This is a genomic window from Pelagibius sp. (genome assembly GCF_028281305.1).
In the GTDB taxonomy this organism is placed as follows: domain Bacteria; phylum Pseudomonadota; class Alphaproteobacteria; order Kiloniellales; family Kiloniellaceae; genus Pelagibius.
In genome coordinates this window covers 56,023-110,561 of sequence record NZ_JANQKD010000080.1, presented here as the reverse complement: position 1 = coordinate 110,561, position 54,539 = coordinate 56,023, and the positions used below count along the sequence as shown (strand labels likewise).

57 protein-coding genes (2 of these 57 only partly in view) are annotated in these 54,539 nt (G+C 67.2%); 27 read left to right on the top strand and 30 right to left on the bottom strand.

The genetic code is table 11. The features are described from left to right. The 4 genes from Q0982_RS15730 to Q0982_RS15715 form a co-directional block, all read right to left on the bottom strand. A protein-coding gene (locus Q0982_RS15730; RefSeq protein WP_322097044.1) for a heme o synthase crosses the window boundary here: on the bottom strand, positions 1-47 show its 5' portion. The gene continues 901 nt to the left of window position 1, outside the view; 47 of the gene's 948 nt are visible here — the first part of the coding sequence; the start codon lies at positions 45-47; its stop codon lies off the left edge, out of view. A 104-nt stretch (positions 48-151) separates the two neighbouring features. Beyond that, entirely contained in the window at positions 152-1,759 is a 1,608-nt protein-coding gene (ctaD, locus tag Q0982_RS15725; RefSeq protein WP_299397082.1) for a cytochrome c oxidase subunit I, read from the bottom strand. A 14-nt stretch (positions 1,760-1,773) separates the two neighbouring features. Then, entirely contained in the window at positions 1,774-2,628 is an 855-nt protein-coding gene (gene coxB / locus Q0982_RS15720) for a cytochrome c oxidase subunit II (protein ID WP_299397080.1), read from the bottom strand. Between the two features lie 280 nt (positions 2,629-2,908). After that, a complete protein-coding gene (locus Q0982_RS15715) occupies positions 2,909-4,216 on the bottom strand; it encodes a DUF3422 family protein (protein ID WP_299397079.1) in 1,308 nt (435 codons plus the stop codon). 159 nt (positions 4,217-4,375) lie between these two features. On the opposite strand from Q0982_RS15715, the gene tldD reads away from it, so the two are divergent. Continuing rightward, positions 4,376-5,809 carry a metalloprotease TldD gene (gene tldD, locus Q0982_RS15710; RefSeq protein WP_299397077.1) on the top strand — a complete coding sequence of 478 codons (1,434 nt, stop codon included), beginning with the start codon at positions 4,376-4,378 and terminating at the stop codon, positions 5,807-5,809. 298 nt (positions 5,810-6,107) lie between these two features. Beyond that, positions 6,108-7,094 (top strand): cyclase family protein, encoded by a 987-nt coding sequence (locus Q0982_RS15705; protein ID WP_299397076.1) that lies wholly within the window; start codon positions 6,108-6,110, stop codon positions 7,092-7,094. Positions 7,095-7,133: 39 nt separating this feature from the next. Here the strand turns inward: Q0982_RS15705 and Q0982_RS15700 are convergent, their stop codons facing one another. After that, on the bottom strand, positions 7,134-7,517 hold the full coding sequence (locus Q0982_RS15700) for a RidA family protein (RefSeq protein WP_299397075.1): 384 nt from the start codon (positions 7,515-7,517) through the stop codon (positions 7,134-7,136). A gap of 143 nt (positions 7,518-7,660) precedes the next feature. Beyond that, positions 7,661-7,885: a hypothetical protein gene (locus Q0982_RS15695; protein WP_299397073.1), complete on the bottom strand. Its 225-nt coding sequence runs from the start codon at positions 7,883-7,885 to the stop codon at positions 7,661-7,663. Between the two features lie 342 nt (positions 7,886-8,227). Between Q0982_RS15695 and Q0982_RS15690 the strand changes: the two genes are divergently transcribed. Together Q0982_RS15690 and Q0982_RS15685 are read left to right on the top strand one after the other, a co-directional pair. Then, positions 8,228-8,980: a hypothetical protein gene (locus Q0982_RS15690; RefSeq protein ID WP_299397072.1), complete on the top strand. Its 753-nt coding sequence runs from the start codon at positions 8,228-8,230 to the stop codon at positions 8,978-8,980. A 179-nt stretch (positions 8,981-9,159) separates the two neighbouring features. After that, positions 9,160-9,699, top strand: a complete 540-nt coding sequence (locus Q0982_RS15685; protein ID WP_299397069.1) for a hypothetical protein — start codon at positions 9,160-9,162, stop codon at positions 9,697-9,699. Here Q0982_RS15685 and Q0982_RS15680 read toward each other — a convergent pair. The 3 genes from Q0982_RS15680 to Q0982_RS15670 all read right to left on the bottom strand — a co-directional run bounded on the left by Q0982_RS15680 (position 9,696) and on the right by Q0982_RS15670 (position 12,874). Further along, positions 9,696-10,130: a type III secretion system chaperone gene (locus Q0982_RS15680; protein WP_299397068.1), complete on the bottom strand. Its 435-nt coding sequence runs from the start codon at positions 10,128-10,130 to the stop codon at positions 9,696-9,698. The genes Q0982_RS15685 and Q0982_RS15680 overlap by 4 nt on opposite strands. Before the next feature lie 225 nt (positions 10,131-10,355). Continuing rightward, positions 10,356-11,720, bottom strand: a complete 1,365-nt coding sequence (locus tag Q0982_RS15675; protein ID WP_299397066.1) for a glutamate--cysteine ligase — start codon at positions 11,718-11,720, stop codon at positions 10,356-10,358. Positions 11,721-12,055: 335 nt separating this feature from the next. Beyond that, entirely contained in the window at positions 12,056-12,874 is an 819-nt protein-coding gene (locus Q0982_RS15670) for a 16S rRNA (uracil(1498)-N(3))-methyltransferase (protein ID WP_299397065.1), read from the bottom strand. Between the two features lie 58 nt (positions 12,875-12,932). Here Q0982_RS15670 and ubiA point away from each other — a divergent pair, with 58 nt between their 5' ends. Together ubiA and Q0982_RS15660 are read left to right on the top strand one after the other, a co-directional pair. Next, complete coding sequence (gene ubiA / locus Q0982_RS15665) at positions 12,933-13,901, top strand: 4-hydroxybenzoate octaprenyltransferase (protein WP_299397063.1); 969 nt, start codon at positions 12,933-12,935, stop codon at positions 13,899-13,901. Beyond that, entirely contained in the window at positions 13,898-14,578 is a 681-nt protein-coding gene (locus tag Q0982_RS15660; protein WP_299397062.1) for a methyltransferase, read from the top strand. The genes ubiA and Q0982_RS15660 overlap by 4 nt, the downstream gene beginning before the upstream one ends. Before the next feature lie 310 nt (positions 14,579-14,888). Here Q0982_RS15660 and Q0982_RS15655 read toward each other — a convergent pair whose 3' ends face one another. Both Q0982_RS15655 and Q0982_RS15650 read right to left on the bottom strand, forming a co-directional pair. After that, entirely contained in the window at positions 14,889-15,572 is a 684-nt protein-coding gene (locus Q0982_RS15655; RefSeq protein WP_299397060.1) for a DUF3047 domain-containing protein, read from the bottom strand. A 212-nt stretch (positions 15,573-15,784) separates the two neighbouring features. Beyond that, a complete protein-coding gene (locus Q0982_RS15650; protein ID WP_299397059.1) occupies positions 15,785-16,867 on the bottom strand; it encodes a tetratricopeptide repeat protein in 1,083 nt (360 codons plus the stop codon). A 97-nt stretch (positions 16,868-16,964) separates the two neighbouring features. On the opposite strand from Q0982_RS15650, the gene Q0982_RS15645 reads away from it, so the two are divergent. Next, complete coding sequence (locus Q0982_RS15645; RefSeq protein WP_299397057.1) at positions 16,965-18,029, top strand: GlxA family transcriptional regulator; 1,065 nt, start codon at positions 16,965-16,967, stop codon at positions 18,027-18,029. Between the two features lie 31 nt (positions 18,030-18,060). On the opposite strand, the gene Q0982_RS15640 is transcribed toward Q0982_RS15645, so the two are convergent. From Q0982_RS15640 to Q0982_RS15620, 5 genes are all read right to left on the bottom strand, one after another. Continuing rightward, positions 18,061-18,555 (bottom strand): hypothetical protein, encoded by a 495-nt coding sequence (locus Q0982_RS15640; RefSeq protein WP_299397056.1) that lies wholly within the window; start codon positions 18,553-18,555, stop codon positions 18,061-18,063. A gap of 17 nt (positions 18,556-18,572) precedes the next feature. Then, on the bottom strand, positions 18,573-19,340 hold the full coding sequence (locus Q0982_RS15635; protein WP_299397054.1) for a tetratricopeptide repeat protein: 768 nt from the start codon (positions 19,338-19,340) through the stop codon (positions 18,573-18,575). 44 nt (positions 19,341-19,384) lie between these two features. Beyond that, positions 19,385-20,110 carry a tetratricopeptide repeat protein gene (locus Q0982_RS15630; protein WP_299397053.1) on the bottom strand — a complete coding sequence of 242 codons (726 nt, stop codon included), beginning with the start codon at positions 20,108-20,110 and terminating at the stop codon, positions 19,385-19,387. A 119-nt stretch (positions 20,111-20,229) separates the two neighbouring features. After that, the gene (locus Q0982_RS15625) at positions 20,230-20,991 is read right to left on the bottom strand and encodes a hypothetical protein (protein WP_299397051.1); all 762 of its coding nucleotides are present in this window, start codon (positions 20,989-20,991) and stop codon (positions 20,230-20,232) included. Between the two features lie 112 nt (positions 20,992-21,103). After that, entirely contained in the window at positions 21,104-21,334 is a 231-nt protein-coding gene (locus Q0982_RS15620) for a DUF4170 domain-containing protein (RefSeq protein ID WP_299397049.1), read from the bottom strand. Between the two features lie 389 nt (positions 21,335-21,723). Here Q0982_RS15620 and Q0982_RS15615 point away from each other — a divergent pair, with 389 nt between their 5' ends. From Q0982_RS15615 to Q0982_RS15600, 4 genes are all read left to right on the top strand, one after another. Continuing rightward, complete coding sequence (locus Q0982_RS15615) at positions 21,724-22,740, top strand: SPFH domain-containing protein (RefSeq protein ID WP_322097041.1); 1,017 nt, start codon at positions 21,724-21,726, stop codon at positions 22,738-22,740. Further along, positions 22,737-23,183 carry an NfeD family protein gene (locus tag Q0982_RS15610; RefSeq protein WP_299397048.1) on the top strand — a complete coding sequence of 149 codons (447 nt, stop codon included), beginning with the start codon at positions 22,737-22,739 and terminating at the stop codon, positions 23,181-23,183. Before Q0982_RS15615 ends, Q0982_RS15610 begins: the two co-directional genes overlap by 4 nt. Positions 23,184-23,453: 270 nt before the next feature. Next, a complete protein-coding gene (locus tag Q0982_RS15605) occupies positions 23,454-24,968 on the top strand; it encodes a UbiD family decarboxylase (RefSeq protein ID WP_299397046.1) in 1,515 nt (504 codons plus the stop codon). Between the two features lie 124 nt (positions 24,969-25,092). Further along, positions 25,093-25,560, top strand: a complete 468-nt coding sequence (locus tag Q0982_RS15600) for a PAS domain-containing protein (protein ID WP_299397045.1) — start codon at positions 25,093-25,095, stop codon at positions 25,558-25,560. A gap of 124 nt (positions 25,561-25,684) precedes the next feature. On the opposite strand, the gene paaK is transcribed toward Q0982_RS15600, so the two are convergent. From paaK to Q0982_RS15580, 4 genes are all read right to left on the bottom strand, one after another. Beyond that, positions 25,685-26,980, bottom strand: coding sequence for a phenylacetate--CoA ligase PaaK (gene paaK / locus Q0982_RS15595; RefSeq protein WP_299397043.1), 1,296 nt, complete (start codon positions 26,978-26,980; stop codon positions 25,685-25,687). 4 nt (positions 26,981-26,984) lie between these two features. Beyond that, a complete protein-coding gene (locus Q0982_RS15590) occupies positions 26,985-27,770 on the bottom strand; it encodes an enoyl-CoA hydratase/isomerase family protein (protein WP_299397042.1) in 786 nt (261 codons plus the stop codon). 144 nt (positions 27,771-27,914) lie between these two features. Further along, positions 27,915-28,931 carry a GlxA family transcriptional regulator gene (locus Q0982_RS15585; RefSeq protein ID WP_299397040.1) on the bottom strand — a complete coding sequence of 339 codons (1,017 nt, stop codon included), beginning with the start codon at positions 28,929-28,931 and terminating at the stop codon, positions 27,915-27,917. A 75-nt stretch (positions 28,932-29,006) separates the two neighbouring features. Next, positions 29,007-29,516 carry a carboxymuconolactone decarboxylase family protein gene (locus tag Q0982_RS15580; protein ID WP_299397038.1) on the bottom strand — a complete coding sequence of 170 codons (510 nt, stop codon included), beginning with the start codon at positions 29,514-29,516 and terminating at the stop codon, positions 29,007-29,009. 576 nt (positions 29,517-30,092) lie between these two features. Between Q0982_RS15580 and leuA the strand changes: the two genes are divergently transcribed. The 3 genes from leuA (at position 30,093) to Q0982_RS15565 (ending at position 34,043) form a co-directional block, all read left to right on the top strand. Further along, positions 30,093-31,856, top strand: a complete 1,764-nt coding sequence (gene leuA / locus Q0982_RS15575) for a 2-isopropylmalate synthase (protein WP_299397036.1) — start codon at positions 30,093-30,095, stop codon at positions 31,854-31,856. Positions 31,857-32,085: 229 nt separating this feature from the next. Next, complete coding sequence (locus Q0982_RS15570; protein WP_299397035.1) at positions 32,086-32,604, top strand: GNAT family N-acetyltransferase; 519 nt, start codon at positions 32,086-32,088, stop codon at positions 32,602-32,604. A gap of 95 nt (positions 32,605-32,699) precedes the next feature. Further along, positions 32,700-34,043, top strand: coding sequence for a TldD/PmbA family protein (locus Q0982_RS15565; protein WP_299397033.1), 1,344 nt, complete (start codon positions 32,700-32,702; stop codon positions 34,041-34,043). Between the two features lie 61 nt (positions 34,044-34,104). On the opposite strand, the gene Q0982_RS15560 is transcribed toward Q0982_RS15565, so the two are convergent. Then, complete coding sequence (locus Q0982_RS15560; RefSeq protein WP_299397031.1) at positions 34,105-35,034, bottom strand: diacylglycerol kinase family protein; 930 nt, start codon at positions 35,032-35,034, stop codon at positions 34,105-34,107. A gap of 185 nt (positions 35,035-35,219) precedes the next feature. Here Q0982_RS15560 and Q0982_RS15555 point away from each other — a divergent pair, with 185 nt between their 5' ends. From Q0982_RS15555 to Q0982_RS15540, 4 genes are read left to right on the top strand one after another with little or no spacing between them, the layout of a single operon-like run. Continuing rightward, the gene (locus Q0982_RS15555) at positions 35,220-37,067 is read left to right on the top strand and encodes an ABC transporter ATP-binding protein (RefSeq protein ID WP_299397030.1); all 1,848 of its coding nucleotides are present in this window, start codon (positions 35,220-35,222) and stop codon (positions 37,065-37,067) included. A gap of 30 nt (positions 37,068-37,097) precedes the next feature. Next, positions 37,098-37,886 (top strand): lysophospholipid acyltransferase family protein, encoded by a 789-nt coding sequence (locus Q0982_RS15550; protein ID WP_299397028.1) that lies wholly within the window; start codon positions 37,098-37,100, stop codon positions 37,884-37,886. Beyond that, the gene (lpxK, locus tag Q0982_RS15545; RefSeq protein ID WP_299397027.1) at positions 37,873-38,880 is read left to right on the top strand and encodes a tetraacyldisaccharide 4'-kinase; all 1,008 of its coding nucleotides are present in this window, start codon (positions 37,873-37,875) and stop codon (positions 38,878-38,880) included. The genes Q0982_RS15550 and lpxK overlap by 14 nt, the downstream gene beginning before the upstream one ends. Further along, positions 38,877-39,806 (top strand): lipid A biosynthesis lauroyl acyltransferase, encoded by a 930-nt coding sequence (locus Q0982_RS15540; protein ID WP_299397025.1) that lies wholly within the window; start codon positions 38,877-38,879, stop codon positions 39,804-39,806. Before lpxK ends, Q0982_RS15540 begins: the two co-directional genes overlap by 4 nt. A 52-nt stretch (positions 39,807-39,858) precedes the next feature. On the opposite strand, the gene Q0982_RS15535 is transcribed toward Q0982_RS15540, so the two are convergent. The 3 genes from Q0982_RS15535 to xseA all read right to left on the bottom strand — a co-directional run bounded on the left by Q0982_RS15535 (position 39,859) and on the right by xseA (position 44,359). Beyond that, on the bottom strand, positions 39,859-41,613 hold the full coding sequence (locus tag Q0982_RS15535; protein ID WP_299397023.1) for a CAP domain-containing protein: 1,755 nt from the start codon (positions 41,611-41,613) through the stop codon (positions 39,859-39,861). A 437-nt stretch (positions 41,614-42,050) separates the two neighbouring features. Next, positions 42,051-42,887, bottom strand: a complete 837-nt coding sequence (locus Q0982_RS15530) for a M23 family metallopeptidase (RefSeq protein ID WP_299397022.1) — start codon at positions 42,885-42,887, stop codon at positions 42,051-42,053. Further along, positions 42,884-44,359, bottom strand: a complete 1,476-nt coding sequence (xseA, locus tag Q0982_RS15525) for an exodeoxyribonuclease VII large subunit (RefSeq protein WP_299397020.1) — start codon at positions 44,357-44,359, stop codon at positions 42,884-42,886. The genes Q0982_RS15530 and xseA overlap by 4 nt, the downstream gene beginning before the upstream one ends. A gap of 166 nt (positions 44,360-44,525) precedes the next feature. Here xseA and purD point away from each other — a divergent pair, with 166 nt between their 5' ends. Beyond that, entirely contained in the window at positions 44,526-45,812 is a 1,287-nt protein-coding gene (gene purD / locus Q0982_RS15520; RefSeq protein ID WP_299397019.1) for a phosphoribosylamine--glycine ligase, read from the top strand. A gap of 5 nt (positions 45,813-45,817) precedes the next feature. Next, positions 45,818-46,372 (top strand): GNAT family N-acetyltransferase, encoded by a 555-nt coding sequence (locus Q0982_RS15515; RefSeq protein ID WP_299397017.1) that lies wholly within the window; start codon positions 45,818-45,820, stop codon positions 46,370-46,372. A 19-nt stretch (positions 46,373-46,391) separates the two neighbouring features. Here the strand turns inward: Q0982_RS15515 and Q0982_RS15510 are convergent, their stop codons facing one another. After that, positions 46,392-47,294: a LysR family transcriptional regulator gene (locus Q0982_RS15510; RefSeq protein ID WP_299397015.1), complete on the bottom strand. Its 903-nt coding sequence runs from the start codon at positions 47,292-47,294 to the stop codon at positions 46,392-46,394. A gap of 116 nt (positions 47,295-47,410) precedes the next feature. On the opposite strand from Q0982_RS15510, the gene Q0982_RS15505 reads away from it, so the two are divergent. From Q0982_RS15505 to Q0982_RS15495, 3 genes are read left to right on the top strand one after another with little or no spacing between them, the layout of a single operon-like run. Beyond that, on the top strand, positions 47,411-47,836 hold the full coding sequence (locus Q0982_RS15505) for a nuclear transport factor 2 family protein (protein WP_299397014.1): 426 nt from the start codon (positions 47,411-47,413) through the stop codon (positions 47,834-47,836). Between the two features lie 15 nt (positions 47,837-47,851). Next, complete coding sequence (locus tag Q0982_RS15500; protein ID WP_299397012.1) at positions 47,852-48,061, top strand: hypothetical protein; 210 nt, start codon at positions 47,852-47,854, stop codon at positions 48,059-48,061. A 31-nt stretch (positions 48,062-48,092) separates the two neighbouring features. After that, a complete protein-coding gene (locus tag Q0982_RS15495; RefSeq protein WP_299397011.1) occupies positions 48,093-48,569 on the top strand; it encodes a nuclear transport factor 2 family protein in 477 nt (158 codons plus the stop codon). A 175-nt stretch (positions 48,570-48,744) separates the two neighbouring features. Here Q0982_RS15495 and speE read toward each other — a convergent pair whose 3' ends face one another. The 4 genes from speE to Q0982_RS15475 all read right to left on the bottom strand — a co-directional run bounded on the left by speE (position 48,745) and on the right by Q0982_RS15475 (position 51,155). Beyond that, a complete protein-coding gene (gene speE / locus Q0982_RS15490) occupies positions 48,745-49,593 on the bottom strand; it encodes a polyamine aminopropyltransferase (RefSeq protein ID WP_299397009.1) in 849 nt (282 codons plus the stop codon). A 19-nt stretch (positions 49,594-49,612) separates the two neighbouring features. Next, on the bottom strand, positions 49,613-50,101 hold the full coding sequence (speD, locus tag Q0982_RS15485; RefSeq protein ID WP_299397008.1) for an adenosylmethionine decarboxylase: 489 nt from the start codon (positions 50,099-50,101) through the stop codon (positions 49,613-49,615). Between the two features lie 156 nt (positions 50,102-50,257). Next, entirely contained in the window at positions 50,258-50,827 is a 570-nt protein-coding gene (locus tag Q0982_RS15480) for a TlpA disulfide reductase family protein (RefSeq protein ID WP_299397006.1), read from the bottom strand. Further along, on the bottom strand, positions 50,814-51,155 hold the full coding sequence (locus Q0982_RS15475) for a DOPA 4,5-dioxygenase family protein (RefSeq protein WP_299397004.1): 342 nt from the start codon (positions 51,153-51,155) through the stop codon (positions 50,814-50,816). The genes Q0982_RS15480 and Q0982_RS15475 overlap by 14 nt, the downstream gene beginning before the upstream one ends. Before the next feature lie 201 nt (positions 51,156-51,356). Here Q0982_RS15475 and Q0982_RS15470 point away from each other — a divergent pair, with 201 nt between their 5' ends. Both Q0982_RS15470 and Q0982_RS15465 read left to right on the top strand, forming a co-directional pair. Next, positions 51,357-51,791, top strand: a complete 435-nt coding sequence (locus Q0982_RS15470; protein WP_299397003.1) for a hypothetical protein — start codon at positions 51,357-51,359, stop codon at positions 51,789-51,791. Positions 51,792-51,817: 26 nt separating this feature from the next. After that, entirely contained in the window at positions 51,818-52,735 is a 918-nt protein-coding gene (locus tag Q0982_RS15465) for a hypothetical protein (protein ID WP_299397001.1), read from the top strand. A 60-nt stretch (positions 52,736-52,795) separates the two neighbouring features. Here the strand turns inward: Q0982_RS15465 and Q0982_RS15460 are convergent, their stop codons facing one another. Continuing rightward, the gene (locus tag Q0982_RS15460; protein ID WP_299396999.1) at positions 52,796-53,260 is read right to left on the bottom strand and encodes a nucleoside deaminase; all 465 of its coding nucleotides are present in this window, start codon (positions 53,258-53,260) and stop codon (positions 52,796-52,798) included. Between the two features lie 188 nt (positions 53,261-53,448). On the opposite strand from Q0982_RS15460, the gene Q0982_RS15455 reads away from it, so the two are divergent. Both Q0982_RS15455 and Q0982_RS15450 read left to right on the top strand, forming a co-directional pair. Beyond that, positions 53,449-53,892, top strand: a complete 444-nt coding sequence (locus tag Q0982_RS15455) for a DUF3775 domain-containing protein (RefSeq protein ID WP_299396998.1) — start codon at positions 53,449-53,451, stop codon at positions 53,890-53,892. A gap of 192 nt (positions 53,893-54,084) precedes the next feature. After that, on the top strand, positions 54,085-54,539 hold the 5' end (the start) of the coding sequence (locus Q0982_RS15450) for a pseudouridine synthase (RefSeq protein ID WP_299396996.1). 649 nt of this gene lie beyond the right edge of the window; only the first 455 of its 1,104 coding nucleotides appear in the window; its start codon is at positions 54,085-54,087; its stop codon lies off the right edge, out of view.

The window sequence follows — 54,539 nt, the reverse complement described above, 5'->3', positions numbered from 1 at the left end:
AAATAGTCCGAAACCCGGCCGCTGCGTACGGCAGAGGCCCCCGCCAGGGAGGCCCCGCCCGCCGCGATACCGATCGTCGCGTCACTCACGCCACAGCTTTCCTTCTGTCGCCCAAAGCCAGGTCATGGTCCTCCTTTGCCAACCCCGGGCCTCAGCGGACCTGCGGAAGGTCGTTGAAGGTGTGGAACGGCGGCGGCGAGGACACGGTCCACTCCAGCGTCGTCGCCCCCTCGCCCCAGGGGTTGGCTTCGGCGCGCCGCCCGGCCACCAGGGCGTAGAGCGTCATCACCACGAAGAACAGGGTCGCCGCGATGGAGATGTAGGAGCCGTAGGAGGAAACCGCGTTCCATCCGGCAAAGGCGTCGGGGTAGTCGATGTAGCGGCGCGGCATGCCCGCCAGCCCCAGGAAGTGCTGCGGGAAGAACGTCAGGTTCACACCGATGAAGGTGGTCCAGAAGTGCAGCTTGCCGGCCCATTCCGGAAACTCCCGCCCGCTCATCTTGCCGAACCAGTAATAGAAGGCGGCAAAGATTCCGAAGACGGCGCCCAGGCTGAGCACATAGTGGAAGTGGGCCACGACGTAGTAGGTGTCGTGCATGGCGATGTCCATGCCCGCGTTCGCAAGCACCACGCCGGTCACACCGCCCACGGTGAAGAGGAAGATGAAGCCGATGGCCCAGAGCATGGGAACGGTGAAGCGGATCGAACCGCCCCACATGGTGGCGATCCAGGAGAAGATCTTCACGCCCGTGGGCACCGCGATCACCATGGTGGCGGCGGTGAAGTAGGCCTTGGTGTCGACATCCAGGCCCACGGTGTACATGTGGTGTGCCCAGACGATGAAGCCGACGAAGCCGATGGAGACCATCGCGTAGGCCATGCCCAGGTAGCCGAAGACCGGCTTGCGCGAGAAGGTCGAGACGATGTGGCTGACGATCCCGAAGGCCGGCAGGATCATGATGTAGACCTCGGGGTGACCGAAGAACCAGAACAGGTGCTGGAACAGAATCGGATCGCCGCCGCCGGCCGGATCGAAGAAGGTGGTGCCGAAGTTGCGGTCGGTCAGCAGCATGGTGATGGCACCGCCCAGCACCGGCAGCGACAGCAGCAGCAGAAAGGCGGTGATCAGCATCGACCAGACGAACAGCGGCATCTTGTGCAGCGTCATGCCCGGTGCGCGCATATTGAAGATCGTGGTGATGAAGTTCACCGCGCCCAGGATCGAGGACGCGCCCGCCAAGTGGAGGGCGAAGATCGCCATGTCGACCGACATCCCGCTATGGCCGAGCGACCCCGAAAGCGGCGGATAGATCGTCCAGCCGGTGCCCGCGCCCGAATCGACGAAGGCCGAGCCCAGCAGCAGCAGGAAGGCGGGCACGATCAGCCAGAACGAGATGTTGTTCATGCGCGGAAAGGCCATGTCCGGCGCGCCGATCATCAGAGGCACGAACCAGTTGCCGAAGCCGCCGATCAGGGCCGGCATGACCACGAAGAACACCATGATCAGGCCATGGGCGGTGATGATCACGTTCCACAGCTGACCGTCCGGTTCGCCGTCGGTGAGCAGGTACTGAACCCCCGGGTCCTGCAGCTCCATGCGCATGATCAGCGAGAACAGACCGCCGATGATGCCGGCGATGATCGCAAAGAGCAGGTAGAGGGTGCCGATGTCCTTGTGGTTGGTGGAGCAGAACCACCGGATGAAGAACCCGGGCTTGTGGTCGTGATGATCGTGCGCGTCGCTGCTGCTGTAAGCCATGGCGATGGGTTCCTCTACTCGGACTCGGGGGTGGCTGCGGCGGCATCGGCCACCCGTACCGGCGCGGGTTCGTCAACCCGGCCGAATTCCTGCTGGGCCTGCTCGGTCCAGGCGGCGAACTCTTCCTTCGTCACCATCTGGATCATGATCGGCATGTAGGCGTGGCCGGTGCCGCAGAGCTCCGAGCACTGGCCGTAGAAGGTCTGGCCGGCGAACTCGGCCGGCACGTAGGCCCAGGTCTCGTTGAGGCGGCCCGGCACCGCGTCCATCTTCAGGCCGAAGGAGGGCATGGCGAAGTTGTGCAGCACATCGCTGGCGGTGATCTGGAAGCGGATGTTGGTGTCCACCGGCAGCACCAGCGCGTTGTCCGTCGCCAGCAGGCGCGGCTGGCCCGGCTGCAGCTCGTCGTCCGGCACCATGTAGGCATCGAAGGTGAAGTTGCCGTGGTCCGGGTACTCGAAGGACCAGTACCACTGCCGCCCGATCGCCTTCACCGTGATGTCGGCATCCTCGATGGTCTCGGCGAAGTACAGCAGCCGGAAGGAGGGGATGGCGATGACCACCAGAATGATGATCGGCACCACGGTCCACAGCACCTCGATCGTGGTGTTGTGCGTGGTCTTCGAGGGGTTCGGATTGCGCTTCTCCGAGAAGCGCCACATCACGTAGAGCAGCAGCACCAGCACGAAGAGCGTGATCAGCGTGATCACGATCAGCAGCATGTCATGGAAGCTCGAGATGCGCTCGGCCACCGGCGTGACGGGGGCCTGAAGGCCCAGCTGGTAGTTCTGCGGCTCCGACGCCTGGGCCATGCCCAGGGTCGACAAGAATGCGGCGGCCAAGATGCCCAACCGTCCCAGCAATGTCATAGCAAGCTATCCCAATCTTTCCCGCGAAGCAGAGCGGTCTCCCCCATGCCAGCCCCGTCGATCGACTGCGATCCGCCGGGATTCCCCTGTCGAGGTGCCTGATCCGCCACTGCGCGCGCAACCTAACCCATGCAAGTTTGCTCCGCAAGAAAGGGGAAAGCCGCCGAAAGACTGCCTTTCCCCTCTCCTGCTATCGTCCCAGGATAGCGCAGGTGGCGAGCCTTGTTGGCCGGTGCGACCGAATGCCGCAATCCGGCCGCAGGCCCTCCTCCGGAGGGTTTCAGCCGGAGTCGCCGGCGCCCTGTTCGCGATTGACGATTCGCCGCAGGCGCCGCACCCCGAGCCATACCAGGATAGCGACCACCGGAACCGAGACACCCGCCGCGATCGCCGGGTTTACCGGCAGCCCGGCTTCCTTCAGGGCCTTGGCCAGATACCCGACAAGGCTGGCCAGGTAATAGGTAATGGCCGCGACAGAGAGCCCTTCGACCGTTTCCTGCAGGCGGAGCTGCAGCCTGGCCCGGCGGTCCATGGAGATCAGCAGATCCCTGTTCTGCGCCTCGAGCTGGATGTCGACCCGGGTGCGCAGCAGCTCGCTGGCCCGGGCGACGCGCCGGGAGAGAGTTTCCAGCCGTTCTGAGACCGCCTCGCAGGTGCGCATCGCCGGGGCCAAGCGGCGGTCGACGAACTCCTCGATGGTCTGCAGGCCTTCGACCCTCTGCTCACGCAGCTCTTCGACCCGGCGGCGCACCAGGGCGTAGTAGGCCCGGGCGGCGCCGAAGCGGTAGTTGGTGGCGGCGGCGACGTCTTCGATCTCGGAGGAAAAGGCGGTCAGTTCGTCGAGCAGCCGGCGCTCCTCGCCCATGCCCTCGATCTCGGTCATGCGCCCCGTAATCCCGGTCAGCCGCTCGCCGGTCTCCGCCAGCGCGCCGCCGTGCCGCTTGGCGGCAGGAAAGGCGAGCAGCGCCATCATGCGGTAGGTCTCGATCTCCAGCAGGCGCTGGACCAGCCGTCCTGCCTGACGCGGTTTCAGGGTGCGGTCGCGCAGCAGAATACGGGCGAAACCGTCGGCCTGGACGGTGAAGTCCATCCAGACCTCGGCGGAACCGCCGGAGACCTGGCTGCCGATGATGTTGTCGTGTCCGAAATGACGGACCAGGGCGGCCGCGTCGGGCGCGGGCGCGTCACGGGTCAGCAGATCCAGGTGCACCCCGACCAGCAGGTCCCCGGGCAGCCCGATGACCCAGTCCCGCGGCACCCGGTCGAGGGCAAAACCGCTGAAAGCCTCTGCCTCGAAGGTGCCGTTCTGGAAAAACGTATAGGTCGAAAATTCCGTATGGCGCTCCCACTTCAGGCGGAAGTCGCCGAGGTCGACCATGAAGTGGTTGTCGCCGGCGCCCGGCGCAGGAAGGCCGAAACGCGTGCAGAGCGCGGCGACATGCTGGCGGTCGCGCTCGGCGGAGCGCTCCCCGGACAGCAAGGCCAGATGGGTTATGCGCTCGGGCGACTGCAGGCTGGCGAAAGGCCGCGAATGCACCTCGGCATTCAAGGTCCCCCGCAGCGGATGGTCCCGCATTCCGTCGATCACGGCTGTCGCCCCCTCTTATCCCTTCAGAATTCCCCTCGCGGGCGCTCTGGCGGCGCCCCGGCGGTCCGGCCAAGGGATGATATCCTGGCCGCCGGCCCCCATATTGAGGCAAGCTAACGGCACTTTGCCAGACCTCAAGCGGATCCTGGAGATCTCTGCATGTCCCACCTCGCCGAAACCGACGCGCTCTTCTACACCAAAGCCGGGCTCGACCGCAGCCGCTTGGAGGCGGCTGTCGACGATGCGCTGACCGGCGCCGACGACGGCGAGCTGTTCCTGGAATACCGCCAGTCCGAGGCCCTGGCCTTCGATGACGGCCGGCTGAAGTCGGCGAGCTTCGACACCTCGCAGGGCTTCGGCCTGCGCGCCATCGCCGGCGAGGCCGCCGGCTATGCCCATGCCAGCGAGCTTTCAGAGGCGGCGGTGAAGCGCGCGGCGGAGACCGTGCGGGCGGTGCAGTCCGGCCACTCCGGCACCATGGCCGACGGCCCGGCGCGCACCAACCGCATTCTCTACCGCGACGACAACCCGATTGCCGCCGTGCCCTTCGAGGACAAGGTGAAGCTGCTGGCCGAGATCGACGCCTTCGCCCGCGCCAAAGACCCGCGGGTCAAGCAGGTGAGCGCCTCCCTGGCCGGCGAGTGGCAGGCGGTGCAGATCCTGCGCGCCGGCGGCGAGCGGGCGGCCGACATCCGCCCGCTGGTGCGCCTCAACATCTCTGTTGTCGTCGGCGAGGGCGACCGCATGGAAGCGGGCGGCTACGGCGGCGGCGGCCGGCTGGCCTACAACCTGCTGCTCGACCCGGTCTACTGGCAGGCCGGCGTCGAGGAGGCGCTGCGCCGCGCGCTGGTGAACCTGGAGTCCGTCGACACCCCGGCCGGCGAGATGCCCGTTGTGCTGGGCTCCGGCTGGCCGGGAATCCTGCTGCACGAGGCGGTGGGCCACGGCCTGGAGGGCGACTTCAACCGCAAGAAGACCTCGGCTTTCTCCGGCCTGCTGGGCGAGCGGGTCGCCGCCCCGGGCGTGACGGTGATGGACGACGGCACCATGCAGGACCGGCGCGGTTCGCTGACCATCGACGACGAGGGCACGCCGACCCAGCCCACGGTGCTGATCGAGGACGGCATCCTCAAGGGCTACATGCAGGACCGCCAGAATGCACGGCTGATGGGCATGACGCCCACCGGCAACGGGCGGCGCCAGAGCTACGCCCACATCCCGATGCCGCGCATGACCAACACGGTCATGCTGGCCGGGGACAAGGACCCGGACGAGATCCTTGCCTCCGTCGACCGCGGCCTCTTCGCAGTCAATTTCGGCGGCGGCCAGGTGGACATCACATCGGGCAAGTTCGTGTTCTCCTGCACCGAGGCCTATCTGATCGAGAACGGCAAGCTCGGCGCACCGGTCAAGGGCGCGACCCTGATCGGCAACGGGCCGGATGTCATGACCAAGGTCAGGATGATCGGCAACGACATGAAGCTGGACGACGGGGTCGGCACCTGCGGCAAGGAAGGCCAGGGGGTGCCGGTGGGGGTTGGGCAACCGACCATGCTGATCGACGCCATCACCGTCGGCGGCACGGCAGCCTGAAGCGGCAACCAGCGGTCCGTATCTCCCCTCGCTTCTGTCAGGGGGCAAGAGGACCTGCACCGTAAAGGAGGAAGGAAGGCGAACAAAGGGTTGCCCGGCGGAAACAGGTCCACTGTCAAGCAAAGCGAGGCAAGCCACTATGGGTATCAAGGGAGATGGGACGTCCCCGGCACCTGCGGCCGGGGCGCATAAATGTGTTGGCGCCGACGACGGCGCGGTGAAGGAGTCATCTGGAGGCGTTGCAGCAGGGCGCCGCCGGTTCCTGGCCGGCGCCAGGCTTGGATTAACCGGGCTTGGATTGACCGGACTCGGGTTGGCCAGCGCCGCCCTGGGGGGCATCGCCGCCCCCGGCACCGCAGGCGCCGCCGACACGCCGATCGGCGAGAAGTGGTGGCCTTCGCGCTGGGGCCCCGACGATCAGGCCGGCGCCTCCAACCACATGACCCCGGAGAAGACGCTGGCGGCCGTCCAGCAGATCAGGACAGGCAAGGTGCACAGCCTGGGCCGGGTCTACGAACGTGACATGCCGCTGTTCGGCGAACGGGTTTTCGCCCTGCGCACGCCCGGCATGCCCACCGGCGGCACCTTCGGCGACAACAAGATCATCTGGAACGACGAGTTCCTGGCCACCGAAATCGGCCAGGTCGGCACCCAGTTCGACGGTCTGGGTCATATCGGCGTCGAGGCCGGCGCACCGGGCGAGCAGACCCGGCGGCGGCTCTACAACGGCGTGACCATGGCCGAAGCGGCCTCGCCCTACGGGCTGAAGAAGCTGGGCGTCGAAAACGTCAAACCCTTCTTCACCCCCGGCCTGCTGGTCGACGTCATGGGCCTGAAGGGCGGCATGCTGGAGGCGGGCACCGAAGTCACCCTGGCCGACCTGCTGGCGGCGCTGGAGCGCCAGGGGCTCTCCGCCGAAGCCATTGCGCCCGGCGATGTGGTGATGGTGCGCACCGGCTGGGGCCTGCTGTGGAAGGAAGACAACGCCCGCTACAACAATGGGGCGCCGGGCATCGGCATGGAGGCCGCCCGCTACCTTGCCGAACGGCAGGTGTCGCTGGTGGGTGCGGACACCTGGGGCGTCGAGGTGGTGCCCAATCCCGACAGCAACCAGGTGTTCCCGGTGCATCAGGAACTGCTGGTCCGCCACGGGATCTATCTGCAGGAGAACCTCGATTTCGAGAGCCTGGCCGCCGACGGCACCTGGCAGTTCGCCTATGTCTTTGCACCGCTGCCGATCAAGGGCGCGACCGGGTCCCCCGGTAACCCGCTTGCCGTGACCTGAGATCGGTCCTGAAGCAAGGAGGCTGCCCGCGGGCCGCCGTCAGGCGGCCGCGAGCGCCTCGATCTCCACCAGCCAGGCGGGATCGGCAAGGCCGGCGACGACAACCAGGCTGGAGGCGGGCTGCGCGGCCCCCAGCAGGCGGTCGCGCACCTCCCGAAAGGTGCCCAGGTCCTCGCGGCTGGTCAGGAAGGCCGTGATCTTGACCAGGTTCTCCGGCGCCATCCGGGCGGAGGCCAGGACCTCGAAGATATTGCGCCAGGCCTGTTCCATCTGGGCAGCCGCGCCTTCCGCCAGATTGCCGTCGCTGGCGACGCCCACCTGGCCGGAGACCGACAGCCAGCGGCTCACGTTCTTGGCTTCGACGCCATGACTGTAGCGCGAGAACGGCGGGGCGATGCCCCCGGGGGTGTGCAAGATGCGCATGCCTGCTGCTCCTTCTTGGGCCCGCGCCCATTCGAGCGACGCCTAGCCTGAGCCCCCCCTTTAGGCTCTTGGACAGCAGCTTAAGCGACAAAGGCAAGCTTGGGCTAGTGGCGGCGAGGATCAATCCGGGCTGGCGCAAAACATTAGCGGCGGCGCAGATACAGCATGACCGCGAGGGCAACCAGCGTGCCGATCAGGGCGGGGACCAGCGCCATGGTCAGGGCATGGGTCAGGCTGTCGACGCTGCCCGGCCGCGGATGGCCGGCCAGGAAGGCAAAGACAAAGAGCAGGTAGGCGGTGGCACCGATCCGCAGCGCCCAGTATCGCAGCCAGCGCCGATCGTTCGTGTTCCGGTCGTTCGAATCCATTGGCTGTCGCCCCCAGGCGCCCGCCGATCGAAGTCCAGGGTGCCCGGCAGGCCCGGCGCTATCCTGTCTCAGCTCCGGACGAAGCGCAAACGGCCAGGGCGAACCGGCGCGAACCGGCGCGACCCGGCGCGACCCGGCGCGAACCGGCGCAGAGGGTCTCGCGGACGGCCCTTCCTGACGCAGACCTCGCGAAATCGTGCCTTGAGCGGAGCGCCGGCGCCGGCCATCTCGCTTGCCAGGGCAGAAGCCCGACCACAGGTCAGGAAAAGCGGGATTTTCGAAAAGGGGGTGTGCGCAACAGCCAGGGGAGCCTGCCGGGGGACGCTAAAGGAAAGGAAAGACATGCGATTTCAACCCGTTCAGAGTCTCCGGCGCGCAGCCATCCTGGCTGTGGCGCTGATCGCCCCGGCCGTCGCGGCGCAAAGCGCGGCCGCCCTCAGCCCAATAGCCCTCGGCCCGGGCGCCCTCACCGGCTCCCTCGATCGCTCCTACGGCCCCGCTCCGGCGGGCGGGATCGCCGCGGGAGCCCTGCTGAGGGGCACGGCCGTCCTGGACCGTCAGCCCGCTGCGGCGCGCCTCCATCTGGCCGGTTTCAGCAAACGCAGCAACCGGAGCACGTTCCGCAGCACTTTCCGGAACAACCGCTCATCGGTCGGCCCGCGCGGCTTCAACTCCTCCTTCAACAGCCGGTTTCTGCAGCGCGACCGCAGCTTCGGCAGTTCGGCAGCGCCGACCCGCTTCGGCAATTCCCTGACCTCCGGGCTGCTGCGGCGTGATCGCAGCTTCGGCGGATCAAGTGTGCTGCGCGGGCGCACCCTGCCCCTGGTGCGCGGCAGCCGCCTGAGCAGCACCACCCTCTTCGGCCCGCGGCCCAGCGGGTTCCGCCGCGGCCCCTTCGACGACTCGCGGGTCCGTGCGCTGCGCGCCGAGGCCCTGGCCCTCGATGCCGAGGCACGGCTCCGCGAGCTCGGCCTGACTCCGGCGCAGGAAGCGGCGGCGCCCACCATGCCGCCGGCCCTGATGCGCGCCCTCACCCTGGCTAAGCAGGCCCGCGCCCAGCAAGCGGCATCCGCCGGAGCGGACGGCGACGGCTAGGATCAGCAGGCAAGGGGTGCCCCGGAAGGCACCCCTTGGCCTCTGTTGCCCTTGGCCCCTGTTGTCCTTGGACCTTGCGGACACAGGGGGCATACTGACGCTGAAGCCGAACGGGGGGACGGCCCGTATCTCTTGCAGGCGGCTGCTTTGCGCACCGCAAACAACAAGGGAGTAAGGCGATGAACGTTCTTGCACGTTCCCTCCTGTGGGGGGCGGCATTTCTGGCCCCCGCCGTCATGGCCGCAGCCACCACCGTGGCGCTGCTGCCGTCGCAGGCGCAGGCTTCCTGCACCTCCATCGGCTCCTCGGTGTTCTGCGGCACCCGCGGCTCCCACAACACGGTGGGCAGGACCATCATCTTCAACAACGGCCCCGCCGGACAGCGGGTCGGCAACTTCGCCGTGACCGGCACGCCGCCGCGCACCTCCAACGTCATCGGCGCCGGCCGCTCGGCCCTGACCCAGCCGCGCACCTTCCGCGGCGTCGCCACCCGGCGCAGCTTTGGCCGCGGCACAACGGTCGATTCCCGGATTGCGGCGCTGAGGGCGGAGATCCTGGCGACCGAGGCCGCCGCGGAGCTGCGGGAACTGGGTCTGACCCCGGCGCAGGAAGAGGCGCAAGGCGACATGCCGCCGGCCCTGGTGCGCGCCCTCACCCTGGCCAAGCAGGCCCGCGCCAAGGAGGCGGCGCAAGGCGCGCCGGCAGCAGCCGCGGACTAGATGCTGATCCAGTTTTGCGAGTGCCGGTCTTCCAGCAGACGGCCGCGCAGTTCGGCTGTCTTGCGGCGGCAGAGCGCAACGACCTCCGCCAGACGCTCCCGGTCGGTTTCCCTGGATTCCTCAATGTAGGATAGAACCAGCATGCCCGACCGGGCATCAAGGCCGAGCGAGCCCCCGCCGGTCGCCGCCAAACACAGATTGCTGGCCATTGCCTTCACGAGAAGATCCGCCGCGGCCGCCGGGTTTTCGGGCAGAGGTCCCACGCGGGCATAGACCACGAAGATACCCGCGCCATGCGGGGCCTCGACTTCGACGCCGATCCGGTCTTTGGAGTCGGACGCAGGGACCTCGCCTTTGTCGAATGCGGGCTTGTCCGACGCGGGCATGACCTTTTCAGCCGCGCGCAAATCCCGCAGCCGGGCGTCAACCATGCGCCTTTTTTCGTTCAACGGTATGCCCCCTGCGTGTCCCCTGCCCCTATCCGGTCTCTCGGCTTCTGCCGTTGAACGGATGTCGGGCAGTATGCACGCCCAGGTTCAATGGACCTGTGACCAAATTCGATCATTTGGAGGGTCAAGGGAGCCGAGTTGCGCCGATCCGCCTACCAGAGGGCGAACCCGGCCGAGAGGCGCCACCCGATTGGTGTGCGCCGCCGGTCAGTAGGCGCATTCGGTGAAAATCGGGTCGATGGTGCCGCCCCAGCGGCCGTGAAAGTCATCCAGAAGGTATTCGGCCGGGCACTTCTCACGCTCCACGCGGCTGCGCAGCAGGGCGAGGAAATGGCTCTCGTTGTCGCCCTGCCCGTCCAGCCGGTTGCGCGCCTTCAGACCCTCGGCGGCGATCTCCACCGCCTGGTGGGCAACGGCGTTGACTGTCCTGCCGTGAAACGGCGTGTGGAGGGCCTGCTTGGGTACCTCGGCGCGCAGATAGCGGTGATCCTCCAGAGTCCAGTCCTTCACCAGATCCCAGGCAGCATCTAGCGCGGTGTCGTCGTAGAGCAGGCCGACCCAGAAGGCCGGCAATGCGCAGAGCGACTTCCAGGGTCCGCCGTCGGCGCCGCGCATCTCCAGGAAGCGCTTCAGGCGAACCTCCGGGAACAGTGTCGAGAGATGGTCGGCCCAGTCGCCCAGCCTGGGCTTTTCGCCCGGCAGGGCCGGTAATCGGCCGTCGAGGAAATCGCGGAACGACTGGCCGGAGGCGTCGATGTACTTTCCGCCGCGGTAGACGAAGTACATCGGCACGTCGAGCCCGTGGTCGACGTTGCGCACGAAGCCCATGCCGTCCTCGAAGACGAAGGGCAGCACCCCGGTGCGGTCCGGATCGGTATCGGTCCAGATATGGCTGCGGTAGCTGAGGAAGCCGTTGGGCTGCCCCTCGGTGAAGGGGGAGTTGGCGAAGAGCGCCGTGGCGATAGGCTGCAGGGCCAGGCTGACGCGGAACTTCTTCACCATGTCGGCTTCGGACTGGAAGTCCAGGTTCACCTGCACCGTGCAGGTGCGCAGCATCATGTCGAGCCCCAGGTTGCCCACCTTGGGCATATAGGCACCCATGATCTTGTAGCGGCCCTTGGGCATCCAGGAGATATCGCTGCGCGCCCACTTGGGCTGGAAGCCCAGCCCCATGGCCGCGACCCCCATGGGCTCCGTCACCTTCTTGATCTGGTCGAGGTGAATATGCACCTCGCTGCAGGTGTCGTGGATGGTCTCCAGCGGCGCGCCGGAAAGCTCCACCTGGCCGCCGGGTTCCAGCGACACGCTGGCGCCGTTGTGGGTGAGCGCGATGACGTTCTCACCCTCCTTCACCCCGTCCCAGCCGAAGGCCTGCAAGCCTTTCAGCAACGCCTCGATGCTGCGCTCGCCGTGGTAGGGTAAGGGCCGGAAGTCGTCGAGCGTGTAGCAGAACTTCTCGTGCTCGGTGCCGATGCGCCAGTCTGCGGGGGGTTTGCAGCCAGCCTCGAGATAGGCGATCAGTTGCGCCTTGTCGGTCAGGGTCTCGCCCTGAACCTGGGGAGGAGCGGACATGCCGTTTTCGAACCTTGTGCCGGATTACCTTACACCGGGATCGACCTTGTGCCGGAGTCTGTTGTGCCGGTACGCCGTCGGACCCTGAAGATTTTCCTTTTGGTGGATGGTATCGGCGCCCGCCCCCCGGCACGCCCGACTGGTGGATCTCGATCCTGCTTGTTTGCCCTGCTTGCTTGCCTGATTGATCGCCTGGTTCGGCGGCCCTCTCGGCGGGGCCTTCGCTCAGGTCTTCAGGTTCTGGGGATCACTGTGGGATCATTGCCGCGTCTTGAAACTTCGTATTCGCCCGCGCATTGCAAACCTCCGACCAAGCTGGTCCCCAAATTCACGTCTTAGCCCGTCGGAAAGCCCGCCAGTTCCGCCGGCGGACGTTCCGCACCGTCGCCCAGCACCGCCTGCCAGCAGGCCAAGGCCGCCAGCGCCGCGGTGTCGGCGCGCAGAATGCGCGGCCCCAGCCCGACCGGCACAGCAAAGGGCAGTTTGCGGAGGGCGTCAAGTTCGCTCTCCGCGAAGCCGCCCTCCGGCCCGGTCAGGATGGCCCAGGGATCGGTGGCGAAGGTCCCGCTTCCCTCCCGCCCGGCGCGCACGGCCTGCAGCGCTTCGGCGATGGGTTGCGCGGCGCCCCATTCGGCGCAGACCAGCAGGCGGCGGCCCTGCGGCCATTGGTCGAGCACCTCGCCCAGGCTGCGGGTCTCCCGCACCTCCGGGATGCTGAGGCGTTCGCACTGCTCGGCCGCTTCGCGGGCGTTGGCCGCCAAGCGATCCTCGTTGACACGGCTCACCGCCGTGAAGCGGGTCATCACCGGCTGCAGCACGGCGACGCCGAGCTCGGTGGCCTTCTCCGCGATGAAATCGATGCGCGCGCGTTTGATGGGCGCGAAGACCAACCAGAGGTCGGGCTCCGGTACGGGCTTGCGCCGCTGCGCCCCGACGTTCAGGGAGCACCAGCCCTTGCCCAACCCCTCGATCTCGGCCTGCCACTCGCCGTCGCGGGCGTTGAAAACCGCCAGGCGCGCGCCGGGGCCGAGGCGCAGCACCGAGCGCAGGAAGTGCGCCCGGTCGCGGTCCAGGCCGAGGGTCCGGCCCTCCTCCAGAGTGTCGTCGACATGGAGCCGGGTGGCCGGCTGCGCTCTCGTTTTAGCCTGCGCCATTGTCGCACCCCGGCCGCACGTCTTTCTCCCGCAAGGATTCGCGGCTAAAGATTAGGCGATGAACGGCACAACGCCCAGCCCCACCGGCAACACGGCCAGCGACATCCGCGCCGACCACTGGGTCCTGCGCCTGGCGCCGCGGGCGCTGCGGCCCTATTGCCGGCTCGCCCGCTTCGACCGGCCGATCGGCGTCTGGCTGCTGCTGTTTCCCGGCTGGTGGTCCATCGCGCTGGGCGACGCCGCCATGCCGGCGGCCGCGCCCTCCTGGCTGCTCTATCTCTATTTCGGCATCGGCGCGCTGCTGATGCGCGCGGCGGGCTGCACGGTGAACGACATCCTGGACCGCGATTTCGACGGCCGGGTGGCGCGCACCGCCGACCGCCCGCTGCCCAGTGGGGAGGTCAGCCTGCTGCAGGCCGGGCTGTTCCTGCTGGCGCTGCTGCTCACCTCCTTCGTCATCCTTCTGCAGATGAACGCGCTGACCATCCTGCTGGGTGCCGCCTCGCTACTGCTTGTCTTTCCCTATCCGCTGATGAAACGCATCACCTACTGGCCCCAGGCCTGGCTCGGCCTCACCTTCAGTTGGGGCGCGCTGATCGGCTGGACGGCAGTCACCGGCGGCTTCGGCTGGCCCCCGGCGCTGCTCTACCTCGGCGGCATCGCCTGGACCCTGGGCTACGACACCATCTATGCCCACCAGGACAAGGAGGACGACGCGCTGATCGGCGTGAAGTCCACCGCGCTCAGGCTCGGCGCCGCCACCAAGCCCTGGCTGCTGGGCTTCTATGGCCTGGCGACGACGCTCTTCGGGCTGGCGGGCTTCGCCGCCGGGCTCGCCTGGCCGTTCTGGATCGGCCTCGGCGTCGTCGCCCTGCATCTGCTCTGGCAGGTCGTTGATCTGAAGATGGATACGCCGACAGACTGTCTCGCCAAGTTCAAGTCGAACCGCTTCACCGGCTGGCTGCTGCTGGCGGGCATCCTGGCCGGCAGTCCCTGGCTGCATGGATGGCTCGGCGTGCATCCATGACCCTCGCCGCAAAAGCCGATCCCGAAGACTTCGTCCGCGCCAACACCCGCCTGCAGGAACCGCCGCTGGTCCCGGAGGTGAAGCTCCATCTGGCGAGCGAGGTGGTGCCGCTGTGGCAGGCCACTGAGGAGGAATTGGCCCGCGAGGGGCTGCCGCCGCCCTTCTGGGCCTTTGCCTGGGCCGGCGGCCAGGCGCTGGCGCGCTACCTGCTGGACCACCCGGAGGTGGTGCGCGGGAACCGCGTTCTGGACTTCGCCGCCGGATCGGGCCTGCAGGGGATCGCCGCCGCGCTGGCCGGCGCCGCTTCCGTCGAGGCGGTGGAGATCGACGCCTTCGCCTGCGCCGCCTGCCGCCTCAACGCCGCCGCCAACGGTGTCGAAGTCACGGTGCGTCAGGAAGATCTGGTGGGCACGGCGAACCCGGGCGAGGCGAATACAGGATGGGACGTGGTGCTGGCCGGAGACGTCTGCTACGAGCGCCCGGCGGCCGAGCGCATCACCGCCTGGCTGCGCAGCCTGGCCGGGCCGGACTGCCTGGTGCTGATGGGCGATCCCGGGCGCACCTATCTGCCGCGCGAGGGCCTGGAGCGGGTGATCGCCTACGCGGTCAAGACCAGCCGCGAGCTGGAGGACACCGACCTGCGCAATGCCGTCGTCTGGCAGGTGGCTCCCCGCTAACCAACGGCTGTCCGCCTTTGTGTGTGGCCGTTTGCAGCAATGACGTGCCGCGTAAAACTTTGGGCAAAGCGTTGGAGCCAAGAGTTTCGGTGCGGGACGGCAAAGCGGCAGAGCAGCGGCGCGGGGCTTGCGGCTGAAGGGCTGTCACCCCCACCCCATCCCTCCCCCATCCAAGGGGGAGGGGGAAGTCATTGCGGTGGCCCAGGGAATCCCCTCCCCCCTTGATGGGGGGAGGTCGGGAGGGGTTGAGCCACACATCCGATGTCCGATTGATTGCCGCGCTGGTGATCTCGACCAGACAGCCGTACGGCTAACCCGAGCTCACAGTGCAGAACAGCCCGGCGCGGCCATAGTGCGCCTCCACCGGTTCGCCGGTCTGGTCGTTGTCGGTGAAGATGGCGATGGCATAGACCTTGTCCTGCGGCGGGCCGCCGAAGGCCGCCTGATAGTCGGCCAGCAGATCACGCTTCTCGTCGACCCAGACCGCCGGACTGACAACGCCGGTCTCCACGACGATGGAGCGCACCACCCCCGGCAGATAGGGCGAGTCGACGATATCCTCGATCTGCTGGCGCGCATTGGTCCAGACGTAGCGCAGGGTCGGCACCTTGCGCGGTGCGGCAAAGGATCCGGGATCGCCGAACATGACGAAGATGGAAGCCGCCACGTCCTCGCGGTCCCGCTCGACCAGGCTGGCCGACTCCTGCAGCTCCTGGATGCGCCAGGACCATGCGATCACCGGGCAGTCGTTGGGATCGAACTCCACCGGCAGCACAAGACCGGAGGCCGAGCGGCGGCCCACCGCGCGGATCGACAGGCGGTCGTTCAGACTGCTCAGACGGTATTCGGTCTCGCCGACCAGCGGCATTTCGATCCAGTCCTCCTGGATCGCGGTGGCCGGATCGAACAGCGTGACCTGGCGGTCCAGCCGCCCGGCGGTTTCCGGCGGCGCCGTTTCACAGGCCGCCAGCCCGGTAAGCAGAAGCGCGGACAAACCCGCGCGCAGAGGGATCCCCAACATCGGCGCACTATAGCGAAGCGGAGAGGCCGCGCCAGCGTTGCTTGCGGCCTAGAGCAGATCCGGGTTGGATGGAATCGCGGAAGCGATTCATCCAACCCGGTGAATCTGCTCTAACTCCTAAGTGTAGAGCGGATTCACATGTTTCGACGGAAACCCAAAGCGTTTCCGTCTAAACATGATCCGCTCTAGTCGGCCAGAGGCTGGCAGTTGTCGCGGATACAGTCGGCGAGCGCGGCGCGCAGCGATGCTCTGTCCTTGCCGTCCGCCGGGCCGGGTTCGTAACCCCTGGCGGCGAGGCTCTGCTGATAGTCTTTGATCAAGTCGCTGGCGCCGGAGTCGATGACTTTGGCAAAGGCATCTTCCGCTTCCCGTTGCTTCCCGAGACCCATGAGCGCGTGTGCCAGGGTATCGAGGTATTCCGGCAGCTCCGGGGCTTTTGCAGCAGCAAGCCTGGCGATCGGCTCAGCCTCTCTAAACTCCCGAACCAGAACCAGCGTCCAGGCAAGGCCGTTGAGGAGTGCCGGGTCTTCAGAACCAAGCCGGAAGGCTTCGCGATAGGCCGCCAGCGCCGCATCCAGTCTGCCGAGGCTCCAATTGGCATCACCGAGATTGTGATGACCCAGGGCATAGCCGGGTTCGAGGCGCACTGATTCGGCGAAGTCGAGCGCAGCCAGGTGATCCCGCTGCGTCGCCCAAAAGAAGACGCCTCGGTTGTTCAAGATGGTATGATCCTCCGGATCCAGCGCCACCGCCCTGTTGTGGTCGGCCAAAGCAGCGGCGGTCCGGTCAAGGCGCAGATTAGCTCTTCCCCGGGACGAATAGGCCACCGCGAAGTCCGGCTCGATCTCTATGGCCCGTGTCAGCGCCACGATGGCCTGTTCCGGCTGATCCAGCTCCAGGTGAACGTTGCCCTTGAGGTAGTAGCCCCAACGATCGGCCGGATCGAGACGAATGACTTCCAAGGAATCCCTGAGAGCGCCATCCAGGTCGCCGCTGTCGAGCCGGCTGTCGCCACGAAAATACAGGGTGTTTGACAGATCCCGTCCCGAGACGCCGGCTTCGATCAGCCGATCGCAGGCCGCAATCGACTGAGGCCCCGGATCTGCACAGGCCTTCTGATCGGCCGAGAGACCTTCTGCCACAGCCGGGCCGCAGACGGAAACAATCGCCAAACAGAATATAGCAACTCTTACGCGAAGAAATATTCCGAACATACGCGTGAATATCATATCCGCTCCGGGCGAAGCCAGCGCTTCGATACAGAACAAGGCCCTTTGGCAGAAATCGTTGGACCTTTGTCATTGCGGCCAAGAACGCCGCTGTGATTAGCTGGGACAGTCCCCCGCAGTCATGGAAGGGCCCCCAATGGAAAGTCCGGTCATGCAGGAGATCCGCAAACCCCACAGCCTGACCCGGGAGATGATCCGCGATCCGGACCGCCGTCAGAGTGTCTGGGTTTTCGGCTATCCCAACGCCAACCTGCTGGACATGTCCGGACCGTTTCAGGTCTTCGCCGCCGCCAATCACATCGTGCGGGAGTTCGGCCTGGCGGACCTCTACAGCATCGATCTGGCGGCCAAGACCACCGGCGCCCTGCGCTCCGATCAGGGGCTGGTGCTGCACGCGACGCGGGACTTCACCAGCGATCTGACCGGCCTCGGCAGCCTGATCGTCTGCGGCGGGGCCGGGCGCCGCGGTGCCCTGAAGGACAGCGAGACCCTGGCCTGGCTGAGCCGCGCCGTCGCGGCGGCGGAACGCGTGGGCTCGGTCTGCACCGGCGCCTACCTGCTGGCGGAGATCGGGGCCCTGGAGGGCAAGGCCACCACCACCCACTGGCGCTGGGCCGACGACCTGCAGCAGCGCTACCGGGACATCGAGCTGGAGCCAGACGCCATCTTCATGCGCCACGGCAAGTTCTGGTCCTCCGCCGGGGTCAGCGCCGGCATGGACATGGCGCTGGCCATGGTGGAGCTGGACCACGGGCCGGAGCTGGCCCTGGCGGTGGCGCGCGAACTGGTCCTCTTCGTGAAGCGCCCGGGCGGCCAGTCCCAGTTCGCCACGCAACTGCGCGCGCGCAGTGGCAGCCTGGGCAAGATCGAAGACCTGCAGCGCTGGATCGCCGACAACATCGCCGCCGACCTCTCGGTCCCGGCGCTGGCCGCGCGGGCCGGCATGAGCCCGCGCACCTTCGCCCGCAGCTTCACCCGCGAGGCCGGCCAGACCCCGGCCCGCTACGTCGAGGCCCAGCGCCTGGAGGCGGCCCGGCGCCACCTGGAACAGAGCGAGGACCCGCTGGAGCGGATCGCCACCGCCGCCGGTTTCAGCTCGGCGGAGATCATGCGCCGCGCCTTCCTGCGCACTCTCGGGGTCAGCCCCAACGCCTACCGCACCCGCTTCCGCAGCGCCGCCGGATTCGCCGACGCCGTCTGATCCGGACCTGCCAGTCCAACCGCCCTGAAGGCTAGGGCGCTGCTATCTTCCGGAGCGCCCACTTGACGGTCTGTCGGGAGTCGGCCTGCGGCTGGATCGGCAAGGCCCGCCGCATGGCGTCAACCTTCCGGAGCGCCTCTTCCAAGGCCGGCTCTGCCCGCGCAGCCCTCGGTCCGAGGTGTCCCAGCGCGCCCGCGACCACGCCTCGCAGGGCATCACTCTCGTCTTCCAGAAGCTCCGCCATCTCGTCGATGTGGGAGTCGTCGATGCTCTCGAGCCTGCCCTCGGCCGAGAGATACCGGATCACCATTCTAAGGCTTTGGGCATAGGCCACACGGATTTCGGGAGAATCCACACTACGCACCCGAGCGATCATCTGCGCGACGAGGAGCGCGGTGCGATCCTCCGTCTCAAGCGATGCGCGGTCCTGGGCCGGCGCTGTTCCGGCAACACCTCCCGCGAGCCAGCAAACCGCAACCACACAGAGGGCCAACCTTCTCGCCGTCCTTCCTGCGCGCTGCGGCATGCCGTGACCTTTGCCCTTCACTCCAGCAGCAGACGGCAGTTGTCGCGAATACAGGCGGACAGCGCCGCGTCGGTCTGCGCGTCCATGACACCGTCGGTCCGGCCCGGCGCGTAGCCTTTAGCGACGAGCGCCGACTGATACCTAACGACACGCTCAGATCCGCCAAACTCAATGGCACGGGAGAAGGCGGTTCTCGCTTCGCCCAGCCGGCCCAGTCCCATAAGTGCATGCGCCCGGGTATCATGAATCGCACCCAGAGCGTCGGACAACGGTGCGGTCCCGACGGCCCCTGGTTCGCCACTCCGCGCCATAGCTTGATCCAACACTGAAAGGGCTGCGGCATAGTCATCCTGAACCACCAGTGACCAAGCATAGTTGTTCAGCACAATGGCGTTTTCAGGATCGAGATCGTAGGCCTTGCGGAAGTCCAGAGCGGCGAGTTCATGCTTTCCTTGTGTGCTGAAAAGATCCCCGCGGTTCGCATATCCAATAGCAGAGTCGGGGAATGCTTCAATCGCAGCATTGAAGTCCGCTAGGGCCTCGGCCTCCTTACCTACCTTTTTGAAGAGAATTCCGCGGTTGGTGTAGCCTGCGAGCCGCTGATCCGCAAAAACCTCGCTGCCGAGTAAGCGTGTGCAGGCCTCGATACGGGCCTGCCAGCTGCTTGGATCGCCAACAGGCTTGCACAGGCGCGCATCGGCAAGCAGGCGGGACAACTCATCGAGGTGCGTGTTGGATTGATCCGGGTTCGGCGACGCAGTCTGGCAGGCAGCCAGCGCGGCCATTGTAATGGCTGCTACAAGGGGTCGAGACATCCCACGTTGCCCCCTCAGTCCAGCAGCAGACGGCAGTTGTCGCGAATACAGGCTGACAGCGCCGCGTCGGTCTTCGCGTCCATGACACCGTCGGTCCGGCCCGGCGCGTAGCCCCATCCGACCAGCGCTTCCTGGTACATGCGCACAGCTTTCGAACCTTCCATTACAATGACCCGTTCGAACGCGCTCATCGCCGCCTCCGCCTGTCCCAAGCCCATCAGAACATGCCCATAGGTGTCGAGGGCGGCGCCATAGTCGCTGTCCAAGGCCAGCGCCTTCTCCACGCGTACCAGGGCCCCGTCATAGTCACCGCGCGACGCGAGGTACCAGGCGAAATTGTTGTAGGCGGCGGTATTGTCGGGGTTCGCCCGGATGGCCGCCTGAAAACTCTGAACTGCGCGGACGTTGTTCCCCTGCCTGCTGAACAGGTTGGCCCGGTTGTTGTAGGCCGCCGAGAAGTAGGGGGCGAGGCGAACCGCCTCGTCAAAATCGGCAAAGGCTTCGTCGATGCGGCCCAGTTTCTCGTTGGCGATGCCGCGCAGGTTATAGGCGGTTACCCGCTCCTCGCGCGATCGGCTGTGCTCGATGATCTCGGTACAGCCGTCGACGGTGGCCTGCGTCGTCACGCCCTGCTCCATCTGCTTGCAGAGCCGGTGGGCTTCCGTGAGGTCCTTCGAGGGCGAGGCCGCGCAGGCTCCAAGGCCGGCAGCGAGACCGAGGACCAAAGCAAGCCTGTGCATCGGCGTCTCCAGTTGAGCAGGCGGGAAACGGAGGGTAAGCCCACAGCAATTTAGAGGCGAACGCAATCGCGGACAATACGCGTGATCTGATTAGCCGGTTGCCGGCACCGGCTGCCGCGTTAGCGCAGGATCATCTCGAAGCCCGGGACTTCCCAGGGCACGGCGGCGGCCTGCAGGGTTTCGATCAGGCGGCGGCGCTTGGCGGTGTCGGCGATGGCGGTGAGGATGAGGCCGTCCAGTTCCGCCTCCGGCGCGTGGCGGTCGCGCAGAACGCCGAGGGCCGATTCCTGATGGACGGCCCGATGGCGGCGGTCCTCGGCCGGCACCGCGGCCAGCGCCAGCGGCGCATCATCGGCTTCGGGGTCCGCGAGGCAGCCGTGCACCGAAAGGTAGGCGAAGGCTGCCTTCAAGTGCGGGCCGCCCTCGACCGCGAGGTCGATCCCCGTCATGCGCCCGTAGGCGTAGTTGCCGAGCCCCAGCTCGGTTTCGTGCATGCGCGGCAGCTGCGCCTCGCTGAGCCAGGTGACGAAGACCGTCACCCGGGTGCCCGGCGCGGCGTGCAGCGTTGCCGAGACCGCGCCGTAGCGCGTCATATGGGCGGAGTAGACGACGTCGTGATCGCCGAGGACGGCGCGGGTCACCGGGATCTCGGACCCGGCGCCGGAGAGGTGGGAGAACTTGCGGTGAATCTGTTCCGGTGCCCGGTTGGAGCCATGGGCAATGACCGGCACCCGGCCCTGCAGCAGCGCCGGTCCGATATCGGCGGTCAGCGGGACAGCCTCACCGTCGCGGTAGAGATAGGAGGCGCCGGGCGCGGCGTAGGGATAGCCCTTGGCCAGCCGCAGGCGTGCGTCGTCGGTTTCAGGAAGCGGCCAGGGCATGGCGCGTCGGTCTCGTTCCCTTACCGGCCCTTACCGGCCCTTGCCGGCGCCCGCTGGCCCGTCGACTTTGGAGCGACGGAGCGGTCCGGTACCGGACCGCGCCTCCCGCCCGCTAGTCGGTGCAGGGCGGCGGCCCGTCGTTGTCGATGCATTCGATCCGATAGCGGGTTGTGCAGTCATCGACCGTCTGCCAGGCATGTCTGGCCCATTCCGCCTTCGCCGCTTCGTAGTCGGTGAAGGGACCAAACCACTCCTCGTTTCCGCCGACGGTTTCGCGAAAGCGCGTATCGGTGTATTCACCGCCGACAACATAGTACTGCATCATCAGGTTCAAGCCTCTCAACTTGAAAAGGTGCCCCGGTCTGAAGACGCCTCTGGCATCCTGCGCCGGCCGCCCGGGCGACTCCGCGCGATTCCTGCCAAGACACTGTCAACAATAGGAAAAAAGCGCGCGTCATGTATAGTGCCAAAACGGCATTGCATCTTGGTTAATCCGGTCTACCGAGATTGTGGTACCGGCGCCCTTTTCTTGCCCGGCTTTCATGCCCGCCCTGGCCGCTCCGAGCGACCGGGACCAAGACCAGACCGCCCTTTTACTGGCTTTACAACACAGGATAGAGTCGGCCTCCTGCCCTGGAACCAAACCGATAGTTCTTGATTGCGGGGCGGCCTCGACTCAAAGTCGATCTGGGCAGTCAGTAGAGCGGATTCAAGAAGGGGGACACCGCAACCATGCCAATCGATATCAGCGGCTTCGGCATCCTTGTGATCGCCATTGTCATCCTGGCGATCATCATCGTCTCGATGAGCGTCAAGGCGGTGCCGCAGGGCTACGAGTACACCATCGAACGCTTCGGGCGCTACACCAAGACCCTGCCCCCCGGGCTGGGTATGATCCTGCCCATCATCGACCGCATCGGCGCCCAGCTCAACATGATGGAGACGGTGCTGGACGTGCCCTCCCAGGAGGTCATCACCCGCGACAACGCCCTGGTGCAGGTCGACGGCGTGGTCTTCTATCAGGTGCTGAACGCCGCCCAGGCGGCCTATGAGGTGCGCAACCTGGAGCGCGCGATCCTGAACCTGACCATGACCAACATCCGCACGGTCATGGGCTCCATGGACCTGGACGAGCTGCTGTCCAACCGCGACAGCATCAACACGCGCTTGCTGCAGGTGGTCGACGACGCGACGGAGCCCTGGGGCGTGAAGGTGACGCGCATCGAGATCAAGGACATCACGCCGCCCGCCGACCTGGTCGATTCCATGGCCCGCCAGATGAAGGCGGAGCGCGACAAGCGCGCCACCGTGCTGGTGGCCGAAGGCGACCGGCAGGCCGAGATCCTGCGCGCCGAGGGCATGAAGCAGGCCGAGATCCTGGCCGCCGAGGGGCGCCGCGAAGCTGCCTTCCGCGACGCCGAGGCACGCGAGCGCGAGGCCGAGGCGGAGGCCAAGGCGACGGCCATGGTCTCCCAGGCCATCGCCCGCGGCGACGTGAACGCGGTGAACTACTTCGTCGCCCAACGCTATGTCGACGCACTCGGCAAGTTCGCCGACTCCGCCAACCAGAAGACCTTCTTCCTGCCGGTCGACGCCGCCGGGGTCATCGGGGCCATCGGCGGCATCGCCGAGATCGCGCGCGAGTCGATGGAGCAGCGCGAGGCCGCGCGCGGTCCCTGGGAGCCGCCCAGCGGCAACGACAACACCGGTGGTGGCGCTCCCGGGGGCAGCGGGAGCCCGCGCTCATGATCAGCTTCGAACAGATCGAATACTGGAACTGGTGGGTCATCGGGATCTTCCTGATCGGCATCGAGGTCTTCGCCCCCGGCGCCATCTTCCTCTGGATGGGCATCGCCGCGGGCGTCGTCGGCCTGGTGCTGCTGATCGCACCGGACATGATGTGGCAGATGCAGCTTCTGCTCTTCGCCGTGGTCTCGGTGGTCTCGATCTACGCCTGGCGCTTCTATGCCCGCAACCGCACCCCGGTGCCGAGCGATCAGCCGAACCTCAACAAGCGCGGCGCCGGCTACGTCGGGCGCACCTTCACGCTGCGCGAGCCCATCAAGGACGGCACCGGCCTGCTGCACATCGACGACACGCGCTGGAAGGTGGAGGGCGAGGACCTGCCCGCCGGCACAAGGGTGAAGGTGGTCGCCATCGATGGCACGGTGCTGCAGGTCGAGCGGGACTAAGGGCCTGTAGCCAGTTAGGTTGCGGGCTTTGGTATGAGCGAGATCGGCCTGCTGTTAGGAGCGACAACGATGGACATGCTAAAGCATATTCGAGGAGGAGCGACGCGGCAGCAGCCCGATTTCGCCATATCCCAAAGGGACGGGGCGGATTTTGGTCTGGGCCGCGTCGAGAAGAGCTTGTGGTGGTCCACACCACGGCGCTTTCCTCTCCTAACCCAGACCAAATTCCGCTTCCGCCAAACCCGCAACCTAACTGGCTACAGGCCCTAAATGCCTTTTGCGTCTTTGCGGGACTTCATCGCGCGGCTGGAGCGTGACGGCCGGCTGGTGCGGGTCAGCGCGCCGGTGGCGCCGGAACTGGAGATGACCGAGATCCAGACCCGCCTGCTGGCCGAGGGCGGCCCGGCGGTGCTGTTTGAGAACGTCGTCCATGCCGACGGCCGCAAGGCGGAGATGCCGGTGCTGGTCAACCTCTTCGGCACGGTCGAGCGGGTCGCCTGGGGCATGGACCGCGAGCCCGGGCAGCTGCGCGAGGTGGGCGAGACCCTGGCCTTCCTGCGCCAGCCGGAGCCGCCGGGCAGCCTGCGCGAGGCCTGGCAGCACATGCCGCTGCTGAAGTCGGTGCTGGCGATGAAACCCAAGACCGCCGGCTACGGCCCCTGCCAGGACGTGGTGCTGACCGGCGACGACATCGACCTCGCCCGCCTGCCCGTGCAGACCTGCTGGCCGGGCGAGCCGGCGCCGCTGATCACCTGGCCTCTCGTTGTCACCCAGGGGCCCAACCCCGGCGGCGACAAGAGCGATGCCTTCAACCTCGGCATCTACCGCATGCAGGTGATCGGCCGCAACAGGACCATCATGCGCTGGCTGAAGCACCGCGGCGGCGCCCAGCACCACCGGCGCTGGAAAGAGCAGAAGCCGGCGCCGCTGCCGGCCGCAGCGGTGATCGGCGCCGATCCCGGCACCATCCTGGCCGCCGTCACCCCGGTGCCCGATACCCTCTCGGAATATCACTTCGCCGGCCTGCTGCGCGGCCGCAAGGTCGATCTCGTAGACTGCAAGACCCAGCCGCTGAAGGTGCCGGCAGAGGCCGAGATCGTGCTGGAGGGCGAGGTCTCGCTGGAGGAGACCGCCGAGGAAGGCCCCTACGGCGATCACACCGGCTACTACAACGCCGCCGAGCCCTTCCCCGTCTTCACCGTGACCGCCGTCACCATGCGGCGCGACCCGATCTATCTCTCCACCTTCACCGGGCGCCCGCCGGACGAGCCCTCGGTCCTCGGCGAAGGTCTGAACGAGGTCTTCGTGCCGCTCCTGCAGCAGCAGTTCCCGGAGATCACCGATTTCTGGCTGCCGCCGGAGGGCTGCAGCTACCGCATCGCCGTGGTGTCGATGAAGAAGGCCTATCCCGGCCACGCCAAGCGGGTGATGCTGGGCGTGTGGTCCTATCTGCGCCAGTTCATGTACACCAAGTGGGTGATCGTGGTGGACGACGGCGTGAACGCCCGCGATTGGAAGGACGTGATGTGGGCCATCTCGACCAAGATGGACCCGGCCCGCGACATCACCCTGATCGAGCAGACCCCCATCGACTATCTCGACTTCGCCTCGCCGGAAGACGGCCTGGGCTCCAAGATCGGGCTCGACGCCACCGACAAGTGGCCGCCGGAGACCAAGCGCGAGTGGGGCCGGGAAATCCGCATGGACCAGGACGTTATCGACCGGATCGACCGCCTCTGGCCAGAGCTGGGGCTGCCGGGAAGCGGGAAGACGATTTGGAAATAATGCCGATTCGCGTTACATTTGTTCATTAGAGCTACGCGATTATTGCAGTCGGCCTAAACAAATTTGTTTAGATTTCAACCACCTAAGACTTTCATAGCCGCATTTTGAGAGACTACGCTTCGCGGTGAACAGCAACGCTCCCGCCAACAGCAGCATCCCACTGCTGGCCCTGAAGTCCCCCATCAATCAGCAGGGCTTCGACTACTGGAACGCCAAACGCGGCAGCCGGTGCATGCCCGCGCGCTGCGACATCGATCCTTCGGAGATTCTGAAGATCCTGCCGCACATCTTCCTGCTCGACGTGCGGGCCGAGCCCCTGGACTTCCGCTACCGGCTGATCGGCACCAAGATGGACGAGCACATGATGGGCAGCTACACGGGCCTTTGGATGAGCAGCATCCCGCATCAGAAAGCGCCCAGCCGAATCTGGTCCTCCTGCCGTCAGGTTTTCGACTCCAAGGCACCGCTCAGCAGCGACGTGCCCTATGTCGGCAAGAACAAGGAATTCCTCACCACCGAAGACCTGATCATGCCGCTCTCCGACGACGACGATCAGGTCAACATGCTCTTCGTCACGGTGGGCTTTGTTTAGGGTCCATGGGTTTTGACGGCACCGGCCCGCTCCCCCTCCCGGCCACCCAACACCAGTATCCTATGGGTGGCCGGGAGGGGGAGCGGGCTGGAACCGCATCGACGCACGTCGAGTACGGCCTAAATCACTCCCGCCGGTCGACGACGCGCACCGCCTTGCCTTCGGAACGCTGGATGCTGCCCGGCGGCAGCAGGCAGACCTCGCTGGTGACGCCGATCGTCTGCTTCACACGCTCGCACAGCTCGCGGGCGATCTCCGGCCCCTGGGCCAGGCCGCCGGCGTCGCGCGGCTCCACCTTCAGGGTCAGGGCGTCGAGCGCGCCCTTGCGCAGAAGCTCCAACTGATAGTGCGGAGCCAGGCGCGTGTCGCCCAGCAGCAGTTCCTCGAACTGGCTGGGAAAGACATTGACGCCGCGCAGGATGATCATGTCGTCCGAGCGCCCGGTGATCTTCGCGAAGCGCCGCATGGAGCGCGCGGTCGGCGGCAGCAGCCGGGTGAGATCCCGGGTGCGATAGCGGATCAGCGGCAACGCCTCCTTGGTCAGGGTGGTGAAGACCAGTTCCCCCTCCTGCCCGTCCTCCAGCACTGTGCCGTTCTCCGGGTCGACGATCTCGGGGTAGAAGTGATCCTCCCAGATCACCGGGCCGTCCTTGGCCTCCACGCACTCGCAGGCCACTCCGGGGCCGATCACCTCCGAGAGACCGTAGACGTCCACTGCGTTGAGCCCGCAGCGCCGCTCGATCTCCTGCCGCATAGGTTCGGACCAGGGCTCCGCCCCGAAGATGCCGATCCGCAGCGAGGTCCGGGCCGGGTCCTGTCCCTGCGCTTCGAAGGCATCGGCCAGGTTCAGCATATAGGAAGGCGTGCACATGATGATGTCTGGCGCGAAGTCCTGGATCAGCTGCACCTGCCGCAGCGTCTGGCCGGCGGAGACCGGCACCACCGTGCAGCCCAGGCGCTCGGCCCCGTAGTGCGCACCCAGCCCGCCGGTGAAGAGGCCGTAGCCGTAGGCGATATGGACCCGGTCGCCAGGCCGCCCGCCGGCGGCATGGATCGAGCGCGCCATGAGCCCGGCCCAGGTCTCGATGTCGCGGCGCGAGTAGCCCACCACCGTGGGCTTGCCGGTGGTCCCGCTGGACGCGTGCAGGCGGATCACCCGGTCCATCGGCAGGGCAAAGAGGCCGAAGGGATAGGTCTGGCGCAGATCCTCCTTGGTGGTGGCGGGAAACTTCGCCAGGTCCGCCGGCTCGCGGAAGTCGGCGGGGTGCACGCCGGCGGCTTCGAACTTCTGCCGGTAGTGGGGCACCCTGTCATAGGCATTGGCCAGCACAGACTTCAGCCGCGCGACCTGCAGCGCGGTGATCTCGTCCCGGCTAGCGGTCTCGATGGGGTCCAGACCCGCGTGGTTCTCGGTCGCCATGGCCTTACCCCCAGACTGCCGGCCGGTCTTCGCGGTAGGCCGTCATGGCCTCGGCGAAGTCGGCGCTTTCGAGCGCGCGCCGCTGCAGGGCGAGGTAATTGGCGAAGAAGTGGCCAAAGCCAACATCAAAGCAATCCGCAAGCAACGCCTTGGCGTAGCGGCAGCCCGCCGAGTTGGTGCCTGCGTAGTCGGCAATCAGAGCCTCGAAAGCAGTCTCGGCCTCGCCTTCCTCAACGAGGTGATCGACCAGGCCGATGCGCTGCGCTTCTGTTCCGTCGATCATGGCACCGCCGATGATCATCGCCTTGGCGCGCCCCAGGCCGATGTAGCGGGCCAGCCGCCAGGTGCCGAGGCCGGGGATCAGCCCTTCCTTGATCGCCGGCAGGCCAAGCCTGGCCGAGGGCGTGCAGACCCGCAGGTCGGCCGCGAGCGCGAGCTGCAGCCCGCCGCCGAGGGCATAGCCGCGAATCAGGCAGAGGACGAGCTTGTCCATAGTCTCGAAGACCCGCAGCGTCCGCTCCCAGAGATCGAAGTAGCGGGGCTCGATCAGGCCCGCCGCCAGATCCTTCAGGTCGATGCCGGTGGAAAAGGCCCGGCCCTGGCCGGTAATGGCAACCATGCGCAGGACGGGATCGGCGGCGACCCGCTGCGCCACGTCCAGCAGTTCCTCGACGCCGCGCATGGCAATCGCGTTCAGTCTTTGCGGGCGCCTCAGTTCCAGCCAGCCGATCGGGCCGTCCCTGTGGAAACGCAGGGTGTCGTACGAAAGCGTCTCGTATGCGTCGGGCATCTGCTCTCCTGTTCCGCGGCTGTGTCCGCGACCCAGGTAGCGAAGCAGTGCCGCCGGCAACAGGGGGGCGGCTTCCGTCTGGCCGAAAGGGAACGCTTGGAGTCCGAAATGCTGCGGCTGCAGGGCTGCAGCCGGGCCCTCTCCTCAGGCCGCCGAGGACAGGGCGCGCTGCCGGCGCTGTTCGCGAAAGGCGCGGCGGTAAGCCTGCGGCGTGGCGTCGAAATGCCGCCTGAAGTGCTTGCGCAGGGTGAGCGCGGAACCGAAGCCACAACGCAGCGCCACTTCCTCGACCATCAGGTCGGAGGTTTCCAGCATCTGACGCGCCAGACGCAGGCGCTGGGCTGCCAACCAGCGCAGCGGGGGGCAACCGGTCTCGGCCTGGAAGCGGCGGGTGAAGGCCCGCACCGAGAGACAGGCATGGGCTGCCATCTGCGCCACCGTCAGGGGCCGGGTCAGGTGTTCCAGCACCCAGCGCCGCGTCGGCTCCAGGCTGCAGGACCGCGCCGGCCCCAGCGCGCAGGGGATCTGCTGGGCGTACTCGCCGCCGCGGTGGGGGCCGAAAACCATGTGGCGGGCGATCTCGTTGGCCAAGGCCTGCCCGAAGTCGCAGCGCACCATGTGCAGGCAGAGGTCGATGCCCGCCGTCACGCCGGCGGCGGTCAGGATATCGCCCTCGTCAACATAGAGCACATTGGGGTCGACCCGCACCCTGGGAAAGAACGCCGCCATGCCGTCAACGCACTTCCAGTGCGTGGTGGCACGGCGGCCGTCGAGCAGCCCGGCGGCGGCGAGCACGAAAGAGCCGGTGCAGAGCGATGCGATACGGCAGCCGCGCGCGTGGGCGCGGCGCAGGGCTGCGAACAGGTCGGGAGGAAGGCCGTCGGTAAAGTCCCGGTCCAGATCGGCCATGGTTCCGGGAACCACCACGGTCTGCGCCGTCTCGACCGCCGCAAGCCCTTCCTCCACGCCGAGCGTCATGCCCCCGTGCGGCTGCAGCGGCCCGCGGCCCGCATGGCAGGAGCGCACGCGGTAGCGACCGCGGGCGCCGATTGCGAAGACGCTGAAGGCCGTGGCGAACTCGAAAAGCACCGGGTCCGGCGGCAGGAGGATGGTCAGGGCGTGGCGTGGCGCCAGGGGTTCCACTGGTTTGAGGTCAAGCATCGGAAAGGCTCCGCAGGGACAATGCGGCGTCCTAACGGAAGATACGTTTGGGTGACTGATTCTCTTCCTTGGTGCCTAGACGCGGATCGCATCCAGGTCGCAGGCAGCCGCCACGCCAAGACCCCGCTTGGCGAGCGGGAAGAGGCTTGCCGTCGCCACGGCGAAAGCAAGCTCGGCCAAAACCGCTTCGCCGAACTCGCGGCGCACGGCCTCGACCCGCGCGGCGAGGTCCGGCCAGCTTCCGGCGACCGCCTGGCCGTAGTCCAGCGCCAGGCGCTCGGCCGGCGGCAGGCTGTTGGCGTTGCGCAGGGCCGCTTGGATGCGATCGGCGGGAATGCCGTCCTTCTTGGCGTAGTCGACCGCCACCTGCAGGCAGTCGCCGCAGTCCTGCGCGCGGAGCGCGCCGAGCCGCGCCATGGTGATGAGCGCGCGCGAGGCCGCACGCCGGTGACCGGCCAGGGGAAAGAAGAACAGGAGCTTCCAGAAGATGCCGGGGCTGGCCCCGGCGGCGTCGCGCAGCCAGCCGAACTGGCGGGGGTTCTGCTTGTTCAAGCGGTTGAGAAAACCGCGCTCGATCCAGGCCATTTTTAGCGATCCTACGACAGAGTCAGAGAGGGAGAACCCCGTGCGGCCGGCGGAGTCCGGCCGCAGGCTGGCGCCGGCAACAGGGCACGTCTATCCGGATTTTGCGCAGCCAACCCCGTGCCGCCGCAAGGGGCAAAGCCCTTGACCGGCGGCGGCCCGGCGCCTAGGGTCCCCAGACTATGACCGGAATTCAGGGACTTCTGTCGCTTCGACTTATTGCCCCGGCCGCCTGAAGTGCGCGCCGGGTAAAGCCGTCGTCCGACAATCCCAAGCCCTGAAAAAGGTTCGCTCCGATGAGCGCCAGACTTTCCGAAAGCTCAAAATTTCAAAATGTTAGCATTATGCGCGGCTGCCTGAGGCCCGGGCCTGCCGGCGGTCTTGCGGGTCGTTACGCCCGGCTCCGACTTATCGGCGGCCGCTGCGCCCTGTCGGTCAGACATGAGGTGGCGCCGCAGCGGCTGTAGCCGAGGCCACAGAGACCCGAGACACAGACTTTAAGAGACACCTGCCGGCGGGACGCCGGACTTCCGAGGAAATCGTGACAGTCCGCCCCGGCCGGCACCAAGGAGCAAGACCATGACCCGCGAGACGCCGCGCAAGACCCCCGCCCAGGGGCCCGCACAGAGCCCCACACAGGGCGGGGCGGTAAACCCCAGCGACAAGTACGCCGCCTTCAAACCCATCGACCTGCCCGACCGCCAGTGGCCGGGCCGGGTGATCACCGCACCGCCGATCTGGTGTTCCGTCGACCTGCGCGACGGCAATCAGGCACTGATCGAACCCATGGACGGCCCGCGCAAGCGCCGCATGTTCAGTCTTCTGGTTGAGATGGGCTTTAAGGAGATCGAGGTCGGCTTCCCCTCCGCCTCGCAGACCGACTTCGACTTCGTGCGCGAACTGATCGAAGACGATCTGGTGCCCGACGACGTCACCATCCAGGTCCTGACCCAGTCGCGCGAGCACCTGATCGAGCGCACCTTCGAGAGCATCGAAGGGGCCAAGCGGGTCATCGTCCATCTCTACAACTCCACCTCCACCCTGCAGCGGCGGGTGGTCTTCGGGCTCGACCGCGCCGGCATCGTCGACATCGCAGTGAAGGGCGCGGAGCAGATCCGGGACCTGACGGCGCAGGTCAGCGGCACCGAGATCATCCACCAGTACTCGCCGGAAAGCTTCACCGGCACCGAGATGGACTTTGCCAAGGATGTCTGCGAAGCGGTGATGGACGTCTGGCAGCCGACGCCGGAGAACAAGGTCATCTTCAACCTGCCGGCGACGGTAGAGATGTCGACGCCGAACATCTACGCCGATCAGATCGAGTGGTTCCACCGCAACATCAAGAACCGCGAATCGATCGTGCTGTCGCTGCATCCCCACAACGACCGCGGCACCGGCGTGGCCGCCGCCGAGCTGGGCGTGATGGCCGGCGCCGACCGCATCGAGGGCACGCTGTTCGGAAACGGCGAGCGTACCGGCAACGTCGATGTCGTCACCCTGGGCCTGAACCTCTTCACCCAGGGCATCGATCCGGGCATCGACTTCTCCGACATCGACCGGGTGCGCGAGACGGCGGAGTACTGCAACCAGTTGCCGGTCCACCAGCGCCACCCCTACGCCGGCGATCTGGTCTACACCGCCTTCTCCGGCTCTCACCAGGACGCCATCAAGAAGGGCATGGCGGCCTTGAAGCAGAGCAACTCCGGCCTCTGGGAGGTGCCCTACCTGCCCATCGACCCGCAGGACGTCGGCCGCACCTACGAGGCCGTCGTGCGCATCAACAGCCAGTCGGGCAAGGGCGGCGTCGCCTACATCCTGCAGACCGAGTACGGCCTGGACCTGCCGCGCAAGCTGCAGGCCAGTTTCACCCAGAAGGTGCAGGAGCAGGCGGACACCAGCGGCAAGGAGATCACGCCGCAGCAGATCTGGTCGCTCTTCGAGGCCACCTATCTGAGCCCGCGCCAGCCCTATGCCTTCGTCGAGCATCGCTCCGTGCCCGACACCCATGCCTCGGAGAAGCGCCTGCTGACCGCGGTGATTGAGGAAAACGGACAGCGCCGCGAGATTCAAGGCACCGGCAACGGCCCCATCGCCGCTTTCGTCGACGCGCTCGGCAAGGAATGCGGGATCGACATCAAGGTGCACGACTATCACGAGCACGCCATCAGTGCCGGCGCCGATGCGAAAGCCATTGCCTACGTCGAAACCGAAGCGGCCGACGGCACGGTCTACTGGGGCGTGGGGCGCCACGCCAACATCGTGGTCGCTTCCCTTGATGCGGTGATCTCCGCGGTCAATCAGATGGCAGCGGCAGAACCCAAGGCCCCTGGCCGCGCCGCCTGAAGCAACGGTGAAGCTGGTGTGCTGAGCGCTTTTGGCGCCTCAGACCGGGGGAACGGCACAGTACGCCGGCTCCCCCCAACCGCACCCCCCCAAGAGGGCTAACCCGGAAAACCCTTTGTCACCCCTCCCGCCGCGGGCTATGCAAAGTGCGGGAGAGAGGGGCGGCCGAACCGGTGCGATGGGCGCGAAGCAAGCCGGCGGCAGCCCGCAGCGACGAGGTCGATGCGCTATGTCCGGCCAAGAGTCGGGGTCCGGCGGAAAGCCGGGCCAGGGATCCGGTCGTTTCCTGCGCCCTGCCGCGGTCCGGGAATGCGGCGCGCTGACGGCGCTGGCGCTGCGCTCCAAGGCCTATTGGGGCTACGATCCGAACTTCATCCAGGCCTGCCGCGATGAGCTGACCATCCGGCCCGAGCATGTGAAATCCGGCCGGGTGGTGGTCCTGGTCGAGGAAGCGACCGTTCTGGGCCTCTATGCCCTGCTCCCGGAACGGCGTCCGGAGGAGGCCGACGTGCGCCACTTCTTCATCGAACCGGCGGCCATCGGTCATGGCCTCGGGCGATTGCTCTGGGACGATCTGGTGGCCAAGGCCCGCAGCGAGGGCATCAAGCGCCTGAAAATCGAGAGCGATCCCTTCGCCATGGGCTTCTACCGCGCCATGGGGGCGACCCTGGCCGGCAAGATGCGCTCGCCGGTGAAGGGCCCGGGCGGCGCCGACCGCTACCTGCCCGTGCTCTACTACGACGTCTGACGACGCCGGGACGGCTACCGGAAACCGCCAGGGTGCAAGCGGCCGGCCGCCGCCCTATATTCAAAGCCTGTGAAGATCGCCAGGACGACCCCGCCATGAGCCTTTCCGAAGACCCCCGTTCCCTGCTTGAAGACCTGATCAGCAAGGCCAAGACGGCCGGTGCCGACGGCGCCGATGCCGTCCATTTCGAATCCATCGGCCTCGCCCACGCCCAACGCCTGGGCAAGCCCGAGAAGCTGGAGCGCGAGGAGAGTCACGACATCGGTCTCAGGGTCATGATCGGCAAACGACAGGCGATCGTCTCCTCCACCGATCTCAGCGCCGAGAGCCTGGGCCAACTGGTCGAGCGCGCCGTGGCCATGGCCCGGGTGGTGCCCGAGGACCCCTACTGCGGGCTTGCCGAGGAAAGCGAGCTTGCGCGGGCCTTTCCGGACCTGGACATCCTCGATCCGGAGGAGCCGCCGGCCGAGCTGCTGATCGAGCGCGCCCGGGCCTGCGAGGAAGCCGCCCGCGCGGTGAAGGGCGTCACCAACTCCGAAGGCGCGGAAGCGGGCTGGAGCCGCGCCGGAATCACCCTGGTCACCTCCAACGGTTTCGTCGGCAGCTATGCCCGCTCGAGCCATTCGGTCGGCACCTCCGTGGTCGCCGGCGAAGGCCTGGGCATGGAAAGCGATTATGAGTTTTCCACCGCGGTCTTCGGCGCGGAACTGGAAGACCCGGAAGAGGTCGGCCGCAGCGCCGGCGAGCGCACCGTGCGGCGCCTCGGCGCGCAGAAGCCGGAAACCGAAAGACTTCCGGTGGTCTACGACCCGCGGGTTTCCATGGGCCTGCTGCGCCACTTCGCCGGCGCCATCTCCGGCCCGGCGATTGCCCGCGGCACCTCCTTCCTGAAAGACAGGATGGGCGAGCGGGTTTTCGCCGAGGGCATCGCCATCATCGATGACCCGCACCGGCCCCACGGCCTCGGCTCCAAACCCTTCGACGCCGAGGGCCTAGCCAACGGCAAGATGAACCTGGTCGAGGACGGCGTCCTGCAGACCTGGGTCATGGACCTGAGTTCGGCGCGCCAGCTCGGCCTCAAGAGCACCGGCCATGCCTCGCGCGGCACCTCCAGCCCGCCCTCGCCCTCGACCTCCAACCTCTACATGGCGCCGGGCAGCGTCAGCCGTGCCGATCTGCTGGGCGGCATCGAGCGGGGGTTCTACGTCACCAGCATGATGGGCATGGGCATCAACGGCGTCACCGGCGACTACTCGCGCGGTGCCACGGGCTTCCGCATCGAAAAGGGCGAACTGACGACGCCGATCAGCGAGGCCACCGTGGCCGGCAACCTGAAGGATATGTTCCTGAACCTGACCCCGGCGGACGACCTGACCTTCAAGTACGCCACCAATGCCCCGACCCTGCGCATCGACGGCATGACCCTGGCCGGGAACTGAGGCAGGGAGCTAAGCCAGGGAGCTAAGCCAGGGACCCAGTGTCGAGAACTGAAAACCGCGGTCAGGCGGCGCCGACCATCCGCAGCGCGCCGGGCAGCGGGCGGACCGTCACCGGCAGGCGGGCGACGATGTCGCCGTCGGCCTGCAGCGGCGCATCGGACTGTCCTTCGATGCGGATTTCCTGACCGGTGACGATCTCGAAGCCGCGCGAAACCGGCAGGTGACCGCGCTGCAGGGCAACGGCATAGCGCAGCGTGTTGAAGACATCCCCGTAGCGGAACAGGCAGACGTGCAGTTCCGGTTCGTCGATCCGCGCATCAGGCGCCAGGAGATAGCGCCCGGCGTAGAAGCGCGCGTTGCTGACCACCACCGAAGCCGCCTCATAGGCCACACCGTCCACGGTGATCTGGAGCGGCGGCGGCTGGCGGCGGCACATCTGGTGCAGGCTCTCCACCACGTAGGCGCCCTTGCCGATCAGGCGCTTCAGGCGCAGGTCCAGACCCTCCACCACCCGCGCATCGAACCCGGCGCCGGCCATCAGGGAGAAGATACGGCCCTCACCGTCCGGGCCCTCGGTGCGGCCCAGGCTGACCGGACGGACCGTTCCGCCGGCGATCACCCGGGCGATCTGCTGCGGCACGATCTGCAGGCCCAGTTCCGCCGCCAGCACGTTGGCCGTGCCGAGCGGCAGGACCGCCAGAGGCGGGCGCCGTTCAGGGGGCGTCAGCGCAACAAGCCCGTTGACCACCTCGTTGATGGTCCCGTCACCGCCCGCGGCGACCACCAGGTCGTGCTCCTGGACATCCGCCTCGGCGGCGAAGTGCCCGGCATCCCCGGGACCGGTGGTCGGGCGCACGTCCATGGCGCAGCCAAGGTCGGCCAGGTCGGCGAGCACGGCTTCGAAGCGCCGCCGGCGGCTGCCGCCTGCGGTCGGATTGTAGATCACCAGCAGCCGTCTTGCGGCTCTGGCAAGGGTGGTCGAATCGGGCATGGAAGGCGGGATCATACTGACTTTCGCTGGGCTGTCTAACGTCTCTTCTTGTGCGTCGCAGCATGGCCGGAAAGGGTTAAGAATCCGGCCTCTTGAGCCGTGACCTCCCGCGGGGCCGCATGGTAAGCTCCGCCATCCAGAAACGGTGTTTGGCCGGCCCTGCCCGGGGGCCGGCACGGTGCGCATTGTCAGACAAAAGCAAATCCCCGAAGCAGAAGATCGACCTTCGCGACGAGTCGACCAAGATCCTGGTCCACCGCCTGCTGCGCGACTATGTGATCGAGCACAAGTACCGGATCGCGCTGGCCCTTGTCGGCATGGCGATCGTGGCCGCCACGACCGCCGGCTTCACCCAGCTCATCAAACCGGTGGTCAACGACATCTTCGGCGAAAAGCGGGCGGACCTGCTCTACCCTGTGGCGCTGACCACCATCGCCGTTTTCACGCTGCGCGGCTTTGCCACCTATAGCCAGGCGGTGCTGATGAGCAGCGTCGGCCACCGGGTTGTCGCCAAGATCCAGCAGCAGCTCTTCGACAGCCTGATCGGCGCCGATCTGGCGTTCTTCCACCACAACGCCCCCGGCGCCCTGGTCGCACGCTTCATCAACGACGTGAACCTGCTGCGCCACACCACCTCCAACACTCTGACCGCCATCGGCAAGGACAGCCTGACCGCCGTCGCGCTGATCGGCGTGATGTTCTACGAGGACTGGCTCCTGGCGCTGCTGACCTGTGTGGTGCTGCCCCTGGCGATCATACCCTCGGTGCGGGTCGGCCGCTCCATGCGCAAGGTTTCCGGCAAGAACCAGATTCAGGTCGGCCGCCTGACGACGCTGCTGGACGAGGCCTTCCAGGGCATCCGTCACGTGAAGTCCTATGTCATGGAAGGCTATGAGTCCAAGCGCGCGCAGGGCGCCATCGACGAGGTCTTCGCGCTCAATATGAAGCAGGCGCGGGTGAGCAACGTGCTGCACCCGATCACGGAGGCACTGGGCGGCTTTGCCATTGCCGCGGTCATCCTCTACGGCGGTAACGAGGTGATCGCCGGAAACCGCGAACCGGGCTCCCTCTTCGCCTTCATCTTCGCGCTGCTGCTGGCCTACGAACCGCTGAAGCGCCTGAGCAAGCTGAACACCATCCTGCAGAACGGCCTGGCGGCGGCGCAGCGCGTGTTCGAGGTGCTGGACCGCGAGCAGGAAATCCGCGATCCGGTGGACGCGAGGGAACTCGCAGTCGCCGGCGGCCGGGTCCGGTTCGAGCAGGTGCACTTCTCCTACGACGGCGCGAAAGCTGCCCTCCACGGCGTCGACCTGGAGGCGCCGGCCGGCAAGACGGTCGCCCTCGTCGGGCCCTCCGGCGCCGGCAAGTCGACGATCCTCAACCTGATCCCGCGGTTTTACGATCCGGAGGCCGGTCAGGTCAGCATCGACGGGCAGGACGTTCGCAGCGTCACGCTGGACTCGCTGCGGCGCTCCATCGCCCTGGTCAGCCAGGAGATCCTCCTGTTCGACGACACGGTGCGGGCCAACATCGCCTACGGCCGCCCCGGCGCCAGCGCCGAGGAAATCGAAAAGGCCGCCCAGATGGCCGGGGCCCACGGCTTCATCACGGACCTCACCAACGGCTACGAGACCCAGGTCGGCCCGCGCGGCAGCAACCTCTCAGGCGGCCAGCGCCAGCGCGTCGCCATCGCCCGCGCAATTCTCAAGGACGCGCCGATCCTGCTGCTCGACGAAGCCACCTCCGCACTGGACAGCGAGTCCGAGCGCCATGTGCAGGCCGCTCTCAACACGCTGATGGCCGGGCGCACGACCTTCGTCATCGCCCACCGCCTCTCCACCGTGGTGGATGCCGACATCATCTATGTGATGGAGAGCGGCCGGATCGTGGAGCAGGGCAATCATGCGGAACTGCTCGCCCGCGGCGGGCACTACGCCAAGCTCTATGCCCTGCAGTTCGCCCAGCAGGAGGACACGGCAGCCAAAGCGCCCGGAGAGGCTTCGCCGGACCAGAGCCTGCGGGCGCAGGCCTAAGGTTGGTGTGCTGATCGAACCGCTGAAGCCATGAAGATTCTCAAGACCTGGCTGAAAACCGATCAGGCCCAGGCAATCCTGTCCGTCGTTCTGGCCGGGCTGATCTGGCTGTTCTATCTGACCGTGCGCTGGCAGCGGCGCATCGATCCGGAGACCCGCGCGCTGCTGGAAGCAGGCAAGCCGGTGATCATCTGCTATTGGCACGGTCGGATGTTCTTTGTCGCCGGCGCCTGGCGCAAACGGCCGAAGAAACTCGGCTTCCTCAACTCCGCGCATCGCGACGGCCGCCTGATCGCCCGGGCGCTGGAGCGTGTCGGCTACACCACGGTGCTCGGCTCCAGCCGCCGCGGCGGGGCTGCGGCCCTGCGGGAGATGAGCCGGCTTCTCAGCGCCGGCATGCCCATGGCCATCACGCCCGACGGACCGAAGGGCCCGCGTATGCGGGCCAAGGCCGGGGCAGTGAAGGCCGCCCAGCTCACCGGCGTGCCGATGGTCGCTTTCACCGGCAGCGCCGCGCCGCGCAAGCTCTTCAGCACCTGGGACCGCTTCTGCCTGCCGCTGCCGCTGTCGCGGGCGCCGGTCTACTGGGGACCGCCGATCTATGTGCCGCGGGACGCCGACGCGGAGATGCTGGAGTCCTGCCGCCAGGCCGTCGAGGAGTCCCTGAATCGCCTGACCAACGAGGCCGAGCGGAGCCTGGGCCAGGAAGAAACGCAGGCGGCTCCGGACGCCGGTCCGGACGCCGGTCCGGACGCCGGTCCGAACGGCGGAGCGAAGGGTCAGGCGGACGGGGCGCGGGACCGCCGTGCGCGCGCCTGATTTCTGGTCCCGCGACGGCGCGTTGCCGCGGCTGCTGACGCCGCTGGGCCAGGCTTACCATCTGGCAGGGGTTCTGCGGCGCCGTTTCGCAGCGCCGTGGCGGGCGCCGGTCCCGGTCCTCTGTGTCGGCAATCTTGTCGCCGGCGGCGCCGGCAAGACACCGGTCGCCCTGGCCCTGATCGCCGATCTGAAAGATCGGGGCCTGAAGCCTGCAGCACTCACCCGCGGCTACGGCGGCAGCGCCGCAGGACCGCTGCAGGTCAGTCCGGAAGACCACAACGCGGATCTGGTGGGGGACGAGGCGCTGCTGCTGGCTGCCGCCGCGCCGACCTGGGTTGCCGGCGACCGGGCCGCCGGCGCGCGCGCCGCCGCCGACGCGGGCGCCGGGGTCATCGTGATGGACGACGGCTTTCAGAACCCCGGTCTGCACAAAGACCTCTCCCTGCTGGTCGTGGACGGTGCGACCGGCTTCGGCAACGGGCGCGTCATCCCGGCCGGTCCCTTGCGGGAGAGCCTGCGCAGTGGTCTGGCCCGCGCTGACGCCGTCGTGATGGTGGGCGAGGACCGCCTTGCCGCCTCGCAGCGCCGCCTCCTCGCGGACATGAAGGTCCTCGGAGCGCGGCTGGTGCCTGCGGACACCGGCCTTGCCGGCAGCAGAGTGTTCGCCTTCGCCGGAATCGGGCGGCCCGAGAAGTTCTTCGACAGCCTGCGCGGCCTCGGGGCGGAGCTGGCCGGCTGCGAGGCCTTCGCCGATCACCAGCCTTACTCCGAAGCGATTCTGGCGCGCCTGCGCGCGGCGGCAAAGGCCCTGGACGCCAGGCTGGTCACCACGGCGAAGGATGCCGCCCGCCTGCGCCCCGCCGTGCCGGAGGACATCAGCGTGCTTGACGTCACGCTCGCCTGGGACGACAAGCAGGCGCTGGATGCGCTGCTGGCGACTGTGCTGCCGGCGGATCATCAAAACCCCTCCCCGGAAGCCGCAACAGGGCGATGACCAAGAGAAAGAGCTGGGCCCGCCGCCAACACCCGGTTTACCGCGCCCTGCGCCGCCTGCGCCAGGGTGGCGAGGGCCTGGCACAATGCCTGGTGCTGGGGCTCTGTTGGCTGCTGCCGGTAGACTGGGCTTCCGGGCTGGGCGGCTGGGCCGCCCGCAGCGTCGGCCCGCGCCTGGGCGTCAACCGCCGCGCCCTCGATCATATGGCCATCGCCTTCCCGGAGATGACCGAGGCGGAAAAGCGCCGCATTCTTGTCGGGATGTGGGACAACTTCGGGCGCATGGTGGCTGAGTACCCGCATCTCGGCACCATCGCCGACCCTGCCTCCGGCCGCATGGAAGTCCACGGCGCCGAGCGGCTGGACCCGCTGCGCGCGGCGGGGCGGCCCTTCATCGTCGCCTCGGCCCACATGGCCAATTTCGAACTGATGCCGATCGCCGCCTACCGCGCCGGCCACAACCTGAGTGTGGTGTCGCGGCCGGTGAACAACCCGCTGATCCAGCGCATCCTGCTGTTCTTCCGCGAGCGGCCGACCGGCAACTGGGGCAAGATCCCCAAAGGCGTGGACGGCGCCCGCCAGGCCCTGAAGCTGCTGCGGCAGGGGCTCAACCTGGGTGTTCTCGTCGACCAGCGCAACAGCCAGGGCGTCGCCCTGCCGCTCTTCGGCCGGCCGGCGCGCACCAACCTGGGGATCGCCAAGCTGGCGATCGACTACGACGCCCCAGTCTTTCCGATCCAACTCGAACGTCTGGGCGGTGCGCGCTTCCGACTGACCGTGGAAGCGGCATTGAAGCGCCCTGATCTGGGCGACAAGCAAGCCGAGGCGGAGGCCATGATGACCGAGATGAACCAGGCGCTGGAGCGCTGGATCACCGCGCGCCCGGCGGACTGGCTGTGGCTGCACCGGCGCTGGGACCGGCCCTGAGCATCTGCCGGGCCGGGACTCACTGGCTCCCGGCCCGGCACAGTCGCGGACGCTAAAGGTTTTCCAGACCGCTGGTGTCAGCGTCCAGGGGATCCGGGCAACCCGCAAGGCCGCCATAGGCCACAGAGGCCCAGGATGGTCCGCTGTTGTCCATCCCTCCCGGCTGCGCTGCGGCCGGCGGCGCAGCAGTGAGGCCGCTGAAGTCCACAAAGGCCTGATCCAGCAGATCAGCGAGCGAGAGCGCCGTTTCCTCCCCTGTTGCTCCGCCGTCCCGCAGATCGTCCAGGAGGCCGCGCAAAAGATCGGCGAACTCGGAATCGCGCGGACCGCCGCCGCCATTCTCCGTGTCTGTCGGCGGCAGGATGTCGTCGTCGGTCTCAGGCATCAGGTCGGGCAGCGGGTCGGCGGACGGCGGCGGCGCGCGGCCGGCCTCGGGCGTGCGCCCGGGGTCGGCCTCTGCGACCGACGGCTCCGGCTGGGCAGGGGCTGCATCGGGCTGCGGTGCGGGCCCAGGTTCCGGTTCGGGTTCGGGTTCTGCTTCGGGTTCGGGTTCGAGTTCAGCAGCCTGTTCGGGCTCGGCGGCAGGCCCCGATCCAGGATCAGACGCAGGCTCAGGAACAGGTTCGGGCGCGGGCGTCGGCCTTTCCGCCACCTGCGCCGCCGGGGTCACTGCTATGGTCTCGTCATTGAACTGGATGAACTCGATGCCGTTGAGCTGGTCGACCCCTTCGCCGCCGCTTCGGGCGGTCACCTTGTCGCCGTTTGCCGAGACCTCGTAGTCGGCGCGGTTGCCGGCATAGACCGCCGTATCCTGACCGGCGCCACCGTCCAGGGTGTCGTTTCCCAGGCCGCCCGTCAGGCTGTCGGCCCCGGCGCCGCCGGCAAGTGCATTATCGCCCTTGTTGCCGAGAATGTCGTTGGCCAGCCCGTTGCCGGTGACCGTGAGATCATCGACGCCCAAGAGAGTGACGGCGGCCAGGTTCTGCCCCATTACAACATTGGCGGAGGACGCAATGCGGTCGCTGCCGACGAGATCGAGTTTCACGTTCTCCGACTCGATGTCGAGACCGACCTTCAAGGGCGCAGAGACCCCGCCGCCGGAGATCATCACCTCGTAGCTTCCGTTGCCGAGAGCAGCCTGATAGCCACCGCTGGCCGTCGTCACAGAAGCAGAAGTGGTGCCCCCGGCTTCCTGGATCGACAGTCGGACACCGCCCAGGCCCTCTCCGGGGCTGTAGAAGCCGTCGCCATCGTTGTCGTCGTAAGCGACGCCGGTCAGAAAGAAGTCGTCGCCGGAGCGTGCGTAGTTCTGGGTCACCATCAGGGCGTTGTAGGTCGCACCGCTGGTGAACTGACCATCGAGAATGCCCAGTCCGACCTCGCGGAAACCCTCGCCCAGAAGATTCTCGCGGTGCCCCGGACTTTCAAACAACCCTTCATAGGTGCTGAGTGTCAGCGCTGCGGTGTCCAGCGCACCGGTGGTGCCGCTCCAGGCGATGTTCTCGCCCCAGGTCCAGTTGCCTTCAAACGTGTAGCCGGCATCGCGCATCCGATCGCCGGGGTTGCTGCCGCCGGCGCCGCGGTGGCTGAACACGTCCTGATCGAGCATCCAGCGGCTGTGGTCGCGCGCGGCATCGCCGAGGTTCGGGTTGAAGGCAAGGGGTTGCTTGGCAGCAGCCGTAATGCTGCCGGCGGGCAGGCCGGCGTTCAGAGACAACCCGATCCGTTCAGCCTCGCCCTGAGGGTCCAGGCGGGCCCGGTTGATGAGTTCCAGTTGGTATTGCTCAAGATTGCTGGGATTTGCCATACGGCGGTCCTTTCAAACGCTCCTCTCGCCCGGATGTGAGAATCCGGACGCCGGGCAAGCCTTCCCCGCCCGCGAAGGCCGGTAGCCCCGCGGCGGCTTCTCCCGATTGATTGCTGTGCGGCCCGGTCCAGGTCCCGACCACTCTCAGACTCTGCTGTCGCGCCGGACCCTTCCGTCGACGGGCCCATAACGACAGCGTTCCCTGCGACGCCGAGCGCCTGACGGCGAGCCTCGGCCTCGGCGGCATTTATAGGACGGCTTACAAAGGCCCGGGTGCAGCAATACTGAAACCAGCAGAAGGCCGAAATGGCGCATTCTGTGGCGAAGCTATGGCAATTCCCTTATGGCGGGCAGGGGGCCCCGCACCATCTGCCAGTGCGAGCATAGAGGGCATCATCGCGATGCCCGGACCGACGAAGCTGCGCGTCAGGCACCTGTCAGTCGGCTGCTGCCTCCCTGGGCATCGGCGGCACCAACAAGGCCGGGTCCAGCCGCTCGGCGAACCAGTTGATGCGCCAGTCGAGATGCGGCCCGGTGGAACGGCCGGTCGAACCCACGGTGGCGATCTGCTCGCCCTGCTTCACCCTCTGTCCCTCCTCCACCGTCACGCGCTCCAGGTGCAGAAAAGCGGACGACAGGCCATGGCCGTGGTCGAGGAACAGGGTCACGCCGGTGAAGTACATGTCCGGATGCACCAGCGTGACAACGCCATCGGCGGGCGCCATCACCGGCGTGCCCTGGGGCGCAGCGATGTCGATCCCGAAATGCGGGCGGCGCGGCTCGCCGTTGAGCACGCGCTGCGAACCGTAAACGCCGGAGACGATGCCGATCGCCGGCCAGCGGAACCCGCTGTCAAAGTCTGTTTCGGAGCGGTCGGTCTCACGCGCCTTGGCCGCCGCCGCCGCATCGGCGCGGATGCGCGCAACGACGTCGTCGGGCGGCGTTACGAACCTGTTCGGCAGACCGTCGATACGTTGCACCCGGTATTCGCGCTGGGCGACTTCCAGTTCGCGGGTGGTGACCCCGCCGTCGGCCGCCGTCACCGTCAGGGTCGCCGAGGCGGCGGCGTCGCGCCCGAAGCCGAAGATGAAGCGGCCGTCGGCGGTCGTGCGCAGCGTCTTGCCGTTCAATGCCACCGAGGCGCCGGATGCCGCCTTCCCGAACACCAGCCCCCCCTGAGACAGGTCGCCGCTCAGCGTCAGGGCATCATCGGCCTGCGCCATGGCGGCCCCGGCCAGGACCAGGAAAGCAGCCGTAAAGAGGGTACGAATCATAGAAGCGAACCTTGGGGGTCGTCGGAAGAATCATCGTTCTTGCGGCGCACAGGCTTTTTGGACGCAGGCGCTTTAGGCGCAGCGGTCGTGGCTGATGGTTTTTCGGCGCCGCGGGTGACCGGCTGATCGGCACCGCCGGTCGCCGCCGCATGGCGGTTGTCCGCGAACTCGAGATCCAGCGCCAGACCCGCAGTGACCGCATCCGGGTCGGTGATCGCCCCTTCCGGCCCGCGCACCACGACGTAGCCGCGCTTCAGGACCCGTTTGTAGGACATGCTCTCCAGAACCCGGCCGAGGCCGTCCAGTTCGCTGCGCCGCTCAGTCAGCAGGCGCGGGCGCAGCCGCTCCAGCCGCTCCCCGGTGGCGGCCGACTGCTCGCGTTTCACCGCCAGGAGCTGGCGCGGATGAGGCAGCGCCGCGGCCAGGCGGTCGAGCTGTCCGCGCCCCTCCGCCATCAGCCGGTCCCAGGCCGCGCGCAGGCGCTCCGTGCGTTCGTCGAGGCGCTGGGCCATCTCCTCCAGCAGGCGCCGGGGATCGACGAGGCCGCGGCCGAGACCTTCAAGCTGCATCCGCCGTTCTTCCAGGAGGCGGCTGGCGGCGGCCAGCATACGGCGCTCCAGATCGGCGCTCTGCACCATCAGGTCGCGGCGCACCGGCACCGCCATCTCCGCCGCGGCGCTGGGTGTCGGCGCGCGGCGGTCGGCGGCGAAGTCGATCAGCGTGGTGTCGGTCTCGTGCCCGACGGCGGAGATCAGCGGGATCTCGGAGGCCGCGGCGGCCCGGACCACAACCTCTTCGTTGAAGGCCCAGAGATCTTCCAGGGAACCGCCGCCGCGCGCCACGATCAGCAGGTCCGGGCGCGGGACAGCGCCGTCAGTGGGCAGAGCGTTGAAGCCGCGGATGGCAGCCGCCACCTGCTCGGCCGCGCCGTCCCCCTGGACCAGCACCGGCCAGACCAGCACGTGGCGCGGAAAGCGATCCTCCAGGCGGTGCAGGATGTCGCGGATCACAGCGCCGGTGGGCGAGGTGACGACGCCGATGACCCCCGGCAGAAAGGGCAGCGGGCGCTTGCGCGCCTCGTCGAACAGCCCCTCTTCCGCCAGCTTGCGGCGCCGGTCCTCCAGCAGCTTCAGCAGCGCACCCTGGCCCGCCAGTTCCAGCGAATCGATGACGATCTGATACTTCGAGCGGCCGGGATAGCTGGTGATCCGCCCGGAGGCGATGACCTCCATGCCGTCTTCCGGCTGGATCGACAGCCGCCCGGCGACACCGCGCCAGCAGACCCCGTCCAGCACCGCGTTCTCGTCCTTCAGGGCGAGGTAGAGATGGCCGGAGGCGGCACGCTTGAAGCCGGAAACCTCGCCGCGCACGCGCACACGATCAAAGGTGCCCTCAAGCGTACGCTTGACCGCCTGGGAGATCTCGGAGACCGAGAATTCCGGGATGTTGCTGATGGCGGGGCCTGCTGCCACAGAGGACCTTTCGCACAGTGCTCGCCAGGGGGCGGCGGGCGGAGAATTTGGGCCGTCGTTCGGAGTCGCTATGCTACAAGAGCCCCGCGGCCGAGGCCATGCCCGGATCGGCCCGCATCGCAGGTTGCGCACCCCGTTTCAAACCCAGTTTCCCGAGGGTCCTTGCATGAAAGTTCTGGTGGTTGGCAGTGGCGGGCGCGAGCACGCGCTCTGCTGGACGCTGGCGGCCTCTCCGCTCTGTCACAAGTTGTTCTGCGCGCCGGGCAACGCCGGCATCGCCGAGGATGCCGAATGCGTGGCCATTGCCGCCGAGGATATCGACGGGCTGCTCGCCTTCGTCGAGGAGGAGGCCATCGACTATGTTGTGGTCGGGCCGGAGGCCCCGCTGGTTCTGGGGCTGGTGGACCGGCTGAGTGCCGTCGGGGTGAAGGCCTTCGGCCCCAGCGCGGCGGCGGCGGCGCTGGAGGGGTCCAAGGGCTTCACCAAGGACCTCTGCGCCAAGTACGACATTCCAACCGCCGCTTACGCCCGTTTCACCGAGGCCGAAGCGGCCAAGGCTTACGTCCGCACGCAGGGCACGCCCATCGTGGTGAAGGCCGACGGCCTGGCCGCCGGGAAAGGCGTGACCGTCGCCATGACCGAGGACGAGGCCCTGGCCGCCATCGACGCAGCGCTCTCGGAGGGCGCCTTCGGGGATGCCGGCGGCGAAGTGGTGATCGAAGCCTTCCTGGAGGGCGAGGAGGCCAGCTTCTTCGCATTGGTGGACGGCGACTTCGCCCTGCCCCTGGTGACGGCGCAGGACCACAAGCGCGCCTTCGACGGCGACCAGGGCCCCAACACCGGCGGCATGGGCGCCTACTCACCGGCGCCGGTGATGACCGAAGCCCTGATCGAGGAGACCATGGCGCGCATCATCCGCCCCACAGTGGCCGCCATGAAGGCGGAGGGCTGCCCCTACAAAGGCGTGCTCTACGCCGGGCTGATGATCACCGCCGACGGGCCGCAGCTCATCGAATACAACGTGCGCTTCGGCGATCCGGAATGCCAGGTGGTCCTCATGCGCCTGATGTCCGACCTGCTGCCGGCGCTGATCGCCAGCACCGACGGCGTGCTCTCCACCTTCGACCTGCGCTGGTACGAGGAGCCGGCACTGACCGTGGTGATAGCCGCCGAGGGCTACCCCGGCAGCTACGAAAAAGGTTCGGTCATCCAGGGCCTGGAGGAGGCGGAAGGCAACTCCGACGACATCAAGATCTTCCACGCCGGCACCCGGCGCGGCGAGGACGGCAGCCTGCTGGCATCCGGCGGCCGGGTGCTCGGCGTCACCGCCATGGCCCCCGGCATCGCCCAGGCCCAGGCCCGCGCCTATGGCGCCGTGGACAAGATCGACTGGCCGCAGGGCTTCTGCCGGCGCGACATCGGCTGGCGCGCCGTCGCCCGCGAGGAGGAATAGACACATTGCCCCTTCCCGAACAGGCCTCCCCCGAACGGGTTCCGGTGCTGGGCACCGAGCGGCTGATCCTGCGCGGCCACACGGCCGAGGATTACAAGCACACCCTCGCCCTCTGGGGCGATGCCCGGGTCACCCTCCACATCAGCGGCCGTCCCTCGACGCCGCGGGAATCCTGGGCGCGGCTGCTGAATTACGTCGGCCACTGGGCGTTGATGGGCTTCGGCTACTGGGTGGTGGAGGAGCGGGAAAGCGGGCGCTTCCTGGGCGAGGTCGGGATGGCGGAGTTCAAGCGCGACATCACGCCCGGGTTCGACGGCGCGCCGGAGGCCGGCTGGGTGCTGGCCCCCGCCGCCCACGGCAAGGGCTATGCCACCGAAGCCATGCGCGCCGTCTTCGCCTGGGCCGAGCAGGCGCGTGGACCGGAGCGCTATGTCTGCATCGTCGACCCCAAGAACACCGCCTCCATCAAGGTGGCGGAGAAATGCGGTTTCACGCTCTGGACCGAGACCGACTACATGGGCGGCCCGGCCATCCTGATGGAGCGCCCGCCCAAAACCTGACTGCGCCGCCGCCGGACTTTCAGCGGAGCGCGCCGATGGCCGCCTCGACCTGCTCGGCGAAGAGCCGCGTGCGCAGCGGCCGATAGCGGCCGGGCGGAAACACCAGATGGATCGGCACTGAGGCGAAACCGGCGGCCGGCGCCAGGCGCTTCAGGCGGCCGGCAGCGACATCATCGCCCACAAGCCATCGCGGCAGCAGCCCGGCGCCGGCCCCGGCCAACACCGCCTCGTAGGCCGCGTTCAGGACCTCGCAGCGCAGGCGGACGCGGCAGGTCAATTGGCGCGCGCTGCCGTCCCCCGCGGTCATCTGCAGCCGGTTGCCGTAGAGCGGCGCCAGGGCGACCAGCGGCAGCCCGTCGCAAAGATTACCGGCGCTGTCCGTAAACTCGCCGAGGTCGAGGTCCGCCGCCGCAACCAGCCAGCGCTCCACCGCGCCGATGCGGCGCGCCAGCAGCTCCTGCCGATCCACCGGGCCGACCTTCACCTGCAGATCGGCGCCGATCCCCACCAGATCCACCGAGGCGTCGGTGAACACCAGATCGACATCGACCTGCGGATGGCTGCGCGCGAAGGTCGCGGCGGTGCGCGCCACGATGGTGGGGCCGATGCCCGAGGGGGCGATGACCCGCAGCAGCCCGCTCGGCTCGGAGACCGCCTGCCCCAGGGCTTCGCGGGTCGCCTGCCAGGCGGCCAGCATTTCCATCGCCCGGGGCAGCAGCCGCTCGCCTTCGTCGGTCAGGCTCAGATCATGGGTGGAGCGCCGCGCCAGGGCGGTGCCCAGACGCGCCTCCAACGCCGCGAGCTGGCGGCTGACGCTGGCCTGGGTGGTTCCCAGACTGCGGGCCGCGGCGGAAAGCGAGCCGCTCTCCGCGACGCGGGTGAAGGTCTGCAACAGTTGGAGGGTGTCGGCGGCGTTTCCCATACGTTGACCGTATAACACTTGAAATTGTTGAACGTCTACCGTGGAGCACCGGCCCCTGCCATCTTCCTCTTCAGCAACGGGACAAAGCCTGTCCCCCAAGAACGGAGCGAAAAGAGATGACCGCAGAGACCGAAATCCGCGCCCAACTGGACCGCTGGTTCGCCGCCTGGAGCCCGGGCCGGGCACCTTTCGACGCCGAGGCGATGCGCCCGCTCTTCGCCGAGGGCGAGATCCGGGTGATCGACGACTTCGGTGACCGCATGGTCACCATCGACAGCTTCGACGGCTATGCCGCCACCTGGACTCCGGTGATGGCCGGCTTCGCCGACTGGGCGATCCGGCCCCATGAGACGCCTCGGATCGAAACCTCCGGCGACCTTGCTGTCGTGACCTTCGTGTTCCTGGGCAAGGGTGTGACCAAGACGGGCGAAGCCGTCTCCGCCGCGCAGCACGTCACCCAGGCCTGGCGCCGGCAGGGCGGAACCTGGGTGATCGTCGGCGAGCACATCACCAGCGACGACCCAAAGAAGTTCGGGGGCTGAACAATGAACCGTCTGATGAACAACGCACGCGCGCGCGGCGCTTTTCTCACCTGGGCCGCCATCTGGCCGCTGATCACCGGCCTGCTGCTGGTCGGCGATCCCCTGCTGGCCGCCCTGCCGTTGCCGCTCCGGACGCTGGTTCTGACCGCGATCCTGGTGCCGCTGATGAGCTTTGTGGTGATGCCGCGCCTGACCCGCTGGGCCAACACCCGCCTCGGAAACTGAGACCCAACTCAGACCTCGAAAGGAAAGACCGATGACCGCTTCGGAGACTATCCGCGCCGCCCTGGAAGCCAAGACCCGTGCCTGGGTCGCCGGCTGGCACACCAGCCCGGAAGCCCCTTTCGCCATCGAGCAGATCGCCGATCTCTACGTCCACGACCACCGCCTGTTTTCCTACGACTTCGGGCGGCCTCATACCGGCGTCGAGGGCTGGGACAAGGCCGCGCCCTACTACGCGGGCTTCATGGCGATCCCGCGGCGCTGGACCCTCACCCCCGGCGAGGACCTGCGCGTCACCGTGCAAGGCGACATCGCCTGGGCCACCCTTTCGCTGGCCGGCAGCGGCGAAACCCAGGACGGCGACCCCATCGACCTGCCGGAAGCGCGCGTCACCCTGATCTTCGAACGGCAAGACGACGGCGACTGGCGCATCGTGCACGAGCACGGCTCAGCCGCCATCCCCTTCCCCGACGCTGTCACGACCCGCCGCTTGCTGGGCGAAGCGGCCTAGCAGGCTGCTGAAAAAGGATCGACTTGTGGCCTGGATGCTTCGAGACGGCGCTTCGCGCCTCCTCAGCATGAGGGTTAACCTGTTGAGAAAAGGACAACCTCATCCTGAGGAGCGGCCCGAAGGGACGCGTCTCGAAGGATGGGCAAACGCTCAGATCCCTTCTTTCAGCAGCCTGCTAACCGACCATCTCGGAGATGTAGGTGGGCAGGGCGAAGGCGGCCCGATGGACCGCCGGGTTGTAGTAGCGGGTGGCGATGCCGGCATCGCGGAAGCGCTGCTCCAGGGTCTCCTGGCTCACCTGGCGCTTCGCCGGATCGTCCGATCCCCAGCCGAAGGCCATGGGCCCGCCGGCGTAGGTGGGCACCGTGGCCAGGTAGCAGGCGGCATCGGCGAAGAGGGCGCGGAAGGCCCGCATGGTGTTCACCAGTTCGTCGCTCTGCAGGAAAGGCACGCCGTTCTGGGTCACCAGGATGCCGCCCTCGGCGAGACAGTTTTTGGCCTTGCCATAGAACGTATCGGTGAAGAGCACCTCGCCCGGGCCGATGGGATCGGTGGAGTCGACGATGGCGACATCGTAGCGCTCTTCGCAGGTGGCGACGAAGTCGGCGCCGTCGGCGATAACCAGATCCAGGCGCGGATCGTCGTAGGCATCCTTGCAGATCGAGGAGAGATACTGCTTGGAGAAGTCGATGACCCCAGCGTCGATTTCCACCTGGGTCACCTTTTCCACGCCGCGGTGCTTCAGCACCTCTTCCAGCATGCCGCCGTCGCCGCCGCCGATGATCAGCACCTTGCGCGCCGCACCGTGGGCCAGGATCGGCAGATGGGCGAGCATCTCGTGATAGATGAACTCGTCCTTCTCCGTGGTCTGCACCACGCTGTCGAGGGTGAGCACCCGCCCGAAAGTGTCGTTCTCGAAGACCACGAGCCGCTGATGCGCGGTCTCGCTGTCGTAGTGAACGGTGTCGGCCTTCAGGCCCAGCTGGAAGTCGTGGTGCAGCTTCTCGATGCGCCAGTCGCTCACGGCGCGGCCTGCCGGCGGCTCATACGCCGCGGCCCCGGCGATGCTCCTCGACGGCGATGCGCGCCGGCTTGAAGCGCTCGCGCAGCACCTCCACCGCCTTGTGCGGCTTGGCGTCGCCGCACATGAAGATGTCCAGCGCCGCATAGCCGGATTCCGGCCAGGAGTGGATCGAGATGTGCGATTCCGCCAGCACCGCCACGCCGGAGATCCCGTCGTTCGGCGTAAAGTGATGCAGGTGGATGTGCAGCAGCGTCGCCTCGGAGGCGGTCACGCAATCACGCAGTGTTTCCTCGACGAAGGCGAGATCGTCGGTGCCCTCGCCGTCCCAGAGATCGACGATCAAATGGGTGCCGGCATAGCGCTCGCCATCGCGCTCGATGAAAAAGTCTTTACGCGCCTCCGCCGTATCGTCGGCCGGGAGTGCGGTTTCTTGTTCTTCCGTTTTGGAGGCGCTTGGGTTTTCGTCCAAGTCGATCCCCAGTTGGAAGAGGGCCTGTGCCTTAGACATCTGTCCTCCAACGCAACCAGTAGATTGACCCAGTAAAAACTGAGGGGCGGGTTTTCCTGTTTTTCGCCTGACAATGCAAGGGAAATTTTCGTTTGCGGGCGAAGTGGTTAACGCGGACGCAGCATGCCGGAGCCTCTGGTCCGGCGGCGCGGCGCGTCAACTCTCGGCAGGCGCCGAGCCCAGGGCAGCGGCCACGGCGGCACGCAATTCCTCGTAGGAGGCATGGGTCTTGGTGGCGCCCTGCTCGTGGATGAAGTGCATCACCGGGCGGCCGTCGGGGGCGAAGACGAAAACCGTGGGGATGCGGGTCACGTCCTGGAACAGGCCGGCGACCTGCTCGCCCTCGGCGACCACGTGGAAGGGCGGGTCTTTCTTGGCCAGAAAGCCATCTCGCCGGACGGTGCCGGTGAAGCGCCCGAACTCCTCGAAGATGTTTACGGCGACGATGGCCACCGCGTCGCCGTAGGTCTCCTGAAGCCGGGCCAGGTTGTCGAACTCCGGATGGCAGGGCGGGCACCAGCTTGCCCAGAAGGCCACCACCACGGCCTTGCCGGCCAGTGCCTCGGAGGTCACCGCGGCGCCGCGCAGACTGGGCAGTGCGGCCAGCGCGTCAACACGTTGACCGTCCAATTGGACGGGCTCGGCGCGCGCCGGACCGGTATCCAGATACAGGGCCGCCAGCAGCAGGACGGCCAGGAATGGGGCGAAGGCTCTAGCGCAGCGCATCGAGGTTCAGCTCCAGACAGTCGCCGAGCCAGAGGGCGCGGTCGCGGTGGTCGGGCAGGTCGTCGCCGGTTTCCGGGTGGATGAAGATGACGAGGTCGCCGCGGTTCAGCGCCAGCCAGGGCACGATCTCGGCAAAGAGCGGCGGCTCGAAGGCGACCTGGTAGCTCCAGCGCGGGTGCGGACCCACGGGCCGGTCGTGCCAGCGCCCCATGCGGATATCGAAGCGCGCCTCGATAGCCTCGCGCAGCGCCGCCGCCGCCGGCTTGCTGTCGGCGTCATAATAGACATGGGCGTGATAGCCCCGGATGGCGTCGATTTCCTGCGGCATTGGGCGGCGTCCCCTCCTGTCCAGACCCCAATATGGGCCCGCGGGCCGCCCCCGTCACCACCCGCCCACGGCCTTGTGAAGGACGCGGGCACCCGGACAGGGCCTCTTTCGAAAGACGCAGATCGAGCAGGTTTCTGCTACCCTCGCGCACAATTCGGCGCCACAATTGCAAGGAAAGCGACGTCTTTCGGTGAGGGTGCGATGACGAAGTGGCGCAAGCTGGTAACGGTCGTGATTGTCTGCGGTCTGTGGTCGGCGATCACCATGGGATACCTTGCCGCGGCGAGCGCGAGCGGCGAACTGCCTGTCCGCGCCGTCAAGATCACAATGGCCCATGAGGAACACGGGCAATTCGTGGATCAGATTTCAGAGCTTGCCGCCGAGAACACCTTCGAAGTGCGCGTGGGACAACCTTTGCTCGATCCAACAGACATCCGCATCTGGATGTGGCGCCGGGATCTGAAGATGCTCGCCGTACCCATCAACGATCCGAACACCCTCGATCTGCGGTATGACATCGGGATCTACGCCAGTGGCGACCAACCCCTGCCCATGGACCTTGTCGATCGCTTCGTCGAAGACCTGCAGGACAGGCTCCGCCACCTGGACCGTGTGACCTTCACCATCTTCAAATGAACATCCGAGCGACAGGGCTTTCTGCGATGAAATACCTTGCTCTCTCGCTGATTCTTGCGCTCCTTGCCGTTCCGCCAATGGCCAAGGCTGAAGATCCGAAAGGAGCAGAAGGTTCACTGGTAGACTGGCGACTGCTCGCGCGCTCGCAGATTGTTGTTGGCGGTGTGCCCACTGCCATCGCCCCAGGAGATGCCGCCACAAAAGGCATCGAATCCGAATACCGTGCCTGGAAGCTTGAAAAGCCAATCTACATCAAAGGCACACAAGGGGCGCGGCCACTGACCATCCTCTTGCCCAAAAGCGGACCGGAACCCAAGGAACAGAGGAGCTATTTCTTCTTTTTGACGGAGTTCCCGGGGAACCCCGAATTGGGTTACGTTCCGACGGAAGGCGCCATCGGATCAAGTGTACGTCAATTCAGCTACGACCTTCTCTCTGCCATCCTTAGCGCCAGATACAACAACACCTATGCCCAATTCTGGTGGCGAGGAAACGTCGCTCCCATCGCGAGGTATGGTCCGGAAGACGACGACTTTACGACGAAGTTGGAGAACATGCTGACCGCGATATCGGCCGCGCCGGCCAGTCCGGAAAGACAAAAGGCGCTCGTGCGACAATTGAATGCCGACTTCCGCGACGTGGGTTTCATTGTTGTCACTTACTTGATTGCTCGCATGGAAAACTGGCAGCCCTTCCCTGCAGAAACGTTGACGATCGAAGTCACGGATAGCGACGGGATGACTCGCGACGTCACGGTGAAACCGGAGCTGATGGTGGACGCAATCGACGCGCTTCTCCCGCAGATTGGGGACACCAAATCATTGCTGAAGGTTGAGAGCCGTTTCCTGAGCGACAGTCCTTCCGATGATGCGCGAGAGAACGCTATCAGAGCCTGGAGGATCCATGATGGCAGATTCAGTCTGCGCGTGACCCTATTTGATTGACTGCGGCAGCAAAGTCAGGAGGCGGCGACCCCAGGCAAGTAGCTTCGTCCCAATTCGAGACTACCGCCTCACCTTGAAGAAGTCCTGCAGCAGGGCGCCGCAGGCCTGTTCCTGGACGCCGCCGATGACCTCCGGGCTATGGTGGCAGGTGGGCTGCTCGAAGATGCGCGGGCCATGGTCGACGCCGCCGCCCTTGGGGTCGTAGGCGCCGAAGACGAGGCGCCTGATGCGGGCGAAGGAAATCGCCGTGGCGCACATGGGGCAGGGCTCCAGCGTCACGTAGAGCTCCGCCTCGGCCAGGCGCGGCGCGCCTGTTAGCGCCGCCGCGGCGCGGATCGCCAGCATCTCCGCGTGGGCGGTGGGGTCGCTGTCGGCGATGACCCGATTGTGGGCCCGGGCCAGGATCGTGCCGTCCCTGCCGTCCACCAGGACGGCGCCCACGGGCACCTCCCCGGCCGCTGCCGCGGCCCGTGCCTCGGCCAGCGCCTCGGCCATATAGTCGGGTCTGCTCCCGGATTTCCGCATCGCGCCCCTGCTGTGATCCGCCGGGCTCCCTGCCCCGGCTCCTGCGGGCGGAGCCTGCCCTGCCCCTTGCGGTAGGTCAATGCGGCAGCCCTCCACCGACCGGAGACTGGCAGCCAGGGCCGCCCGAATCCTATGCGAAGGACGGGCCCGTGAGGACAGGTGGGGACCAGAGGGAAAGGAGCGTTGCCATGGCAAAGACAGGACAAATGGTTTCACAGCAGGACGCCATCGAGCTGGATATCGATCCCGGAACGGTCTGTTTCCTGATCGCCAAGGGGCGCGCCTTCGACGCCAAGGTGGCCCCGGCCGAGCGCGACGAGATCTCGCAGCCGGGCGAGGACGACATGCACGACGTGCTGGAGGACCACGGCGACGACCCGGTGGCCGACGAGATCCGCCATGTCATCGACGACCTGAACGACGAGCAGCAAGCGGAACTGGTGGCCTTGATCTGGGTCGGCCGCGGCGATTTCGAGCGCAGCGAATGGGAAAGCGCCATCGCCGCCGCCAACGAACGCCACACCGGCCCCTCCTCCGACTACATCATGGGCATGCCGCTGTTCGGCGACCTGCTGGAAGAGGGCTTCACCGCTCTCGGCCACTCTTGCGAGGACGTGGGAAACCCGGTCTAGCAGCCTCCCTTAGTACCCACCCCCCGCTGGGCTTGTGAGCCCTCTGTCCGCGGCCTAGAGTGCCGCCATGGCACAGACCTTCGCAGAGACGCCGCTGGTCGGAAGAGCTCCGGATCCGGAGACGGCGGGCGCGTGGTCGAACTCCTCCGGGTGCTGCCTGCACCGCAGCGCCGCCGCGTAAGAGGCGGAGCGATGGCGGAGATCCAAAAAGGCGAGCGCATCGCCAAGGTGATTGCCCGTGCCGGGCTCTGCTCGCGCCGCGATGCCGAGGCCTGGATCGCCGCCGGGCGGGTCTCCCTCGACGGCCGCGTGCTCGACAGCCCGGCGGCCGTGGTGACCGCCGAGAGCCGCATCGAAGTGGACGGCACGCCCCTGCCGGAGGCAGAGCCTGCGCGCCTCTGGCGCTACCATAAGCCGCGCGGCGAGCTGACCACGGCGCGCGACCCCCAGGGGCGCACCACGGTCTTCGACCGCCTGCCGCCGGAGCTGCCGCGCCTGCAGGCCGTCGGGCGGCTGGACATCAATTCCGAAGGCCTCTTGCTGATGACCAACGACGGCGCCCTGAAGCGCCAGTTGGAACTGCCGGCCAACGGCTGGCTGCGCCGCTATCGGGTTCGCGTGCACGGCCGGGTCAGCACCGCGCGCTT

What these genes read in the sequence shown, in the direction of transcription:
- speD (WP_299397008.1), bottom strand. Translation starts at nt 50,101, where the DNA reads ATGTCTAAGGCACAGGCCCTCTTCCAACTGGGGATCGACTTGGACGAA.
- Q0982_RS15580 (WP_299397038.1), bottom strand. Translation starts at nt 29,516, where the DNA reads ATGGCCTGGATCGAGCGCGGTTTTCTCAACCGCTTGAACAAGCAGAAC.
- Q0982_RS15700 (WP_299397075.1), bottom strand. Translation starts at nt 7,517, where the DNA reads ATGCGCATCTTGCACACCCCCGGGGGCATCGCCCCGCCGTTCTCGCGC.
- paaK (WP_299397043.1), bottom strand. Translation starts at nt 26,980, where the DNA reads ATGGCGACCGAGAACCACGCGGGTCTGGACCCCATCGAGACCGCTAGC.
- Q0982_RS15550 (WP_299397028.1), top strand. Translation starts at nt 37,098, where the DNA reads ATGAAGATTCTCAAGACCTGGCTGAAAACCGATCAGGCCCAGGCAATC.
- Q0982_RS15475 (WP_299397004.1), bottom strand. Translation starts at nt 51,155, where the DNA reads ATGCCGCAGGAAATCGACGCCATCCGGGGCTATCACGCCCATGTCTAT.
- Q0982_RS15625 (WP_299397051.1), bottom strand. Translation starts at nt 20,991, where the DNA reads ATGCCCTGGCCGCTTCCTGAAACCGACGACGCACGCCTGCGGCTGGCC.
- Q0982_RS15640 (WP_299397056.1), bottom strand. Translation starts at nt 18,555, where the DNA reads ATGCCGCAGCGCGCAGGAAGGACGGCGAGAAGGTTGGCCCTCTGTGTG.
- leuA (WP_299397036.1), top strand. Translation starts at nt 30,093, where the DNA reads ATGACCCGCGAGACGCCGCGCAAGACCCCCGCCCAGGGGCCCGCACAG.
- Q0982_RS15500 (WP_299397012.1), top strand. Translation starts at nt 47,852, where the DNA reads ATGAACAACGCACGCGCGCGCGGCGCTTTTCTCACCTGGGCCGCCATC.
- Q0982_RS15455 (WP_299396998.1), top strand. Translation starts at nt 53,449, where the DNA reads ATGGCAAAGACAGGACAAATGGTTTCACAGCAGGACGCCATCGAGCTG.
- tldD (WP_299397077.1), top strand. Translation starts at nt 4,376, where the DNA reads ATGTCCCACCTCGCCGAAACCGACGCGCTCTTCTACACCAAAGCCGGG.
- purD (WP_299397019.1), top strand. Translation starts at nt 44,526, where the DNA reads ATGAAAGTTCTGGTGGTTGGCAGTGGCGGGCGCGAGCACGCGCTCTGC.
- Q0982_RS15605 (WP_299397046.1), top strand. Translation starts at nt 23,454, where the DNA reads ATGCCTTTTGCGTCTTTGCGGGACTTCATCGCGCGGCTGGAGCGTGAC.
- Q0982_RS15570 (WP_299397035.1), top strand. Translation starts at nt 32,086, where the DNA reads ATGTCCGGCCAAGAGTCGGGGTCCGGCGGAAAGCCGGGCCAGGGATCC.
- Q0982_RS15470 (WP_299397003.1), top strand. Translation starts at nt 51,357, where the DNA reads ATGACGAAGTGGCGCAAGCTGGTAACGGTCGTGATTGTCTGCGGTCTG.
- Q0982_RS15630 (WP_299397053.1), bottom strand. Translation starts at nt 20,110, where the DNA reads ATGCACAGGCTTGCTTTGGTCCTCGGTCTCGCTGCCGGCCTTGGAGCC.
- Q0982_RS15590 (WP_299397042.1), bottom strand. Translation starts at nt 27,770, where the DNA reads ATGCCCGACGCATACGAGACGCTTTCGTACGACACCCTGCGTTTCCAC.
- Q0982_RS15535 (WP_299397023.1), bottom strand. Translation starts at nt 41,613, where the DNA reads ATGGCAAATCCCAGCAATCTTGAGCAATACCAACTGGAACTCATCAAC.
- Q0982_RS15585 (WP_299397040.1), bottom strand. Translation starts at nt 28,931, where the DNA reads ATGCTTGACCTCAAACCAGTGGAACCCCTGGCGCCACGCCACGCCCTG.
- Q0982_RS15635 (WP_299397054.1), bottom strand. Translation starts at nt 19,340, where the DNA reads ATGGCCGCGCTGGCTGCCTGCCAGACTGCGTCGCCGAACCCGGATCAA.
- Q0982_RS15685 (WP_299397069.1), top strand. Translation starts at nt 9,160, where the DNA reads ATGAACGTTCTTGCACGTTCCCTCCTGTGGGGGGCGGCATTTCTGGCC.
- Q0982_RS15670 (WP_299397065.1), bottom strand. Translation starts at nt 12,874, where the DNA reads ATGGCGCAGGCTAAAACGAGAGCGCAGCCGGCCACCCGGCTCCATGTC.
- ctaD (WP_299397082.1), bottom strand. Translation starts at nt 1,759, where the DNA reads ATGGCTTACAGCAGCAGCGACGCGCACGATCATCACGACCACAAGCCC.
- Q0982_RS15610 (WP_299397048.1), top strand. Translation starts at nt 22,737, where the DNA reads ATGATCAGCTTCGAACAGATCGAATACTGGAACTGGTGGGTCATCGGG.
- Q0982_RS15480 (WP_299397006.1), bottom strand. Translation starts at nt 50,827, where the DNA reads ATGCGCTGCGCTAGAGCCTTCGCCCCATTCCTGGCCGTCCTGCTGCTG.
- Q0982_RS15460 (WP_299396999.1), bottom strand. Translation starts at nt 53,260, where the DNA reads ATGCGGAAATCCGGGAGCAGACCCGACTATATGGCCGAGGCGCTGGCC.
- Q0982_RS15495 (WP_299397011.1), top strand. Translation starts at nt 48,093, where the DNA reads ATGACCGCTTCGGAGACTATCCGCGCCGCCCTGGAAGCCAAGACCCGT.
- Q0982_RS15675 (WP_299397066.1), bottom strand. Translation starts at nt 11,720, where the DNA reads ATGTCCGCTCCTCCCCAGGTTCAGGGCGAGACCCTGACCGACAAGGCG.
- ubiA (WP_299397063.1), top strand. Translation starts at nt 12,933, where the DNA reads ATGAACGGCACAACGCCCAGCCCCACCGGCAACACGGCCAGCGACATC.
- Q0982_RS15510 (WP_299397015.1), bottom strand. Translation starts at nt 47,294, where the DNA reads ATGGGAAACGCCGCCGACACCCTCCAACTGTTGCAGACCTTCACCCGC.
- Q0982_RS15690 (WP_299397072.1), top strand. Translation starts at nt 8,228, where the DNA reads ATGCGATTTCAACCCGTTCAGAGTCTCCGGCGCGCAGCCATCCTGGCT.
- Q0982_RS15540 (WP_299397025.1), top strand. Translation starts at nt 38,877, where the DNA reads ATGACCAAGAGAAAGAGCTGGGCCCGCCGCCAACACCCGGTTTACCGC.
- Q0982_RS15560 (WP_299397031.1), bottom strand. Translation starts at nt 35,034, where the DNA reads ATGCCCGATTCGACCACCCTTGCCAGAGCCGCAAGACGGCTGCTGGTG.
- Q0982_RS15680 (WP_299397068.1), bottom strand. Translation starts at nt 10,130, where the DNA reads ATGGTTGACGCCCGGCTGCGGGATTTGCGCGCGGCTGAAAAGGTCATG.
- Q0982_RS15530 (WP_299397022.1), bottom strand. Translation starts at nt 42,887, where the DNA reads ATGATTCGTACCCTCTTTACGGCTGCTTTCCTGGTCCTGGCCGGGGCC.
- Q0982_RS15695 (WP_299397073.1), bottom strand. Translation starts at nt 7,885, where the DNA reads ATGGATTCGAACGACCGGAACACGAACGATCGGCGCTGGCTGCGATAC.
- Q0982_RS15660 (WP_299397062.1), top strand. Translation starts at nt 13,898, where the DNA reads ATGACCCTCGCCGCAAAAGCCGATCCCGAAGACTTCGTCCGCGCCAAC.
- Q0982_RS15565 (WP_299397033.1), top strand. Translation starts at nt 32,700, where the DNA reads ATGAGCCTTTCCGAAGACCCCCGTTCCCTGCTTGAAGACCTGATCAGC.
- Q0982_RS15505 (WP_299397014.1), top strand. Translation starts at nt 47,411, where the DNA reads ATGACCGCAGAGACCGAAATCCGCGCCCAACTGGACCGCTGGTTCGCC.
- Q0982_RS15645 (WP_299397057.1), top strand. Translation starts at nt 16,965, where the DNA reads ATGGAAAGTCCGGTCATGCAGGAGATCCGCAAACCCCACAGCCTGACC.
- Q0982_RS15465 (WP_299397001.1), top strand. Translation starts at nt 51,818, where the DNA reads ATGAAATACCTTGCTCTCTCGCTGATTCTTGCGCTCCTTGCCGTTCCG.
- Q0982_RS15615 (WP_322097041.1), top strand. Translation starts at nt 21,724, where the DNA reads ATGCCAATCGATATCAGCGGCTTCGGCATCCTTGTGATCGCCATTGTC.
- coxB (WP_299397080.1), bottom strand. Translation starts at nt 2,628, where the DNA reads ATGACATTGCTGGGACGGTTGGGCATCTTGGCCGCCGCATTCTTGTCG.